Source organism: Streptomyces sp. NPDC029674 (assembly GCF_044903205.1).
Taxonomy (GTDB): Bacteria; Actinomycetota; Actinomycetes; order Streptomycetales; family Streptomycetaceae; genus Streptomyces.
Genome location: NZ_JBJDPY010000007.1, coordinates 363,338 through 419,775, shown reverse-complemented (window position 1 = coordinate 419,775; position 56,438 = coordinate 363,338). Strand labels below are relative to the sequence as shown.

At 70.8% G+C, this 56,438-nt stretch carries 52 protein-coding genes and 1 pseudogene (1 of these 53 cut by a window edge); 26 read left to right on the top strand and 27 right to left on the bottom strand.

The genetic code is table 11. The features are described from left to right. Together ACI2L3_RS19940 and ACI2L3_RS19935 are read left to right on the top strand one after the other, a co-directional pair. On the top strand, window positions 1-265 hold the 3' portion of the coding sequence (locus ACI2L3_RS19940) for a MarR family transcriptional regulator (protein ID WP_404753660.1). The gene continues 44 nt to the left of window position 1, outside the view; only the last 265 of its 309 coding nucleotides appear in the window; the start codon falls outside the window, past its left edge; its stop codon occupies window positions 263-265. Between the two features lie 67 nt (window positions 266-332). Then, complete coding sequence (locus ACI2L3_RS19935; protein WP_404753659.1) at window positions 333-656, top strand: STAS domain-containing protein; 324 nt, start codon at window positions 333-335, stop codon at window positions 654-656. Window positions 657-1,044: 388 nt separating this feature from the next. Here the strand turns inward: ACI2L3_RS19935 and ACI2L3_RS19930 are convergent, their stop codons facing one another. Beyond that, window positions 1,045-1,851 carry a GntR family transcriptional regulator gene (locus tag ACI2L3_RS19930; RefSeq protein WP_404753658.1) on the bottom strand — a complete coding sequence of 269 codons (807 nt, stop codon included), beginning with the start codon at window positions 1,849-1,851 and terminating at the stop codon, window positions 1,045-1,047. 209 nt (window positions 1,852-2,060) lie between these two features. On the opposite strand from ACI2L3_RS19930, the gene ACI2L3_RS19925 reads away from it, so the two are divergent. The 6 genes and pseudogenes from ACI2L3_RS19925 to ACI2L3_RS19900 all read left to right on the top strand — a co-directional run. Continuing rightward, on the top strand, window positions 2,061-2,450 hold the full coding sequence (locus ACI2L3_RS19925; RefSeq protein ID WP_404753657.1) for a hypothetical protein: 390 nt from the start codon (window positions 2,061-2,063) through the stop codon (window positions 2,448-2,450). Next, entirely contained in the window at window positions 2,450-2,875 is a 426-nt protein-coding gene (locus ACI2L3_RS19920; RefSeq protein WP_404753656.1) for a hypothetical protein, read from the top strand. The genes ACI2L3_RS19925 and ACI2L3_RS19920 overlap by 1 nt, the downstream gene beginning before the upstream one ends. Then, window positions 2,875-4,209, top strand: coding sequence for an FtsK/SpoIIIE domain-containing protein (locus ACI2L3_RS19915; RefSeq protein WP_404753655.1), 1,335 nt, complete (start codon window positions 2,875-2,877; stop codon window positions 4,207-4,209). The genes ACI2L3_RS19920 and ACI2L3_RS19915 overlap by 1 nt, the downstream gene beginning before the upstream one ends. After that, window positions 4,206-4,397, top strand: coding sequence for a hypothetical protein (locus ACI2L3_RS19910; RefSeq protein ID WP_404753654.1), 192 nt, complete (start codon window positions 4,206-4,208; stop codon window positions 4,395-4,397). Before ACI2L3_RS19915 ends, ACI2L3_RS19910 begins: the two co-directional genes overlap by 4 nt. A gap of 129 nt (window positions 4,398-4,526) precedes the next feature. Then, window positions 4,527-5,975 carry a replication initiator gene (locus tag ACI2L3_RS19905; RefSeq protein WP_404753653.1) on the top strand — a complete coding sequence of 483 codons (1,449 nt, stop codon included), beginning with the start codon at window positions 4,527-4,529 and terminating at the stop codon, window positions 5,973-5,975. A gap of 271 nt (window positions 5,976-6,246) precedes the next feature. Continuing rightward, a pseudogene (locus ACI2L3_RS19900) lies at window positions 6,247-6,756 on the top strand (recombinase family protein); the annotation flags it as partial. 1,489 nt (window positions 6,757-8,245) lie between these two features. Here the strand turns inward: ACI2L3_RS19900 and ACI2L3_RS19895 are convergent. The 4 genes from ACI2L3_RS19895 to lipB form a co-directional block, all read right to left on the bottom strand. Next, window positions 8,246-8,956 carry a DUF4191 domain-containing protein gene (locus tag ACI2L3_RS19895; RefSeq protein ID WP_404753652.1) on the bottom strand — a complete coding sequence of 237 codons (711 nt, stop codon included), beginning with the start codon at window positions 8,954-8,956 and terminating at the stop codon, window positions 8,246-8,248. Between the two features lie 30 nt (window positions 8,957-8,986). After that, window positions 8,987-9,193: a hypothetical protein gene (locus ACI2L3_RS19890; protein WP_365367177.1), complete on the bottom strand. Its 207-nt coding sequence runs from the start codon at window positions 9,191-9,193 to the stop codon at window positions 8,987-8,989. A gap of 316 nt (window positions 9,194-9,509) precedes the next feature. Then, window positions 9,510-10,475 (bottom strand): lipoyl synthase, encoded by a 966-nt coding sequence (locus tag ACI2L3_RS19885; RefSeq protein ID WP_404753651.1) that lies wholly within the window; start codon window positions 10,473-10,475, stop codon window positions 9,510-9,512. 113 nt (window positions 10,476-10,588) lie between these two features. Beyond that, on the bottom strand, window positions 10,589-11,422 hold the full coding sequence (lipB, locus tag ACI2L3_RS19880) for a lipoyl(octanoyl) transferase LipB (RefSeq protein WP_404753650.1): 834 nt from the start codon (window positions 11,420-11,422) through the stop codon (window positions 10,589-10,591). 217 nt (window positions 11,423-11,639) lie between these two features. On the opposite strand from lipB, the gene ACI2L3_RS19875 reads away from it, so the two are divergent. After that, window positions 11,640-13,085, top strand: coding sequence for a regulator (locus ACI2L3_RS19875; RefSeq protein WP_404753649.1), 1,446 nt, complete (start codon window positions 11,640-11,642; stop codon window positions 13,083-13,085). Between the two features lie 75 nt (window positions 13,086-13,160). On the opposite strand, the gene ACI2L3_RS19870 is transcribed toward ACI2L3_RS19875, so the two are convergent. After that, window positions 13,161-14,447 carry an NAD(P)/FAD-dependent oxidoreductase gene (locus ACI2L3_RS19870; RefSeq protein ID WP_404753648.1) on the bottom strand — a complete coding sequence of 429 codons (1,287 nt, stop codon included), beginning with the start codon at window positions 14,445-14,447 and terminating at the stop codon, window positions 13,161-13,163. A gap of 193 nt (window positions 14,448-14,640) precedes the next feature. Continuing rightward, window positions 14,641-15,555, bottom strand: a complete 915-nt coding sequence (locus tag ACI2L3_RS19865; RefSeq protein WP_404753647.1) for a TIGR01777 family oxidoreductase — start codon at window positions 15,553-15,555, stop codon at window positions 14,641-14,643. 78 nt (window positions 15,556-15,633) lie between these two features. Here ACI2L3_RS19865 and ACI2L3_RS19860 point away from each other — a divergent pair, with 78 nt between their 5' ends. Both ACI2L3_RS19860 and ACI2L3_RS19855 read left to right on the top strand, forming a co-directional pair. Beyond that, window positions 15,634-16,122, top strand: a complete 489-nt coding sequence (locus ACI2L3_RS19860) for a GNAT family N-acetyltransferase (protein WP_404753646.1) — start codon at window positions 15,634-15,636, stop codon at window positions 16,120-16,122. 77 nt (window positions 16,123-16,199) lie between these two features. Further along, window positions 16,200-17,792, top strand: a complete 1,593-nt coding sequence (locus tag ACI2L3_RS19855) for a PP2C family protein-serine/threonine phosphatase (protein ID WP_404753645.1) — start codon at window positions 16,200-16,202, stop codon at window positions 17,790-17,792. A gap of 9 nt (window positions 17,793-17,801) precedes the next feature. Here ACI2L3_RS19855 and ACI2L3_RS19850 read toward each other — a convergent pair whose 3' ends face one another. After that, the gene (locus ACI2L3_RS19850; protein ID WP_404753644.1) at window positions 17,802-18,452 is read right to left on the bottom strand and encodes a TetR family transcriptional regulator; all 651 of its coding nucleotides are present in this window, start codon (window positions 18,450-18,452) and stop codon (window positions 17,802-17,804) included. Window positions 18,453-18,570: 118 nt separating this feature from the next. Between ACI2L3_RS19850 and ACI2L3_RS19845 the strand changes: the two genes are divergently transcribed. Then, window positions 18,571-19,377 (top strand): SDR family NAD(P)-dependent oxidoreductase, encoded by an 807-nt coding sequence (locus ACI2L3_RS19845; protein WP_404753643.1) that lies wholly within the window; start codon window positions 18,571-18,573, stop codon window positions 19,375-19,377. Window positions 19,378-19,406: 29 nt separating this feature from the next. Here the strand turns inward: ACI2L3_RS19845 and ACI2L3_RS19840 are convergent, their stop codons facing one another. After that, on the bottom strand, window positions 19,407-19,928 hold the full coding sequence (locus ACI2L3_RS19840; RefSeq protein WP_404753698.1) for a DUF4240 domain-containing protein: 522 nt from the start codon (window positions 19,926-19,928) through the stop codon (window positions 19,407-19,409). A 135-nt stretch (window positions 19,929-20,063) separates the two neighbouring features. Here ACI2L3_RS19840 and ACI2L3_RS19835 point away from each other — a divergent pair, with 135 nt between their 5' ends. Then, on the top strand, window positions 20,064-21,008 hold the full coding sequence (locus ACI2L3_RS19835) for an SDR family oxidoreductase (protein ID WP_404753642.1): 945 nt from the start codon (window positions 20,064-20,066) through the stop codon (window positions 21,006-21,008). 3 nt (window positions 21,009-21,011) lie between these two features. Here ACI2L3_RS19835 and ACI2L3_RS19830 read toward each other — a convergent pair whose 3' ends face one another. The 7 genes from ACI2L3_RS19830 to ACI2L3_RS19800 form a co-directional block, all read right to left on the bottom strand. Beyond that, window positions 21,012-22,004 (bottom strand): helix-turn-helix transcriptional regulator, encoded by a 993-nt coding sequence (locus ACI2L3_RS19830; RefSeq protein WP_404753641.1) that lies wholly within the window; start codon window positions 22,002-22,004, stop codon window positions 21,012-21,014. Between the two features lie 81 nt (window positions 22,005-22,085). Beyond that, window positions 22,086-24,791 carry a pyruvate dehydrogenase (acetyl-transferring), homodimeric type gene (aceE, locus tag ACI2L3_RS19825; RefSeq protein ID WP_404753640.1) on the bottom strand — a complete coding sequence of 902 codons (2,706 nt, stop codon included), beginning with the start codon at window positions 24,789-24,791 and terminating at the stop codon, window positions 22,086-22,088. 275 nt (window positions 24,792-25,066) lie between these two features. Continuing rightward, a complete protein-coding gene (locus ACI2L3_RS19820; RefSeq protein ID WP_404753639.1) occupies window positions 25,067-25,690 on the bottom strand; it encodes a GntR family transcriptional regulator in 624 nt (207 codons plus the stop codon). A gap of 139 nt (window positions 25,691-25,829) precedes the next feature. Continuing rightward, window positions 25,830-27,611, bottom strand: coding sequence for a 2-oxoglutarate dehydrogenase, E2 component, dihydrolipoamide succinyltransferase (gene sucB / locus ACI2L3_RS19815; RefSeq protein WP_404753638.1), 1,782 nt, complete (start codon window positions 27,609-27,611; stop codon window positions 25,830-25,832). A gap of 61 nt (window positions 27,612-27,672) precedes the next feature. Beyond that, on the bottom strand, window positions 27,673-29,061 hold the full coding sequence (gene lpdA / locus ACI2L3_RS19810) for a dihydrolipoyl dehydrogenase (RefSeq protein ID WP_161237254.1): 1,389 nt from the start codon (window positions 29,059-29,061) through the stop codon (window positions 27,673-27,675). A gap of 298 nt (window positions 29,062-29,359) precedes the next feature. Continuing rightward, on the bottom strand, window positions 29,360-30,907 hold the full coding sequence (locus ACI2L3_RS19805; protein WP_404753637.1) for a leucyl aminopeptidase: 1,548 nt from the start codon (window positions 30,905-30,907) through the stop codon (window positions 29,360-29,362). A 134-nt stretch (window positions 30,908-31,041) separates the two neighbouring features. After that, entirely contained in the window at window positions 31,042-31,824 is a 783-nt protein-coding gene (locus ACI2L3_RS19800) for an adenosylcobinamide-GDP ribazoletransferase (protein WP_404753636.1), read from the bottom strand. 100 nt (window positions 31,825-31,924) lie between these two features. Here ACI2L3_RS19800 and ACI2L3_RS19795 point away from each other — a divergent pair, with 100 nt between their 5' ends. Further along, the gene (locus ACI2L3_RS19795; protein WP_404753635.1) at window positions 31,925-32,719 is read left to right on the top strand and encodes a hypothetical protein; all 795 of its coding nucleotides are present in this window, start codon (window positions 31,925-31,927) and stop codon (window positions 32,717-32,719) included. On the opposite strand, the gene ACI2L3_RS19790 is transcribed toward ACI2L3_RS19795, so the two are convergent. The 3 genes from ACI2L3_RS19790 to cobT are packed head-to-tail and all read right to left on the bottom strand — an operon-like array spanning window position 32,629 to window position 36,250. Beyond that, complete coding sequence (locus ACI2L3_RS19790; RefSeq protein ID WP_404753634.1) at window positions 32,629-33,357, bottom strand: hypothetical protein; 729 nt, start codon at window positions 33,355-33,357, stop codon at window positions 32,629-32,631. The genes ACI2L3_RS19795 and ACI2L3_RS19790 overlap by 91 nt on opposite strands. Continuing rightward, entirely contained in the window at window positions 33,354-35,132 is a 1,779-nt protein-coding gene (locus ACI2L3_RS19785; RefSeq protein ID WP_404753633.1) for a phosphatidylglycerol lysyltransferase domain-containing protein, read from the bottom strand. The genes ACI2L3_RS19790 and ACI2L3_RS19785 overlap by 4 nt, the downstream gene beginning before the upstream one ends. Before the next feature lie 38 nt (window positions 35,133-35,170). Beyond that, window positions 35,171-36,250, bottom strand: coding sequence for a nicotinate-nucleotide--dimethylbenzimidazole phosphoribosyltransferase (gene cobT / locus ACI2L3_RS19780; protein ID WP_404753632.1), 1,080 nt, complete (start codon window positions 36,248-36,250; stop codon window positions 35,171-35,173). Window positions 36,251-36,385: 135 nt separating this feature from the next. On the opposite strand from cobT, the gene ACI2L3_RS19775 reads away from it, so the two are divergent. Next, complete coding sequence (locus tag ACI2L3_RS19775; protein WP_404753631.1) at window positions 36,386-37,450, top strand: class I SAM-dependent methyltransferase; 1,065 nt, start codon at window positions 36,386-36,388, stop codon at window positions 37,448-37,450. Here ACI2L3_RS19775 and ACI2L3_RS19770 read toward each other — a convergent pair. Continuing rightward, window positions 37,426-38,634 (bottom strand): bifunctional adenosylcobinamide kinase/adenosylcobinamide-phosphate guanylyltransferase, encoded by a 1,209-nt coding sequence (locus tag ACI2L3_RS19770; RefSeq protein WP_404753630.1) that lies wholly within the window; start codon window positions 38,632-38,634, stop codon window positions 37,426-37,428. The two genes, ACI2L3_RS19775 and ACI2L3_RS19770, sit on opposite strands and share 25 nt — an antisense overlap. A 100-nt stretch (window positions 38,635-38,734) precedes the next feature. Here ACI2L3_RS19770 and ACI2L3_RS19765 point away from each other — a divergent pair, with 100 nt between their 5' ends. Beyond that, window positions 38,735-38,971 (top strand): hypothetical protein, encoded by a 237-nt coding sequence (locus ACI2L3_RS19765; RefSeq protein ID WP_404753629.1) that lies wholly within the window; start codon window positions 38,735-38,737, stop codon window positions 38,969-38,971. A 108-nt stretch (window positions 38,972-39,079) separates the two neighbouring features. Here the strand turns inward: ACI2L3_RS19765 and ACI2L3_RS19760 are convergent, their stop codons facing one another. The 3 genes from ACI2L3_RS19760 to ACI2L3_RS19750 form a co-directional block, all read right to left on the bottom strand. After that, entirely contained in the window at window positions 39,080-40,171 is a 1,092-nt protein-coding gene (locus ACI2L3_RS19760) for a S1C family serine protease (RefSeq protein ID WP_404753628.1), read from the bottom strand. A gap of 88 nt (window positions 40,172-40,259) precedes the next feature. Further along, window positions 40,260-40,967: a class I SAM-dependent methyltransferase gene (locus ACI2L3_RS19755; RefSeq protein ID WP_404753627.1), complete on the bottom strand. Its 708-nt coding sequence runs from the start codon at window positions 40,965-40,967 to the stop codon at window positions 40,260-40,262. Window positions 40,968-41,041: 74 nt separating this feature from the next. Then, window positions 41,042-41,647 (bottom strand): DUF3043 domain-containing protein, encoded by a 606-nt coding sequence (locus ACI2L3_RS19750; RefSeq protein WP_404753626.1) that lies wholly within the window; start codon window positions 41,645-41,647, stop codon window positions 41,042-41,044. Window positions 41,648-41,939: 292 nt separating this feature from the next. Between ACI2L3_RS19750 and ACI2L3_RS19745 the strand changes: the two genes are divergently transcribed. From ACI2L3_RS19745 to ACI2L3_RS19730, 4 genes are all read left to right on the top strand, one after another. Beyond that, on the top strand, window positions 41,940-42,737 hold the full coding sequence (locus tag ACI2L3_RS19745; RefSeq protein WP_404753625.1) for a PspA/IM30 family protein: 798 nt from the start codon (window positions 41,940-41,942) through the stop codon (window positions 42,735-42,737). Between the two features lie 45 nt (window positions 42,738-42,782). After that, window positions 42,783-43,061 (top strand): hypothetical protein, encoded by a 279-nt coding sequence (locus ACI2L3_RS19740; RefSeq protein ID WP_404753624.1) that lies wholly within the window; start codon window positions 42,783-42,785, stop codon window positions 43,059-43,061. 148 nt (window positions 43,062-43,209) lie between these two features. Beyond that, entirely contained in the window at window positions 43,210-44,430 is a 1,221-nt protein-coding gene (locus ACI2L3_RS19735; RefSeq protein ID WP_404753623.1) for a sensor histidine kinase, read from the top strand. Continuing rightward, the gene (locus ACI2L3_RS19730; protein ID WP_404753622.1) at window positions 44,427-45,107 is read left to right on the top strand and encodes a response regulator; all 681 of its coding nucleotides are present in this window, start codon (window positions 44,427-44,429) and stop codon (window positions 45,105-45,107) included. The genes ACI2L3_RS19735 and ACI2L3_RS19730 overlap by 4 nt, the downstream gene beginning before the upstream one ends. A 9-nt stretch (window positions 45,108-45,116) precedes the next feature. On the opposite strand, the gene nadA is transcribed toward ACI2L3_RS19730, so the two are convergent. Further along, the gene (nadA, locus tag ACI2L3_RS19725; protein WP_404753621.1) at window positions 45,117-46,337 is read right to left on the bottom strand and encodes a quinolinate synthase NadA; all 1,221 of its coding nucleotides are present in this window, start codon (window positions 46,335-46,337) and stop codon (window positions 45,117-45,119) included. A 249-nt stretch (window positions 46,338-46,586) separates the two neighbouring features. Between nadA and ACI2L3_RS19720 the strand changes: the two genes are divergently transcribed. Further along, window positions 46,587-46,943 carry an iron-sulfur cluster assembly accessory protein gene (locus ACI2L3_RS19720; RefSeq protein ID WP_030933606.1) on the top strand — a complete coding sequence of 119 codons (357 nt, stop codon included), beginning with the start codon at window positions 46,587-46,589 and terminating at the stop codon, window positions 46,941-46,943. A 97-nt stretch (window positions 46,944-47,040) separates the two neighbouring features. On the opposite strand, the gene ACI2L3_RS19715 is transcribed toward ACI2L3_RS19720, so the two are convergent. Continuing rightward, the gene (locus ACI2L3_RS19715; protein ID WP_404753620.1) at window positions 47,041-48,558 is read right to left on the bottom strand and encodes a hypothetical protein; all 1,518 of its coding nucleotides are present in this window, start codon (window positions 48,556-48,558) and stop codon (window positions 47,041-47,043) included. A gap of 163 nt (window positions 48,559-48,721) precedes the next feature. Continuing rightward, entirely contained in the window at window positions 48,722-48,949 is a 228-nt protein-coding gene (locus ACI2L3_RS19710; protein WP_404753699.1) for a hypothetical protein, read from the bottom strand. A gap of 143 nt (window positions 48,950-49,092) precedes the next feature. On the opposite strand from ACI2L3_RS19710, the gene ACI2L3_RS19705 reads away from it, so the two are divergent. After that, the gene (locus ACI2L3_RS19705) at window positions 49,093-50,067 is read left to right on the top strand and encodes a carbohydrate kinase family protein (protein WP_404753619.1); all 975 of its coding nucleotides are present in this window, start codon (window positions 49,093-49,095) and stop codon (window positions 50,065-50,067) included. Between the two features lie 3 nt (window positions 50,068-50,070). Here ACI2L3_RS19705 and ACI2L3_RS19700 read toward each other — a convergent pair whose 3' ends face one another. Continuing rightward, window positions 50,071-51,447, bottom strand: coding sequence for a cysteine desulfurase/sulfurtransferase TusA family protein (locus ACI2L3_RS19700; protein ID WP_404753618.1), 1,377 nt, complete (start codon window positions 51,445-51,447; stop codon window positions 50,071-50,073). 372 nt (window positions 51,448-51,819) lie between these two features. Between ACI2L3_RS19700 and coxB the strand changes: the two genes are divergently transcribed. From coxB to ACI2L3_RS19680, 4 genes are all read left to right on the top strand, one after another. Beyond that, entirely contained in the window at window positions 51,820-52,782 is a 963-nt protein-coding gene (gene coxB / locus ACI2L3_RS19695; RefSeq protein ID WP_404753617.1) for a cytochrome c oxidase subunit II, read from the top strand. After that, entirely contained in the window at window positions 52,779-54,521 is a 1,743-nt protein-coding gene (ctaD, locus tag ACI2L3_RS19690) for a cytochrome c oxidase subunit I (protein WP_404753616.1), read from the top strand. The genes coxB and ctaD overlap by 4 nt, the downstream gene beginning before the upstream one ends. Further along, window positions 54,518-54,916, top strand: a complete 399-nt coding sequence (locus ACI2L3_RS19685; protein ID WP_404753615.1) for a cytochrome c oxidase subunit 4 — start codon at window positions 54,518-54,520, stop codon at window positions 54,914-54,916. Before ctaD ends, ACI2L3_RS19685 begins: the two co-directional genes overlap by 4 nt. Before the next feature lie 136 nt (window positions 54,917-55,052). Then, window positions 55,053-56,300 (top strand): Ig-like domain-containing protein, encoded by a 1,248-nt coding sequence (locus ACI2L3_RS19680; protein ID WP_404753614.1) that lies wholly within the window; start codon window positions 55,053-55,055, stop codon window positions 56,298-56,300. The last annotated feature ends 138 nt before the right edge of the window (window positions 56,301-56,438 follow it).

Below are 56,438 nucleotides of genomic sequence, written 5' to 3'. Positions count from 1 at the left end.
GAGCATCGCCCGTAACCCGGCCGCACGCATACGGGACATCGCCGCGGCCTGCGGCGTTACCGAACGCACCGTTCAGGCCGTCGTCAGTGACCTCGAAAGTACCGGTTACCTCAGCCGGAAGCGCGAGGGCCGGCGCACGCACTACACCGTTCACCTGGACGGCACGTTGCGGCACCCGGCCGAAGTCGACCTTCCCGTCAAGGTGTTGCTAGACCTCTTGCCCCGGCCCGTCGCACCGGGCGAGGCCCCAGCGGACTCCGCGTAGAAGAGCGCAACGGCGCCCCGCGCCGTTGACCTGATCACACGGATGCCCACGACAGAAGGACCTGATCATGGGCCAGCTGGTCATCCACCGATCCCCACCCGACGCCGACCACGTCGTCACCCTGACGCTCACCGGTGAGCTGGACGTGGCCAACATCAGCGAGTTCCGCGCGGCCGTCGTCCTCATCCTCCGAACGGACGCCCGGCACCTGCTGATCGATCTCGACGGCATCACTTGGTGTGACAACGGCAGCCTCTACAGCATTCTCGGGGCGCAGCATGCCGCTCGCCGAGCCGGGGGCAGCCTTGCTATCACGAAGGCAAGCAAGCCGGTATGCGAGGCTTTCAATCGCAACAGGCTGCATAAGAGGCTGTGGTCCATCTTCCTGTGAAGCCCACCCAGAGTGACACCAGAAGCAATCGTGTTTGATCGCAACGTCGCCATCGTGCTGGTGCAACCGCTGCCGCCGGGGGCTACCGCTCGGGCTTCGCGGCGTGGACCGGTTCATGGGGCCAGGCGTGGCGCGGGCGGAGCTGTCGCCCTTGAGTGAGAAGAGGACCGGTGCCTAGCACGCTAGGTTGTCGTCCGCTGGGGGAGCGGGCTACGCCCAGAGGAGCCCTCCACGACAATTCGCGGAGGGCTTCTCGATGCTCGGGGACGCCTCGGGGTGGGCGGCCTGGCCGACCGGGCGGGACCGGCCGAAGGCCGCACGCCCGGCCGAGGCGGCCGAAGGGTCGCCCGGCGCGCCGTAGGCGCGCCCTTGAGCAAGTAGAGAGAAGTTACTCCGCTGCGGCTCGTCGGCGGGTGGCGGGTCGCTTGGCGGGGGCCTTGGTCGGCGGCAGCGGAAAGGTCAACCTGCACGCGGCGGCGGGCGCCCGGAGCTCTTCGCACAGCAGCGGGCGGCCGGACTTCGCATCGGAGATCACGCGATAGGACACGAGAAGCGGGCTCGCATCTCGCATCCCCAGGGCGGTCTGCTCGTCGGGGAAGGGGGTGCGGGCGGTGACGTGCTCGGTGAATTCCAAGGTGTGCCCGGCATCGACCAGTTGCTGATAAAGATCTCCGAGAGCCTTGTCCGGTGTTTCTGCCAGAGAGGGGACGTCGGCGGCAGTGGCGAGCGGGATGAACATCCGGTGTGCCATGCGGGTGCCGGTCTCGGCGTCACGCAACATGCGGTCCACACTGATCGCATCCTGGTCCTGCTGATCGAGGAAGGATGCGGGAGGGCCGTCCAGCGTGGTCCGGCATACGGCGGGCTGCTCCGCTTCGGTTGCCTCGGGAAGCACCCAACTGCCCTTCGTGGTGCGCTGGATGGACCGGTCCACACTGACCGGGGGAACCCGACCGCCGGGGCCCAGCACGATGGTGCCTTTGCCTTGCAGGGTCTCCGTCAGGCCCATGCGCTGAAGCTCGGCCACGGCGGCGCGGACGGTCGCCTTCCCGATCTGGAACATCCGCTCCATCTGCACTTCAGAGGGCAGCTTGCTGCCGGTCGGGTAGGTGCCCTCTCGGATGTCGTCGGCCAGGCGTTGGGCGACCTGCATTGCCATGGTGGGGCGGCGTTGGATGTGTTCTCGGGCTGCCATGGGTCGCACCCTCCGGGCTTCGTCTGTGTGAGCTGGCGTCTGGTCTGAGCTGGTGGAGAGAGTCTGTTGTCGGCGTTGTGTGGTAGTGGCCTCTTAAGCACTCATGAGGATAAGTGGTTGACCCTGCCCCGCCTAGGTCGCACGATTAAATCCGGCAATCATTCGGATGAGTGCATGGGTTGGACGAGGTGGGAGAGAGGTGAACTGCTGTGCAAAGCAAGCCGATCGACACTGGCCGCCTGGGTGTGATGCGCTGCGTGATCGCTCCGGAAGCGCGCATGACCCCCGACGGGGAAGTGCGCCGCGACCGGGAGGGACAGCCGCAGTGGATTACGGGCCTGTCGGTTCGTCAGGCTGAGGGGCGCCGAACCGACGTGATCCACGTGGTGGTGGCCGGGGCTCAACCCCAGGGCATCGCCGAAGGCGCTGAGGTCCGGGTCACCGGTCTGTGGGCCAATGAATGGGAGGTGGACGGCCGCTCGGGTACGTCCTGGCGGGCGGACGCGATCACCCCGGTAACTGCTTCGGGTGGTTCGGGCGCCGGCGCAGGAACGGGTAACAGCACAGGCCAACGCGGCAAGGCGTCGGGTGATGCCTGATGGAGCGCTACTACTGGAACTTATCGCTCGCACAGGCGCAAGGCGATGCCTGCGTGATGTGCGGGAGTGAGTACCGCGACAGCGCGATCAAGCGCATTCCGGTGGGCCGCGATCCGGCGACCGAAGCTGAGGTCTACGCGTGTGTGACCCCCTGTGCGGCGGAGATCGTGGCCGAGACGGACCGGATGGCGCGCGAACTGCGCGAGGCGGCGGGCCTCGACGACGACACCGACCTCGGTCGCGACGGGGAGTTCGGACACCTGCTGCGTGACCTGCGGGTGTTGGTCGGCACTGAGGCACTGTTGGCCGTGACTCAGGACGTGCCCACCCTGCAATTCGTACTCCAGATGACGGCCGTGCACGCCGAAACGGCCATGATCCGATCCAGGAAACTTCTGGCGCGGAGTCAAGCGGGGGAGGGCTGATGCCTGCCTCCCTGACAGTCTGGATTCTGTCGGCGCTCCTGCTCCTGGGCGTGATGACACAGAGCTGGTGGGAGCCACGGCTACAGGCGCGTGGCATCAACATCCGCACCTGGCCGTGGCGTTGGTGGATGCTCGGCTACCCCCGGACCGTGCTTCGGATCTGGTGGACGTGGCGGCAACTCGCGATGCTCAACGGGTTGTCCGTGAGCCGGCGGCCGAACCAGCGGGTGATGGGGCGCGATCTGGTTGTCCAGGGGCAAGCGCTGCGGCCCAAGGCTCCACGTCTGGGCTGGCCTGTTCCGACACGTAATGGGGTGATCGTCCGGGTGCTGATGCATCCGGGACAGACCCCGGCGCCGTACCTGTCGGCTGCTGGGGCCGTGGAACACGCCTGGCGCGTCCATGCGGTGCGGGTGCGCTCGCCCCGCCGGGGACAGATCTTGATCACGGCGACGGCGAACGACCCGCTGACAGGGAAAGGGTCGGCCAAGCGGCCTGAGACGCTGGCGCTGCTGTCGGCCGACGTGGGCCATACCGAGGATGGCCCATCGTGGGTGATCGACCTCCGGAAGGTGCCGCACTGGCTGATCACCGGGGCGACCCAAAGCGGTAAGTCGTCGCTCCTGGCAGCGTTGGTGCGCTCACTGTCCCGGCAACCGGTCGCGCTGGTCGGCATCGACTGCAAGGGCGGCATGGAACTCGGGCTCTTTGGTCGCCGCTTTTCCAAGCTGGCCATCGACCGTAAGCGGGCGCTTGTCGTGCTGGCCTCCATGGTCGAAGAGATCGAACACCGCATGCGGGTCTGCCGTGCGGCAGGCGTGCGCTCCATCTGGGCTCTACCCGAGGAACGGCGCCCGATCCCGATCGTTGTGATCGTCGATGAGCTGGCAGAGCTGTACTTGCACGACGGCTCCCGCGAATCCCGCGACGAGGCAGAGCAGTGCGGAACCCTGCTGCTGCGTCTGGCACAACTCGGGGCTGCACTCGGCGTGCACCTGGTCGCAGCCGGGCAACGGGTCGGCTCCGACCTCGGACCACGGGTCACCGCACTGCGCGCCCAACTCGGCGGACGGGTCGCCCATCGGGCCCATGACGAGGCGTCGGCCGAAATGACGCTCGGCGACCTCAACCCGGATGCCGTCGTCATCGCCCAAACGATCTCGGAAGAGGAACAGGGCGTTGCCGTGGTCACCACCGGTGGGCGCTGGATGCGTGCCCGCTCCCATCTGATCAGCATGGCCGACGTCGCTGAAATCGCCGTGGTCCCCGGACCGCCGTACCCGTTCCTGTCCGTTGTGGAGACGGCATCCGAGAAAGGAGAAACGGAGAAATGAAACAGAGCACGCTCTACATCATCTGTTCTTTCCTGCTGTTCTTCTCCTTCATGGTCGCCCGATCCAAGGAAGTGCCGATTTACCAGGTGATTCTGATCTCCCTCGGTGGCTTCCTGCTGGCAATGACACCCCTGGGATACCCCGTCTGGGCTCTGTTCCTCGTCATTGGAAACGGCCTGTTCGGCTGATAAGTAACGCGAACTCTGACTTCTACCGCATCGCTCTCTGCCCTTTGGTGCCTCTGCCTTCCGCTGAACTCAGACACATTCGGAGTTGGACATGACCGCCGCGCCCATCCCTCACGAAAGGGGACCCCCTTGTATCCGGCGACGGATGAGGCGCGGCGCTCAGTGCTCACTCAGGCTGAGCGTCTGCGCCTTCTCTCTTCTACCGAACGCGACCTGATCCGGCTCGTGCATGAGCCGGGATTCCCGCGCTGGCTCGACCAGATCAAAGCCATCGGCGGGTGCGCCCACCCCATCTACCTATCCGGTCACACCACAGTGCGCGACGTCTTCAGTGGCTCCGTGTTGCGTCGCTACTCCACCGAAGACGAACCGGGCGGCCGTATGCCGGTGCGCTGCCGCAACCGCCGGGAATCGCGCTGCCAGCCCTGCGCTCGCCTGCACGCGGGCGACACCTTCCAACTCGTCCGCTCCGGGCTGCTCGGCGGCAAGGGCGTGGCCGACCGCGTACAACGGCACCCCCGGCTCTTCGTCACCCTGACTGCCCCGTCCTTCGGCCCCGTGCACCGTGTCAGCACGGAAGGGGCGGCGCCGTGCCGTCCTCGACGCCGAGGCGGGCACTGCGGACACGGGCGACCCCGGGGATGCGGCCAGCACCATGCGGACACTGATCCCGCGCTGGGGCAACCGCTGTGCCGGGACTGCTACGACTACGCGGGCCACGTCCTCTGGCACGCCTCCGCCGGCGCCTTGTGGAGCCGGTTCTGCCACACGCTCAGAAGACGACTGGCTACGGCAGCGGGCATCGTTCAGACACGCTTCCGCGAGCACGCGGCGCTCTCTTTCGCCAAGGTCGCCGAATACCAAAAACGCGGCGCTATCCACTTCCATGCCGTCATCCGCCTGGACGGCCCCGACGGTCCGTCCTCGCCTCCTCCGTTGTGGGCCACGACCGACGCCTTAGAAGCGGCGGTGCGCTCGGCGGCGGCCTCCGTGGAAGTGCAGACCCCGTACTCGGCGGCGACCGGAGAACGGGCCGTGCGCTGGGGCGCGCAACTCGACGTCCACACCATTCGCAGCGACGCTTTCACCCAATCCGCGGTGACCGACAGCGCGGTAGCGGCCTACGTCGCCAAGTACGTGTCCAAGTCGGTCGGCGACGCGGGCGGCGTGGACTACCGGATCACGGACTACGAAAGCGTCCGGCTCGCCCCGGTGGACAGCCACCTGCGGGCCCTCATGGGCGTCTGCTGGCGTCTGGGCGGCTTACCTGAGCTGGACAGCCTGAATCTGCGCTCATGGACTCACACGCTCGGCTACCGGGGCCACGTCCTCACCAAGTCCCGCCGTTACTCGACCACTTACGGGGAGCTGCGCGCGGCACGGACGCGCTACCTGAGCGGCGTGGACTCCCGCACGTGGGATGACGGCACCACCGTCACAGAATCGGCCTGGCGCTACGTCGGCTCTGGGCACTCTCCGGCAGAGGCAGAGCTGGCAGCGGGGATTGCGGAGGATCGCGCTCGCAGCCGTGAGCTCGCCGGCCAAGACAGGGAGTGGGGCTATGGCCGAACTTCCTGAGCGTGAGGAGGTCACGCGGTGTTGCTGCGCAGGGGAGCGGTGCGTGAATTCCCTTGATCAGGAAACGTACTTGCGCTCTAAGTCGGAAGCAGCTTTCAAGGTCATTTGGAAGCCTACGGAGGCGCCGGGATCAGAGGCGGCACATCAGCGCATGTTGGAAATTCTGTTTTCGCCTCGCCCCGGTGAATAGGCGCCTATAGTTGGCCCATCGCATGGGTGACCCCGGCGGTGTGCGACCACCCCGGGGTCTGGCCAGTCTGGAGGGACTGACATGGGTAACTCTGTCATACGCGCCATCGACACCGCAGCCAGGGTGGTCGACGGCTCCCTGCCTGCCGTTCGAGCAGTGGATTACCTGCGGGTTTCCACTGATCAGCAGGTAGACGGGTATGGGATCGCGTACACAGGAGACGAAACCGCCGCGTACATCGCGGCCAAGGGCTGGCAACACGTCGACACCTTCAAGGATGAAGGGGAGTCGGGAACGCTTCCCTGGGACAAGCGCGAAGGCGCGACAGATATCATGGATCTCGCGCGAAAGAGGCCCTGCCCCTTCAATATGGTGGTTGTCCACGAGACTCGGGCGGTCGGCCGGAATAATCGGGTCTTCTGGGAATGGGTGTGGAAGCTTCAAGACCTCGGCGTCTATGTTGCCATCGTGGATGACGACATCGACAACACGACCGAGGAGGGCGAAGAGCGGATGCGCGAAAAGGCTAACGAGGCCTTCAAGGAACTCGTCCGCATCCGCAAAAGGACCCAAGGGGGGATCCAGAAGAAAGCTCGAATGGGAGGCTTTCCTGGAGGATCTGCCCGCTACGGGTACCGTATCGAAAACCAGGGCATCAAAGGAAAGCAGCGCCTTGTTCTCGACCTTTGCGACGGAGGTGAGAGCTGTTCCCGCACAGAAGAATGCATGACCGTGCATGAGGCGGTCGTGTTACGTCGGGGTAGGGTTCTCGTCGTCAAGTATCAGGGGGATTGGCGAAAGGCTGTCCGGCGCCTCAATGCGGAGGGGTTGGTGAGTAGGTCGGGCAAGCCCTGGAGTGAGGCGAACTTTCGAGGGCGTCTGATGAATGACGATCTATTAGAGGCTCGGTACGTGTTTCGTGGTAGGAGTGCGAAACTGCGCCCGGACGGTACGCCGCTGTGGGGTGAGGCCACAACCATTCCGCTTGATCCGATGTTCACGCCCGACGAAGTGGCGGAGTTGCGCGCCGCTACGAGGAAAACTCGTCGACGCCCATCGCAAAAGGGGCGGGTCTACATAGCGTCAGGCAGGATTCGCAGTCGGTGCGGTAAGCGCTACGTTGGTAGCGGTCCGGCCCATGAAGCACCTCATTATCTCTGCACAGGGAAGAAGGAGACGTACCCGGGAGCGCCGACATGCGCGTGTCCCCAGCTCGACGCGCGCGGCATCGATAAATGGGTATGGGGGAGTGTTTGCGAGTTTCTGAGGGATGGGAACAGGCTTCAAGCCCTGTCTGATGAGTGGTTGGGGACTGCAAGGGAGCGAAAGGTCGACTTCGCTGCGCGCCTGGCTACGTTGGATCAGAAGATCGCTGAGCAAGACAGCACGATCAACATCACCATGGCGGTGGCTGCTCAGCAGGCGGCCAAGCGAGGGCTGTCGCAGCGTGCGGCGGAGGAGGCTGTCAATCGAGCTATCCGGCCGCTGACAGAGAGGCTGGAAGAACTCGAACAAGACCGGGCTGCCGTGGAGTCCTGGCAAGAGGCTGCGGCGCAGGAAGAAGAGCGGGAATCGAGTCTCCGAGCAGTTGCGCAGTTGGCCGGCGACCGATTGGAAGAACTCTCCGCAGAGGATCAGCAAGAGTTCTTGGGACTGGCCAAGGTCAAGATCGTGATCACTGGTACTCCCGCGCCCATGCACCGTGGGCTTGCCTGCCCCATAGGTGAATGGTTCCGCGCTCACAAGCGCTTGGTTCCGACGCTGTGTGACTGCGCATGGGAACGCGTGATGGAGTCGGAGAACTTCCCGGGCGGGGGCCTTGTGCCTCGACAGAAGGGAGGGCTTGCCCCTCGAACCGTTCTGGAGGCCTTTCTCAAAAAGGCCCGTACCGGGATTGCCTGGCCCGAGTTGGACGCGGAGCACGGCTCTACGGGTCTCATCGGGCACTGGAAGCGTTGGAGTGCGTCAGGACGCTGGGAGCGCGTCATGGGCGCTCTGGAGGGTGCGTGCGGGGGTGTTCCGGTGGCGCTGCCTCACCCTCTCCCGCCCATGGAAATGACGGGAGAGGTGAGGCCAGGAGTCATCCTCGCGGCATCTTGGGCGGGCGACCGCCCTTCACACCCTTCGGCATCGGCCCCTTCGGCAACGGCATGTTCGACATCAGGTCGCCCATCGCTCGCAGGCGGTCGTTCGTGGCCGTGACCTGCGGGCCCGTGAGGACGCGGGGGAGCTTCAGGAGCGTGGTGCGCAGCTTCTTGAGCGAGACCGTGCCCTCCGTGGTGCCGACGATGACGTCGTGCACCGGGACGTCCGCCACGATGCGGGCCATCTTCTTCTTCTCGGCGGCCAGCAGGCCCTTCACGCGGTTCGGGTTGCCCTCGGCGACCAGGACGATGCCGGCCTTGCCGACGGTGCGGTGCACCACGTCCTGGCTGCGGTTCATCGCGACCGCGGGGGTCGTCGTCCAGCCGCGGCCGATCTTGTCGAGCACCGCGGCCGCCGCGCCGGGCTGGCCCTCCATCTGCCCGAAGGCGGCCCGCTCGGCCCTGCGTCCGAAGACGATCGCCATCGCGAGGAAGGCGAGCAGGAAGCCGAGAATGCCCAGGTAGATCGGGTGACCTACCCAGAAGCCGATCGCGAGGAAGACACCGAAGGTGACAATTCCCACCGCCGCGATGATCAGGCCGATCTTGGAGTCGGCCCGCCGGGTCATCTTGTAGGTCAGAGCGATCTGCTTGAGTCGCCCTGGCTCCGCGGCCGCATCCGCCGCGGTGGATTCCTTCCTCGCCATGCCGAGAAGTCTACGTGGCCCCGGAGGCAACTACGACGTGCGGGTTGTCGTCACGGTCTCTTCGAGTACGCGCAGAGCCTCGACCCGGTCCTTGGCGCGGCGCCGGTCCTCGAGGACGGAGGTCCAGGCGTTGCGCCGCGCGGTGCGCTGGCCGCCGCTCATCAGCAGCGACTCGACGGCGCGCAGGGCGGTGGAGACGGACGGGATGGCGGTGGCGCGAACGGGCGCGGCCTGCATGATGGGGCCCTCCTGGAGAGCGGCTCGGGTGGGGGGAGCGGCTATGGGTAAGGCTGTACGTGCGGTAGTACCAGGGTCACTGATTGGTGTTACCAGGGCGTGACCGACCGGTCAAACGCCGATGAAACCTTGATGCGGTGACCCGTCCGGCCCCAGAACGCGGACGCGGCCCATACGGTCCCGTTCACCTGCGGGGATCGTATGGGCCGCGTCGTTGCGGCCGATACCGGGTGGTAGTCGCTTGTGCGCCGATTCACACAGCCCGGAAGGTCTGATCACACAGCCCGGAAGGTCCGTTGCCGGAACCGTTCCTGCCTCACACCGCCTGCGAAGCGACGTACGAACCGCGCTTCTCGATCGCCATCTGGTAGAGGCGTCCCGCGCGGTACGAGGAGCGGACCAGCGGGCCGGACATCACGCCGGAGAAGCCGATCTGCTCGGCCTCCTCCTTCAGCTCGACGAACTCGGCCGGCTTCACCCAGCGCTCGACGGGGTGGTGGCGCGGCGTGGGACGCAGGTACTGGGTGATGGTGACGAGCTCGGTGCCCGCCTCGTGCAGCTGGCGCAGTGCCTCGCTGACCTCTTCGCGGGTCTCGCCCATGCCCAGGATCAGGTTGGACTTGGTGACCAGGCCGGCCTCGCGGGCCTTCGTGATGACCTCGAGGGACCGCTCGTACCGGAAGCCGGGACGGATGCGCTTGAAGATGCGCGGCACCGTCTCGACGTTGTGGCCGAGGACCTCGGGGCGGGACGAGAAGACCTCGGCCAGCTGGTCGGGGTCCGCGTTGAAGTCCGGGATGAGCAGCTCGACCTTGGTGTAGCCCTCGGCGCGCTCCGCCGTCATGGCGTGGATCTGGCGCACCGTCTCGGCGTACAGCCAGGCGCCGCCGTCCTCCAGGTCGTCGCGGGCGACGCCGGTGATCGTGGCGTAGTTCAGGTCCATCGTGACGACGGACTCACCGACGCGGCGCGGCTCGTCGCGGTCGAGGGCCTGTGGCTTGCCGGTGTCGATCTGGCAGAAGTCACAGCGCCGCGTGCACTGGTCGCCGCCGATGAGGAACGTGGCCTCGCGGTCTTCCCAGCACTCGTAGATGTTCGGACAGCCCGCCTCCTGGCAGACCGTGTGCAGGCCCTCGCTCTTCACGAGCTTCTGCAGGGCGTTGTACTCGGGGCCCATTTTCGCCCGGGTCTTGATCCACTCGGGCTTGCGCTCGATGGGGGTCTGGGCGTTCCGGACCTCCAGGCGCAGCATCTTGCGTCCGTCGGGTGCGACTGCGGACACATCGGCTCCCTGTAGCTTCGATTCTTCGGCGCACACCAGGGTACGCCCGTGATGTCACTGGGCTTACTTCCGGCCAACCTCTGGCCAACGGGGTGCATTCCCCCGAGCGTCGACTAGGCGCCGGCGGAGGCGGGCTCGGCCTGCTTCTCGACGACCTGCGGCTTCTCGACGACCCGCGGCTTCAGCTCCGCGTTCTCCAGTACGTCCCGCAGATGCCGCTCGGCGACGGGCAGCACGTCCGCGATGGTGATCTCGCGGTCCAGCTCGTACGAGAGGGACGTCACGCCCGCGTCGCGGATGCCGCACGGGATGATCCGGTCGAACCAGGTGTTGTCCGGGTTCACGTTGAACGAGAAGCCGTGCATCGTGACGCCCTTGGCGACGCGGATGCCGATCGCGGCGATCTTGCGGTCCTCGCGGCGCTGGCCCGCGTTGGACGGGGCGTACTCCGGACCGTTGAACCGGGCGTCGAACTCGTCGTCCTGGAGCCGCGGGTCGAAGTCGAGGGAGAGGCCGCCGAGCGCGGGGCGTTGCTCCACCGGGTCGCCGAGGACCCAGACGCCGCTGCGGCCCTCGACGCGCGTGGTCTCCAGGCCGAACTCCGCGCACGTACGGATGAGTGCCTCTTCGAGGCGGCGTACGTGCGCCACGACGTCCACCGGGCGGGGCAGCTTCTGGATGGGGTAGCCCACCAGCTGGCCCGGGCCGTGCCAGGTGATCTTGCCGCCGCGGTCCACGTCGATGACGGGGGTGCCGTCCAGCGGGCGCTCGCTGTCCTCGGTGCGGCGGCCCGCGGTGTAGACCGGCGGGTGCTCCAGGAGCAGGCAGGTGTCGGGCACCTCGTCGGCGAAGCGGGCGGCGTGCACCCGGCGCTGCTCGTCCCACGCCTCTTGGTACTCCACGGAGTTTGGGCCGAAGCCCAGCCGGACGAACCGAAACTCACTCACGGCAGGTGCCTCCCTGAACGTTCACCGTGCACATATCGCGCCCCAGCCACTGTACGGGCCCCCTTCGGCGGCAACCTCGGCCCGGGTTCCTCACACGATCGGATGAATGACCGGAGAAGGCGCCTCCGCGGGCTGTGATGGCCGTTACATTCGCGCCGTTCACGAGGCCATAAGGGCTGCTCAAGGCAGGCCCGAAAGGCAGGAGACCGCACAGCCGATGACGGAACGACCCCCGCAGCGCACTCCCAACCGCCAGCTAGCCGCGCTCATCTCGGAAGCCGGATTCTCCAATGCGGGCCTCGCCCGCCGCGTCGACCAACTGGGCCTCGAGCACGGCCTGGACCTGCGGTACGACAAGACGTCCGTGACCCGCTGGCTCCGCGGCCAGCAGCCCAGGGGCACCACACCCGCGCTGATCGCCGAGGTCTTCACCAGAAGGCTCGGCCGGCGCCTGTCCGCCCAGGATCTCGGGCTCGACGCATGCGCTCCCGTGTACGCCGGTCTTGAGTTCGCGGCCACCCCCGAGGAGGCCGTCGACATCGTCGGCGGACTGTGGCGCAAGGACTCCGGAAGCCACGCGGAGCTACGCAAGATCGCGTTCACCCCGGCCGGGCTCGTGGTGCCGAGCCGGGACTGGCTGATCGGCCGCGCCGACGAACGCGTCGGACGCGGGGACGCGGACCCGGCCCACGCACGCGTGCCCGCACAGGGCCGCCCCGCCGTGCCCCGGCAGCGGCAGGGCCCCGAACGCGGCCCCGGGCAGCGGGTCAGCAACGGCGACATCGCCGCGCTGCGCTCCGTGGGCGAGCTCTTCCGCGCCCTCGACCACGCGTACGGCGGCGGGCACGCCCGGCAGGCCCTCGTCCGCTATCTGGAGCACGAGGCCGAGCCGATGCTGCGCGGTGTCTACGGAGAGCAGGCCGGGCGGCGCCTCTTCGCGGCCACCGCCGACCTGACCCGCCTCGCGGGCTGGACCTCGTACGACATCGCGGCCCACGGCCTCGCCCAGCGGTACTACGTCCAGGCGCTGCGTCTGGCGCAGGCCGCGGGCGACCGCGCGTACGGCTCGTACGTCCTGGTCACGATGAGCCGCCAGGCCGTCTACCTCGGCCACGGACGCGAGGCCGTGCAGCTCGCGCGGGTCGCCCAGCAGGGCGTCGGCTCCGCCGCGCCGCACGTCGTGCAGGCCCTGCTGTACGCCGCCGAGGCGCGCGGGCACGGGGTGCTCGGCGAGGTGCGGGCCTGCACCGCGGCGCTCGGGCGGGCCGAGCGCTCCCTGGAGGCGGCGCGGCCCGGCGACGAAGTGCCGCACTGGGCGCGGTTCTTCGACGAGGCGCAGCTGGCGGACGAGCTGGCGCACAGCTACCGCGACCTCCAGCAGTACCGCGCCGCGGCCCAGTACGCCGAGCGCTCCCTCCAGCTGCGCGCCCCCGCCTTCGCGCGCAGCCGCCTCTTCTGCCGGGTCGTCCTCGCCACCGCGCGGCTCGGCCTCGGCGAGCTGGAGCAGGCCTGCCAGCTGGGGGCCGAGGCCGCGCAGGCGGCGGGCGAGATGCGGTCCGCGCGGGCGCACGAGTACGTACGCGAATTCGAGCGCCGTCTGGAGCCGTACCGGGACGCGGCCCCCGTGCGGGGATACCGGGACAAGGTGGCGGCGCTGGGGTGACGACGTGGGCCCATGAGAAGCCCCCGCGTGGGGGGCGCGGGGGCTTCCGGGGGAGCCGGACCGGGGATCGGACGGTCAGGCGGCGGTGGGCAGTGACTCCTGGGCTGACGAGGAGGCGATGCCGAAGTCGGTGAGGACGGCGTGGGCGGCGCGTCGGCCCGAGTGCAGCGCGCCCTGGACGGTGCTGGTGTCGCGGTGGTCCCCGCAGACGTAGAGCCCGGAGAGCAGCCGCACCGGGCGCCGCGCGTCGTGCGGGGGCGGCATCGCGGGCACGGCCTCGCGGGTGTGGTGGACGGCGAGCCGCTCCCAGCGGTCGGTCGGTGTGCCGTACAGCGCGGTGAGATGCGTACGGACGGCGGACTCGTCGGGTGGCGGGCCGAGGACCGTCGAGGAGACGAGGACACGGCCGGCGGGCGCGCGCGACGGGTCTACCTGGCTGATGACGGCGGTGTGGGCGACCGGGCCGGCCCGGTCCGCGTCGAGGAGCAGCCCGGGGCCGTCGAGCGGCGGCTCGGGTGCCGCGTGGTGGACCACCGTGACCTCGTGGAAGGGCGGCACGCGCAGGCCGGGGAGGAGTTCGGCGGCGGCGCGCGCGTCGGTGGCGAGCAGGACGGCGCGACAGGCGATCTCGCCGTGCTCGGCGGTCCTGACGCAGCTCGTGGAGACCGAGGTGACGCGGACACCGGTGCGGACCGTGCCGGGCGGCAGCGCGGCGGCGAGAAGCTCCGGCAGGACCTCCGCGCCGCCCTCCGGCAGGCAGAGGCGGCCGCGCGCGAAGGCGTGCAGGGCGAGGTCCGCGCACCGGCTGGACGTGGTCAGGCCCGGGTCGCAGAGGAGCGCCGAGAGGAGCGGGCGCAGAAAGCCGTCGATGGTGCGGGAGGGCAGTCCGCGGGCGGCGAGGGCGTCGGCCGCCGGGAGTTCGGGCCGGGTCAGGAGGCGCTCGACGGGCGTCGCGGCGATGCGGGCGAGGGCGGCGCCGAGCCGGGCCTGGTCGAGGGGGGCGCTCGTCAGGGCGCGCGCCGCCGTGAGTGCGCCCCTCGCGCTCCGTCCGGGCAGCCGCTCGGCGGCGCGGTAATGGCGGCCCTCACTGTGCACGAGGAGGCCGGGCGCGAAGGGGCGCAGGACGAGCGAGTCGAGCCCCGGGGTCCGCCGCAGTTCCGGATACGAGGTGGTGAGGAGCTGTCCGATTCTGTCGAGCCGGAATCCGTCGACCTTCTCCGTCGACATCCGGCCGCCGACGTAAGGAGCGGCCTCCAGAACTACGGTCGTTACACCGGCACTGGTCAGCCGATGCGCCGCCGAGAGCCCCGCGGCCCCGGCTCCCACGATGACGACATCCGCATGGTGCGCATGCTCTGGCACGTGCCCCTCCCGAGGTCGCGCGGCTGCTGGGTTGCTGATGCCCCCAACAGGGCTTCGGAATACCCGAGTTCGGCACGAGGGTAGGAGCGGTTCCGGTCGGAAGGAGTCGCGCATCGACCGGGCACGGTCGCACGCCGGTCGCACATGGGCGCGTGGCGGAAGGCTTCGGTCTCCTTCCGTCAGGCCGGACGCCTCACCTCAGCGCCGCCCGGATCGCGTCCTCGATGCCGGGGAACGCGAAGGTGAATCCGGACTCCAGGAGGCGCGTCGGGAGCACCCGCTGGCTGCCGAGGACGTCCCCCGCCATCTCGCCGAGCACCAGGCGCAGCGCGGGCGCGGGCGCGGGGAAGAGCGTGGGCCGGCGCAGCACCCGGCCCATCGCGGCCGTCACCTCACGGTTGGTGCGCGGCTCGGGCGCGGTGAGGTTGAACGGGCCCGACAGCGTCTCCGTGTCGATCAGGTGCCGCAGCGCGGCCACCTCGTCGTGCAGGGAGATGTGGCTCCAGTACTGCCTGCCGTCGCCGAGGCGCCCGCCGAGCCCCGCCTTGAAGAGCGGGAAGAGCCGGCCCCAGGCGCCGCCCTCGCGGCCGACCACGAGCCCGTTGCGGGCGAAGACGGTACGGATGCCCGCCTCCTGCGCGGCCGCCGCCGCGGCCTCCCACTCCACGCACAGCGACGGCAGGAAGCCCTGTCCGGCGGGCGCGCTCTCGTCCACCGCACGCGAACCGGTGTCTCCGTAGTAGCCGATCGCGCTGGCATTCACGAACACCCGGGGCGGTTCGTCGAGCGAGGCCACGGCGGCGGCGAGCGTGCCGGTGCCGAGGACCCTGCTGTCCCTGAGTTCCCGCTTGTAGGCGGCCGTCCAGCGGTGGTCGCCGATGCCGGCGCCCGCGAGGTTGACGACCGCGGTGCAGCCCGCGAGCCCGGCCTTGTCGACGAACCCCTCCTGAGGGTCCCAGCGCACCTCGTCCTTGCCTCGTGGCGCCCTGCGCACCAACCGCACCACCTCGTGCCCGTCGGCGGCGAGGGAACGGGTGAGCGCCTTGCCGATGAGCCCGGAGGCGCCGGTCACGGCGACGCGCGACTGTGTGGTTTCCATGGGGTCCATCCTGCCCCCGGAAACCGTCCGGGCGCCTGCTCCGCGAAGCCGACGTGGCGCGTGATCCGGCCGCCGTACAGTGGCGCCATGCCGGACATGCACATACGTACCGCACTGCCCGAGGATGACGACGAGCTCGCCCGTCTCGACCGTGCCACCTGGTCCACACTGCACGCGGTCCACCCCCGCCCCCAGCCGCCCTACGAGCCCTTCTTCAACGACCGCTTCGGGCCCCGCGACCATCTGGTCGCCGAGGTGGACGGGCGGATCATCGGCTACGTGAAGCTCGGCTTCCCCACCCCCCTGCTCGTCAACGCGCACGTGCGTCAGATCCAGGGCTTCGTCGTCGCCGAGGAGGCGCGCGGCCGGGGCGTCGGCAGGCGGCTGCTCCGGGCGGCCATGGACGAGGCACGCCGCCAGGGCGCGGTCCGCATCACCCTGCGCGTGCTCGGGCACAACACCCCGGCCCGCAAGCTCTACGAGGCGGAGGGCTTCGTCATCGAGGGCGTGCTGCCCGGCGAGTTCCTGCTGGACGGCGCGTACGTCGACGACGTCCTCATGGGCCGGCCCCTCTGACCGGTGAACGACCCGGCGGACGACCCCACGGACCTGCTCGGCGTGCGGAGGCGCCGCGCTCGTAGGAGCGTGAAGAGATGATCAGGGCTGCGGCCAGACGGCGAGACGCGGACCAGCGCGACTGGCTGCTGCGGGGCACGCCACCCCCGCCCTGGGTGCGCTGGCCCCCGCCGCTGCTCCTCCTCGCGATCGTCCTCGTCCAGCTGGTCACCCCGAAGACGGTGGACCTCAGCTTCCTGGTCGCGGCCGTCCCGCCGCTGGCCGCCCTGTCGTACGGGCCCGCCGCCACGGCCGTTGTCGGCGGTGTCGTCATCGCGCTGCTCTCCCTGCCGCGCTTCGGCCTCGGCCACCCGGGCAGCAGCGACGAGCTGACGATCACCTTCATCGCGGTGCTCAGCGTGGTCTTCGCCTGGGTGCGCAGCCGCCGCGAGGCCCAGCTCGTCACCGTGCGCACGGTCGCCGAGGCGGCCCAGTTCGCGGTCCTGCCGCCGCTGCCGGAACGGGTCGGCCGGGTGCGGTTCGCGGGTCTCTACCAGGCGGCGGAGCACGAGTCGCTGGTCGGCGGCGACTTCTTCGACGTACGCAGAGGGCCCGGCGGGGTGCGCGCCCTCATCGGCGACGTGCAGGGCCACGGGCTCGCGGCGGTCGGCACGGTCGCCGCGCTGCTCGGCGCGTTCCGCGAGGCGGTCATCGACCAGGCCCAGCTGGAGGGGGTCGCGGGGCAGCTCGACCGCAGGCTCGTCGTGGACTCCGCCGGGCAGGAGCACGCCGAGCTGTTCGCGACGGCGGTGCTCCTGGAGTTCCCCGACGACGCCTCCGTCGTACGCGTCGTCTCCTGCGGGCACCCGCCGCCCCTGCTCGTACGCGGCCCCGAGGTCACCGAAGTGGACGTGCCGTCCTGCGCGCCGCTCGGCCTCGGCATCGCGGGCCTCGCCCCGCCCGAGGGCGTGACGGTGCCGCTGCTCGCGGGGGACCTGCTGTTCGGCCTGACCGACGGGGTGAGCGAGGCGCGGGACGCGTCCGGCGCGTTCTATCCGCTGGCGGACCGCATCACCGCGCTGCTCAAGGCGGACGCGGCACTCCAGGACGACCCGGCGGCGCTCACCGAGCGGGTGTGGGCGGACGTGGTGCGGTACGCGGGGCGCGTACGGGACGACGTGACGATGATGGTGTTCGCACCTGGGCCGCCCGAGCCCTCCGGGCCGCCCGAGTCCTGCGGGCCGCCCGAGTCCTGCGGGCCGCCCGAGTCCTGCGGGCCGCCCGAGTCCTGCGGGCCGTCCGAGTCCTGCGGGCCGTCCGGGCCGTCCGGGCTCTCCGGACTCTCCGGGCCGTCCGGGCCGTCCGGGCAGTCCGGGCCCTCCGGGCTCTCCGGGTCGTCCGAGCCACCCGGGCCGTCCGGGCTCTCCGGGCCGTCCGGGCCGTCCGAGCCACCCGGGCCGTCCGGGCCGTCCGAGCCGCCCGGGCCCTCCGAGCCATCCGGGCCCTCCGGGCGGTCCGGGGCCTCCGGGCCCTCCGGGCGGTCCGGGCCATCCGGGCCATCCGGGCCGCCCGAGCCACCCCGGCCACCCGAGCCCCCGGGGTCGCCCGAGCCCCCGGGGTCGCCCGAGTCACCGGCACCGCCCGAGTCACCGGCACCGCCCGAGTCACCGGCACCGCCCGAGACCCCGTAACGACCCCTCTCAGCCCCTCGCCCGCGTCAGCAGCCCCATCCCGCCCGTGAGCTCCCGCAGGCACCGCACGGCGAGCTCCGCGGGGGAGCCCGGGGCCGTGACGTCCGCGTCCGTCTCCGCCCACGTCTCCAGGGCGATCCGGATCGCGTCGGTCGCCGCGGCGGCGGCCAGCCGGACCTCCAGCGGCTGCGCGCCCTCGCCCGCGAGCTCCGCGACGACGGGCCGCAGCCGGTCCTCCGACTCCTGGTTCACGCGGTACCAGACCGCCCGCAGCGCGGGGTCGCCGGCGGCCGCGCGGAGCAGCCCGCGGACCTGCCGCAGCCCGGCGGCGGCGGCCTCGTCCGGCGCGGCGAGCGCCTCGGCGACCGCGCCCGCGAGCGCCTCGGGAAGCGCCGCGCCCGGCTCGCTCCCGGCCAGCAGCGCCCGCCACCGCTCCCCGCCGACGGCGAGCAGCGGGCCCACCGCGTCCTGCTTGGTGCGGAAGTACCGGTAGAAGGTGCGCAGCGCGACCCCGGCCCGGCCCGCGATGGCCTCGGCCGTGGTGCCTTCGGTCCCGTGCGCGGTGAAGAGCTCCGCGGCGGCGTGCGCGATCTCCAGCTGGGTGGCCAGCTTGCGGCGCTCCGTGAGGGAGAGGGGCGGGGTGGACGACTGGGTGCTCACCCCCCGAAGACTACGCCGAACACGACAAGTAGGCGCGTCGGGACAAGGTGGCATAACGTGCCATCTAGGCGTACCGTGAAACGCGTAAGCGCCACTTTCACCAGAGCCGGAGTACGTCATGCAGAGCGCCCCACAGACCCTGAACCGCTACGAGGGGCGCCGCGCCCTGGTCACCGGCGGTGGCTCCGGCATCGGCCAGGCGACCGTCCTGCGCATGCTGGCCGAGGGCGGCCGGGTCGTCGCCGCCGACGTCAGCGAGGACGGCCTGAAGGACACCGCGGTCAAGGCGGGCGCCGGCGCGGAGCGCCTCACCACCGTGGTCGTGAACGTCGCCGACGAGGCCTCCGTCCGTGCGGGCGTCGCCACCGCCACGGCCGCGCTCGGCGGCCTGGACGTCCTCGTCAACGCCGCGGGCATCCTGCGCTCCTCGCACACCCACGAGACCACCCTCGGCGCCTTCAACCAGGTCATCGGCGTCAACCTCACCGGCACCTTCCTGATGATCCGCGAGGCGATACCGGCGCTGCTGGCGGGCGACGGCCCGGCCGTCGTGAACTTCAGCTCCACGTCCGCGACGTTCGCCCACCCGTACATGGCGGCCTACGCGGCGAGCAAGGGCGGCATCCAGTCCATGACGCACGCGCTGGCCGCCGAGTACGGCAAGCAGGGCATCCGGTTCACCGCCGTGCAGCCCGGCTCCATCTCCTCCGGGATGACGGACGGCTCCGGCGCCAGCAGGCAGAGCGTCGGCCCCGGCCTGCCCGAGGACGCCGACATGAGCCTGTTCGTGAAGCTCGCGCCCGCGCTCGGCCAGGGCTTCGCGGGCCCCGAGACCGTCGCCTCCGTCGTCGCCATGCTCGCCTCGGACGACGGCCGCTTCATCACCGGCACCGAGATCCGCATCGACGGCGGCACGCACTTCTGACGGTCGGACCGCTGCCGGGCCACAGGCTTTCAGTCGGCCATGAAGCGGTCCCACAGTTTCGGATACCGCTCCGCTAGCACCGCCTCGTCCTCGAAGTCGAGCGGGGTGCCCTCGGGTTCGGCGGGGGCGGGCGGGATGCCGAGGTCCGGTGTGTCGAGGCCGGTGAGCTGCTCGTACGCCTCGTCGGCGGCGTAGCCGAGCTCCTCGCCGTCCCCGTCGAGCTCCTCGTCGAACTCGTCCAGGAGGTCGGCGAGCGCGTCGGGGTCGTGCACCGCTCCCTCGTACACCGCCCGGCCCTGCCCGATCAGCCAGCATCGGAAGTAGTCGAAGGCGTCGTCGCTCGCGCCGCCGAGCAGCACCCAGGCCGCGCCCCACAGATCCCAGCGGTAGGCGCGGTTGTAGCGGGCCTCGAAGTGGCGGGCGAAGTCGAGGACCGAGTCCGGGTCCGACTGCAGCAGTCTCTCGACGAGCAGCTCGGCGTGGTCCTCGGGGTCGCCGCCGGCGGCCTCGCGGGTGCTGTCCACGATCTCCCAGAACTCCGTCTCGTCCATCACGGGTCCAGCATCGGTCCTGGGGAGTGGGGGCGCACGCGGAGTGCGCCGGAATGCGGCTGTCTCGTTATGCGTGCACATGCCCATGGAAAAACCCGACAGGAGATGTCCGCTTTCGGTGGCAGCCTCACAGGCATGAACACCACGCAGACCCCGCCCGGCACGCAGCCCCTGACCGGGAAGACCGCCCTCGTCGCCGGCGCCACCCGCGGCGCAGGCCGCGCCATGGCCGTCGAACTCGGCCGCGCCGGAGCCACCGTGTACGTGACGGGCCGCACCACCCGAGAGCGCACCAGCGAGAGCGGCCGGACCACCGAGACCATCGAGGGGACCGCCGAACTCGTCGACGCGGCCGGCGGCAAGGGCGTCGCCGTGCCCACCGACCACCTGGAGCCCGCCCAGGTCGAGGCGCTCGTCGACCGGATCGACCGCGAGCGCGGCCGCCTGGACATCCTCGTCAACGACATCTGGGGCGGCGACATCCACGTCGAGTGGGACAAGAAGATGTGGGAGCACGACCTCGACAAGGGACTGCGCGTCCTGCGCCTCGGCATCGAGACGCACATCGTCACCAGCCGGTACGCGCTGCCGCTGCTCATCAGGAACCCCGGCGGCCTCGTCGTCGAGGTCACCGACGGCACCCAGGAGTACAACGGCCCCAACTACCGCAAGCCGTTCTACTACGACCTCGCCAAGGCCGCCCCGCTGCGCATGGCGCGCGACCTCGCCGAGGAGGTGAAGGAGTACGGCTGCACGGCGCTCTGTCTCACTCCCGGCTGGCTGCGCTCCGAAGCCATGCTCGACACCCACTTCAAGGTGACCGAGGAGAACTGGCTCGCGGGCTGCGAGCAGGACCCGCACTTCGCGATCTCCGAGACACCGACGTTCGTCGGCCGGGCGCTCGTCGCGCTCGCCGCCGACCCCGACGTGGCACGCCACAACGGCGCGTCGCTCTCCAGCGGCGGCCTCGCCCAGGAGTACGGCTTCACCGACGTGGACGGCTCGCGGCCCGACGCATGGCGGTACATCACGGAGGTCGACCAGGAGAGCCCCACGGCGGACGTCACCGGCTACCGGTAGCCCCTAAGAGCCCGGTTCGCGACCCGTGCCGTAGAGCTCCGCAAGCCGCGCCGCCGCGGCCGCGAACCGCTCGCGCAGCCCCGTCGGCTCCAGCACCTCCACCTCCGGTCCGAGCGCCATGAGCTGCGTGTACGCCACGTCCTCGTTCTCGACGGGCAGGGTGACCGTCACCCGGCCCGTCGCGTCCGGTTCGCCCGCAGCCTCCGTCGCCTCGCGGGCGACCACGCGGTCCATGGCGTACGGCAGCTGCCGCAGGCCCGCCTCGGAGAGCCGCACCACCACCTCGGCCCGCAGGATCGCCCGCGCGAACTGCGCGGCCCGCTCCTCCCAGAAGCCCGGCAGGTCGAACTCCTCGTCCCGCGAGAACCGTTCCTCCCCGGCCTCCACCGCCGTGAACCGGTCGATGCGGTACACGCGGTACTCCCCGGAGTCGGGCACCCGCGCGCACAAGTACCAGACGCCCGCCTTGAGCACGAGGCCGTACGGCTCCAACTCCCGTACCACCTCCGTTTCCTGGCGGCGGTAGCGGGCGGTCACGCACCGGTCGTCCCACACCGCGTCCGCCACGGCAGGCAGCAGCTCCGGGGCGGGCGTCTCCTGGAACCAGCCCGGCGCGTCCAGATGGAACCGCTGCGACGCGCTCTGCGAGGCGTCCCGCAGCGACGGCATGAGCGCCGCCGACACCTTGAGCCGGGCCGCCGACGCCGCGTCCGCGAGCCCCATCTCCCGCAGCGCGCCCGGCACCCCGGACAGGAACAGCGCCTCCGCCTCGCTGCGGCCGAGCCCGGTGAGGCGGGTGCGGTAGCCGCCGATCAGCCGGTAGCCGCCGGTGCGGCCCCGGTCGGCGTAGACGGGCACGCCCGCCTCGGACAGCGCCTGCGCGTCGCGCGTGATGGTCCGCTCGGACACTTCGAGCTCGGCGGCCAGCTCGGCGGCGGTCATGGAGGGCCGTGCCTGGAGCAGCAGCACCATCTTGATGAGGCGGGCAGCGCGCATGGCCCCATGATGCCGTCACGTACACAAGGGTGTGGGCCCCTGCCGACGGCAGGGGCCCACACCCTTGTGGAACGGGAGTTCCTACAGGCCGTACTTGGCCCGTGCCTCCTTCACCGCGGACGCGGGCACCTCGCCACGGCGGGCGAGCTGCGCCAGCGCGGCGACGACGATCGACTCGGCGTCGACACCGAAGTGGCGGCGCGCCGCCTCACGCGTGTCGGAGAGGCCGAAGCCGTCCGCGCCGAGCGAGGAGTAGTCCTGCTCGACCCACTGCGCGATCTGGTCGGGGACCTGACGCATGTAGTCGGAGACGGCGAGCACGGGGCCCTGCGCGCCCTCGAGCGCCTTGCGCACGTAAGGCGTGCGCTCCTCGCCGCGCAGCAGCGCCTCGTCCGCCTCCAGGGCGTCACGGCGCAGCTCGGTCCAGGACGTCGCGGACCACACGTCGGCGGCCACGCCCCACTCCTCGGCGAGCATCTTCTGGGCCTTCAGGGTCCAGTGGATGGCCGTGCCGGAGCCGATGAGCTGGATGCGCGCGGCGTTGGCAGCGGGGGAGAGGCCCGCGGACTCCGCCGTGTTGAAGCGGTAGAGGCCCTTGACGATGCCCTCGTCGCCGCCCGCGGGCTTCGCGGGCTGCGGCATGGGCTCGTTGTAGACGGTGAGGTAGTAGAAGACGTTCTGGTCCTCGCCCTCGTGGGCCTCGCCGTACATGCGGCGCAGACCCTCCTTGACGATCGCGGCGATCTCGTAGGCGAACGCCGGGTCGTAGGAGAGCGCGGCCGGGTTCGTCGCGGCGATCACCGGCGAGTGACCGTCGGCGTGCTGGAGGCCCTCACCCGTCAGCGTCGTGCGGCCGGCGGTGGCACCGACGAGGAAGCCGCGGCCGAGCTGGTCACCGAGCTGCCACATCTGGTCGGCGGTGCGCTGCCAGCCGAACATCGAGTAGAAGATGTAGAACGGGATCATGACCTCGCCGTGCGTCGCGTACGACGTCGACGCGGCGATGAAGTCCGCCATGGAACCGGCCTCGGTGATCCCCTCGTTGAGGATCTGGCCGTCCTTGGCCTCCTTGTAGTACATCAGCTGGTCGCGGTCGACCGGCTCGTACGTCTGGCCCTTGGGGGAGTAGATGCCCAGGGACGGGAAGAGGCTCTCCATGCCGAAGGTGCGCGCCTCGTCGGGGACGATCGGCACCCAGCGCTTGCCGGACTCCTTGTCGCGTACGAGGTCTTTGACCAGGCGTACGAACGCCATGGTCGTCGCCACCGACTGCGAGCCGGAGCCCTTGTCGAAGGAGGCGAACGTTTTGTCCGCGGCGGCGGGCAGCGGGGCCAGCGGCTGCGTGCGGCGGGCCGGGGCCGGGCCGCCGAGGGCCGCGCGGCGCTCCTGGAGGTAGCGGACCTCGGGGGAGTCGGCGCCCGGGTGGCCGTACGGCACCTGGCCGTCGGCGAACGCGCTGTCCGGGATCGGCAGACCGAGCAGGTCGCGCATGTCCTTGAACTCGTCCACCGTCAGCTTCTTCATCTGGTGGTTGGCGTTCTTGGACTCGAAGCCCTTGCCGAGGGTGAAGCCCTTGACCGTCTGCGCGAGGATCACGGTCGGCGCGCCCTTGTGGGTGAGCGCCGCACGGTAGGCCGCGTAGACCTTGCGGGCCTCGTGGCCGCCGCGCGAGAGGTGGAAGCACTCGCTGATCTTGTCGTCGCTGAGCAGCTTGCCGAGCTCGACGAGCGCGGGCTCGGAGCCGAAGAAATGCTCGCGGATGTAGGCGGCGTCGCGCGTCGCGTACGTCTGGAACTGCGCGTCCGGCACCTCGCGGAGGCGGCGGACCAGGGCGCCCGTGGTGTCGAGCTGGAACAGCTCGTCCCAGGCGTTGCCCCACAGGACCTTGATGACGTTCCAGCCGGCGCCGCGGAACTGCGCCTCCAGCTCCTGCACCACGCGGAAGTTGGCGCGGACCGGGCCGTCGAGACGCTGCAGGTTGCAGTTGATGACGTACGTGAGGTTGTCGAGACCCTCACGCGCGGCCAGTGCGAGGGCCGCCGTCGACTCGGGCTCGTCCATCTCGCCGTCACCGAGGAACGCCCACACGTGCGAGGCGGAGACGTCCTTGATGCCGCGGTTGGTGAGGTACCGGTTGAAGCGCGCCTGGTAGATGGCGGAGAGCGGGCCCAGACCCATGGAGACGGTCGGGAACTCCCACAGCCAGGGCAGGCGGCGCGGGTGCGGGTAGGAGGGCAGGCCGTTGCCGCCCGCCTCCTGGCGGAAGTTGTCGAGCTGCGCCTCGTTCAGGCGGCCGTCGAGGAAGGCGCGGGCGTAGATGCCGGGGGAGGCGTGGCCCTGGATGTAGAGCTGGTCACCGGAGCCGGGGGCGTCCTGGGACTCCTTGCCCTTGAAGAAGTGGTTGAAGCCGGTCTCGTACAGCCAGGCCGCGGACGCGAAGGTCGCGATGTGGCCGCCGACGCCGTGCTTCGAGCCGCGGGTGACCATCGCGGCCGCGTTCCAGCGGTTCCACGCGGTGATCTTCCGCTCCATCTCCTCGTCACCGTCGACGGACGGCTCGGCGGAGGTGGGGATCGTGTTGACGTAGTCGGTCTCGAGGAGCTTGGGCAGCGCCAGGCCCGCGCCCTCGGCACGCTCCAGCGTGCGGCGCATCAGGTACGCGGCACGGTGCGGCCCGGCCGCCTGAGTAACGGCGTCCAGGGAGGCCTGCCATTCGGCGGTCTCCTCGGGGTCGCGGTCCGGGAGCTGGTCGAGCTCGCTCGGCTGGATAGCGGAGGGGTCGGTCATTGCGCCGCCTTCCTGAGTCGGAGGGGGTCCCCTGTTCGGTAAGGGGTGGGGGTGCCCGATGTCTTTGGCAGGACAGGGCGTGAGGCTCTGGTGAGAGCCATCGACGACTGTAAGCCCGTGATCGATGATCGATCAAAGCGTTGAGCGAAAAACTTCCCCAGATTGCGAAAGTCGGCATCCGGTGCCAGTGAAACGGGCACGCGGTGCCTTCGATTTGAAGGGTTTACGCAGGTGGGAGCACGTCTGCGGGCCGACGGCCACGGATGAGCGGCGGCTCAGGCCCGCGGCGCGCACCCCAGGACGTGCGACTTGACCAGCTCCGCGATGGCCGGGTCGCGGCGCCGGAAGGCCGAGACCAGGGCCTCGTGCTCCTCCGCGTACGACTGCTGGACCGTGCCCAGCCAGCGGATGGACAGCGCCGTGAACACCTCGATGCCGAGGCCCTCCCAGGTGTGCAGGAGGACGGAGTTGTCCGCGGCGCGCACCAGCTCCCGGTGGAAGGCGACGGTGTGCCGCACCTGCCCGGTGCCGTCCGAGGCCCGGTCCGCCTCGTAGAGGGCCGCGACATGCGGCTCCAGGGCCGAGCAGTCCGCGGCGAGCCGCTCCGCCGCCAGCTCGGCCGCGATGGCCTCCAGACCGGCCCGGACGGGGTAGCTCTCCTCCAGGTCGGCGGCCGTCAAGTTGCGTACGCGTACACCCTTGTTGGGCGCCGACTCGATGAGCCGCAGCGTCTCCAGCTCGCGCAGCGCCTCACGGACCGGGGTCTGCGAGACCTCAAGCTCGACGGCGATCCGGCGCTCCACGATCCGCTCGCCCGGCTTCCAGCGCCCGCTGACGATCCCCTCCACGATGTGCTCGCGGATCTGTTCGCGCAGCGAGTGAACGACGGGCGCGGTCATGAGAGCTCCTCCGGCAGGGGCAGCGGACCCCAAGGGCGTGTGACCCCTAGACAATACGGCGACGCCCCCGCCCGGAGGACTCCGGACGGGGGCGTACGCGCTGATGAGACGAGTGTTACAGCCTCACGGAAGACGAGAACTACAGGCCGAGCTCGACCTCGAACTCGCCCGCCTCCAGGATCGCCTTGACCGCGGTCAGGTAGCGGGCGGCGTCCGCGCCGTCCACCAGACGGTGGTCGTAGGAGAGCGACAGGTACGTCATGTCCCGGACGGCGATGGTCTCGCCGAGGTCCGGGTGGTTGATGACGACCGGACGCTTCACCGTGGCACCGATGCCGAGGATCGCGGCCTGGTTCGGCGGCACGATGACCGTGTCGAACAGGGCGCCGCGCGAACCGGTGTTGGAGATCGTGAAGGTGGCGCCGGACATGTCGTCCGGGGTGAGGCCACCGCCACGCGCCTTGCCGGCGAGCTCGGCGGTCTTCTTCGAGATACCGGCGATGTTCAGGTCGCCCGCACCCTTGATGACCGGCGTCATCAGACCCTTCTCGGCGTCCACGGCGATGCCGATGTTCTCCGAGTCGAAGTACGTGATGGTGCCTTCGTCGTCGTTGATCCGGGCGTTGATGACCGGGTGGGCCTTCAGCGCCTGGGCGGCGGCCTTGACGAAGAACGGCATCGGCGAGAGCTTGACGCCCTCGCGGGCCGCGAAGGAGTCCTTCGCCTTGGCGCGCAGCTTCATCAGCTTGGTGATGTCGACCTCGACGACCGAGGTCAGCTGGGCCTGCGAGTGCAGCGCCTTCATCATGTTGTCGCCGATGACCTTGCGCATGCGGGTCATCTTGACGGTCTGGCCGCGGAGGGGGGAGACCTCCAGGGCCGGCGCCTTCGACGACGCGGCCGGAGCGGCGGCGGCCGGCGCGGGGGCCGACTTCTTGGCCTCGGCGGCGGCGATGACGTCCTGCTTGCGGATACGGCCGCCGACGCCGGAACCGGTGACCTCGGAGAGGTTCACACCGTTCTCGGACGCGAGCTTGCGGACCAGCGGGGTGACGTAGGCACCGTCGTCGGCCGGGGTGGCCTGCGCCGGGGCGGCCGGAGCGGCCGGGGCCGCGGGCTGCGCCGGGGCGGGAGCCGGAGCCGCCGGCTGGGCCGGGGCCGGGGCGGCAGCGGCGGGTTGCGCCGGGGCGGCCGGAGCCGCGGCCGGGGCGGCGGGCTGCGCGGGGGCGGCCGGGGCCGGAGCCGGGGCCTCCTCCTTGGCAGGGGCGGCCGGGGCCGGGGCCTCGGCCTGCGCCGGAGCGGCACCGGGCGCGCCGATGACGGCGAGCTTGGCGCCGACCTCGGCGGTCTCGTCCTCACCGACGACGATCTCGAGCAGCACGCCCGCGACCGGCGAGGGGATCTCGGTGTCGACCTTGTCCGTCGAGACCTCGAGGAGGGGCTCGTCGGCCGCGACCTCCTCGCCGACCTCCTTCAGCCAGCGGGTGACGGTGCCCTCGGTGACGGACTCGCCGAGCGCGGGCAGGGTGACCTCGGTGCCCTCGGCGGCGCCGCCGCCGGACTGGGCCGGGGCCTGCTGCTGGGGGGCCTCCTCCTGCGCGGGGGCGGCCGGGGCCTCCTCCTGCGCGGGGGCGGCGGGGGCCTCGGCCTGCGCCGGGGCGGCCGAACCGCCCGCGTCGCCCGAGCCGTCGTCGATGACGGCCAGCTCGGCGCCGACCTCGACGGTCTCGTCCTCGGCGACCTTGATGGAGGCCAGGATGCCCGCGGCGGGGGAGGGGATCTCGGTGTCGACCTTGTCGGTCGACACCTCGAGCAGCGGCTCGTCGGCCTCGACGCGCTCGCCCTCGGCCTTCAGCCAACGGGTGACAGTGCCCTCGGTGACGCTCTCGCCGAGCGCCGGAAGGGATACGGAAACCGCCATGGTTTCAGTTGCTCCTTACGAAAATTGCGGAAAGTCTGGTCGTCGCGCCCGTGTGACTGGGTCAGTCGTGGGAGTGCAGCGGCTTGCCGGCCAGCGCCAGGTGGGCCTCGCCGAGCGCCTCGTTCTGCGTCGGGTGGGCGTGGATGAGCTGGGCGACCTCGGCCGGCAGCGCCTCCCAGTTGTAGATCAGCTGGGCTTCGCCGACCTGCTCGCCCATGCGGTCGCCGACCATGTGGACGCCGACCACGGCACCGTCCTTGACCTGGACGAGCTTGATCTCGCCCGCGGTCTTGAGGATCTTGCTCTTGCCGTTGCCCGCGAGGTTGTACTTGAGGGCGACGACCTTGTCCGCGCCGTAGATCTCCTTGGCCTTGGCCTCGGTGATGCCCACGGAGGCGACCTCGGGGTGGCAGTACGTCACCCGGGGCACGCCGTCGTAGTCGACCGGGACGGTCTTGAGACCGGCCAGGCGCTCCGCCACCAGCATGCCCTCGGCGAAGCCGACGTGCGCGAGCTGGAGGGTCGGCACCAGGTCGCCCACGGCCGAGATGGTCGGGACGTTGGTCTGCATGTACTCGTCGACGAGGACGTAGCCGCGGTCCATCGCGACGCCCTGCTCCTCGTAGCCGAGGCCCTGCGAGACCGGGCCGCGGCCGATGGCGACCAGAAGGACCTCGGCCTCGAAGGTCTTGCCGTCGGCGAGGGTGACGCGCACGCCGTCCTGCGTGTACTCGGCCTTGTCGAAGAAGGTGCCGAGGTTGAACTTGATGCCGCGCTTGCGGAACGCGCGCTCAAGAAGCTTGGAGCTGTTCTCGTCCTCGACGGGCACGAGGTGCTTGAGGCCCTCGATGACCGTGACGTCGGCCCCGAAGGACTTCCACGCCGAGGCGAACTCGACGCCGATGACGCCGCCGCCCAGGATGATCGCGGACTTCGGCACACGGTCCAGGGTCAGGCCGTGGTCCGAGGAGATGATGCGGTTGCCGTCGATCTCCAGGCCCGGCAGCGACTTCGGCACGGAGCCGGTCGCGAGGAGGACGTGGCGGCCCTGGACACGCTGACCGTTCACGTCCACGGAGGTCGGCGACGAGAGCTTGCCCTCGCCCTCGATGTACGTCACCTTGCGGGAGGCGACGAGACCCTGCAGGCCCTTGTACAGGCCCGAGATCACGTCGTCCTTGTACTTGTGGACGGCCGCCATGTCGATGCCCTCGAAGGTGGCCTTCACGCCGAACTGGTCGGCCTCGCGCGCCTGGTCGGCGATCTCGCCGGCGTGCAGCAGCGCCTTCGTGGGGATGCAGCCGTTGTGCAGGCAGGTGCCGCCGAGCTTGTTCTTCTCGATCAGTGCGACGTCCAGGCCCAGCTGCGCTCCGCGCAGGGCCGCGGCGTAACCGCCGCTACCGCCGCCGAGGATCACTAGGTCGAAAACGGTGCTGGCGTCGTTCGCCACGTCACGTCCTCCATGCATGTGCGCCGTACGCCGGACCCCTTTTCGCGGGGGACGACCGGTCGGTCGGCTGGTATTCGGCCGCTCTTGTTTCGGCCCTTTGGTGGGGGCCCTGTCCTGCCGAGAACCCATCTTCGCACTTGTCGCCGGGAGACGGGACGCCGGGCCAGGCTGTGAGACGTCGGATCGACTGTCTCCAGGGCCTTGTGTTGCGTACGAACGTACGGATTTCGTCGAGGGCGAAATCACACAGGGGCCCCGGACACCAGACGGGTCCGGGGCCCCTGTGCGCGTACGTGGATCAGCCCAGGTCGCCCGCGGCGGTGTGCTCGGCGAGCCGGACCAGGGTGCGGACGGCGGAGCCGGTGCCGCCCTTGGGGGTGTAGCCGTACGGGGCGCCCTCGTGGAAGGCCGGGCCCGCGATGTCCAGGTGGGCCCAGGTGATGCCCTCGCCCACGAACTCCTGGAGGAAGAGACCGGCGACCAGGCCGCCGCCCATGCGCTCGCCCATGTTGGCGATGTCGGCGGTGGGGGAGTCCATGCCCTTGCGCAGGTCGGCGGGGAGCGGCATCGGCCAGGACGGCTCGCCGACCTCCTCGGCGATCTCGTGGACCGACGTACGGAAGGCGTCGTCGTTCGACATGATGCCGAAGGTGCGGTTGCCGAGCGCCATCATCATGGCGCCGGTCAGCGTCGCCACGTCGACGATCGCGTCGGGCGCGTCCTCGGAGGCCTTGGCGATCGCGTCGGCCAGGACCAGGCGGCCCTCGGCGTCGGTGTTGAGGACCTCGACGGTCTTGCCGCTGTACATGCGCAGGACGTCGCCGGGGCGGGTCGCGGAGCCGGACGGCATGTTCTCGGCGAGCGCCAGCCATCCGGTGACGTTCACCTCGAGGCCGAGGCGCGCGGCGGCGACGACGGCGGCGAAGACCGCGGCGGCACCGGCCATGTCGCACTTCATGGTCTCGTTGTGACCGGCGGGCTTCAGCGAGATGCCGCCCGAGTCGTACGTGATGCCCTTGCCGACGTAGGCGAGGTGCTTCTTCGCCTTGGAGTGCGTGTACGACAGCTTCACCAGGCGCGGCGGGGCGTCCGAGCCGGCGCCGACGCCGAGGATGCCGCCGAAGCCGCCCTTGGCGAGCGCCTTCTCGTCGAGCACCTGGACCTTGATGCCGTGCTCCTTGGCGGCGGCCTGGGCGACGGCGGCGAAGGCCTCGGGGCTGAGGTCGTTCGGCGGGGTGTTGACCAGGTCGCGGGCGCGGTTCAGCTCCTGGGCGACGGCGGTGGCGCGGTCGACGGCGGCCTTGTACGCCTTGTCGCGGGGCTTGGCGCCGAGCAGGGCGACCTCGGCCAGCGGGGCCTTGGCGTCCTTGCCGTTCTTCTTCGCGGACTTGGCGTCGGCCTGCTCCTTGTACGCGTCGAAGGAGTACGAGCCGAGGAGGGCACCCTCCGCGATGGCGCCGGCGTCGTCGGCGTCCTCGACGGGCAGCGCGAACGCGGCCTTCTTCGCACCGGTCAGGGCGCGGGCGGCGGCACCCGCGGCGCGGCGCAGCGCGTCCGTGCCGTACGTCTCGTCCTTCTCCGGGACCCCGCCGAGACCGACCGCGACGACGACCGGAGCCTTGAAACCGGACGGCGCGGGGAGCTTCGTCACCTCACCCTCGCCGCCCGAGGCGCCGAGGGTTTCCAGGACGGACGCGAGCTTGCCGTCGTACGCCTTGTCCACGGCCTCGGCGCCGGGAGCGACGACCAGGCCCCCCTTGGATCCAGCGCCCTTCGCGACACCGACGACGATCGCGTCGGCACGCAGGCCGGTCGCGGCGGCGGTGCTGAGAGTCAGAGCAGTCACGGTGGTGAGGTCCTCTTTCAGTGAGTTTCGGCGGGCTGTGGGGTGGTGAGCCCGTCGCGAGCCTACGCCCGTGAGCGCTGCGGTGCGCCTCACTGTGTGTGTTCGGCGCGGTGCCGGCCCAGGGCGAGGCGGTGTCAGCCCAGGGCGAGCACGATCAGGGCACCGGTCGCCGCCGTCTCCGCCAGGCCGCCGAAGACGTCTCCGGTGACCCCGCCGAACCGTCGTACGCAGTGCCGCAGCAGCAACTCCGCGGCGCCGAGCGCGAGGACGACGGCCGCCGCGCCCCGCACGGCGCCGGCCGCGCCGAAGGGCAGGCCGGCGGCCACGGCGGCGGCCACGACGAGGACGGCGACGCCCGCCGCGCGGCCGCGCGGGACCACCCCGGCGACGGCGGCGCCGAGCCCCTCGGGGCGGGCCGGCGGCACCCCGTCGCGGGCGGCCAGGGTGAGGGCGAGGCGCGCGACGGTCGCCGAGACGACGGCGGCGACGGCGCCGCGGGCCCATGACGCTTCGTACAGCTGGAAGAGCACGGCCACTTGGGCGAGCAGGACGAAGAACAGGGTGATGACGCCGAAGGGGCCGATGTCGGACTGCTTCATGATGCGCAGCGCGTCGTCGGCCGGCTTGGCGCTGCCGAGGCCGTCGGCGGTGTCGGCGAGCCCGTCGAGGTGCAGGCCGCGGGTGAGGGCGGCGGGCGTCGCGGCGGTCGCGGTGGCGGCGAGGAGCGGCCCCGCGCCGAGCGCCGTCAGGACGCCGCCGGCGCCCGCGGCGCAGAGGCCGATCACCAGACCGGCGAGGGGCGCGCACTGCATGCCGCCGCGTGCGGCTTCGCGGTCCCAGCGGGTGACCCTGACGGGGAGCGCGGTGAGGGTGCCGAAGGCGAAACGGATGCCGTCGGACGAGGGGGTTCTTGGCACCGGCGAAGGTTACCCGGGGCCGGTGCCCCGGCGACCGGCACCCAGGTGCGGGGCATCCGGCCGCCGCCGAGGATGGGGGCATGAACGACTGGTGGGCCGCATGAACGACTGGTGGTACCGGAACGTCGTCGAGCCGGGGAAGCTGCCGCTGCTGCTCGCGCTGCTCTCCTTCGTGGCGTCGTTCGTCGTCACCAGGACCATCACGCGGCTGATCCGGGCGGGCAGGGGGCCGTTCCGGAACATCAGCACGGGCGACGTGCACGTCCACCACGTCGTGCCGGGGATCTTCCTCATGCTGGTCGGCGGGTTCTGGGCGGTGGCGGCGGGACGGCACGGCGCCGGGCCGCTGTACGCCGCCGTCATCTTCGGGCTCGGCGCGGGCCTCGTGCTCGACGAGTTCGCGCTGATCCTCCATCTCGACGACGTCTACTGGAGCGAGCAGGGCCGCAAGAGCGTGGAGGTCGTGATGCTCACGGCCGCTCTGGTGGTCCTCGTGCTCACCGGCTTCACGCCGCTCGGGGTCAACGACCTCACGCCCGTCGAGCGGCAGAACCGCGCCCTGTTCGCGCTGAACGTCGGCGTCAACTGCGCCTTCGCCCTGATCGCGCTCCTCAAGGGCAAGCTGCGCACGGCCCTGATCGGCATGGTGATCCCGTTCGTCGCGCTGGTCGGTGCCGTCCGCCTCGCCCGGCCGGGATCGGCGTGGGCGCGGCGCTTCTACCGCAACCGGCACCGGGCACGTGCGCGTGCCGGGCTGCGGGCCTTCCACCACGACCGCCGCTGGACCGGTCCGCGCCGCAAGCTTCAGGACTGGATCGGCGGCTTCACGCCGGGTCCCCCGCCCTCGGGGCCGGACCCGTCGGACCGGTCGGACCGGGTGCCGCCGCGCCGGTGACGTACCGCCGAGAGCACGCACAGCACGAGCACGGCGGCGATCGCGGCCAGGTGCTCCTTGCCCGCGAGATTGTTCTTGACCAGCACCTCGACGACCATCAGGGCGGTGACCAGGGCGGCGGTGAAGTACGCCCGGTAGCGCCAGCACACGAAGACGGCGAGGCCGACGACGGCGGCCGACGGGCCGGTGTCGACGACTTGCGCGTCGGAGGCGGGCAGCCCGAAGAAGTTGCCGGGGCCCAATTCGATGCCCACGCGCGCGTAGAGGGTGCCGGCGAGTGTGGCCGCGTACGCGATGAGGAGCGTCCGCCACCGGCCCAGGCAGATTTCCGCGATCCCGAAGACGATCAGGAGCTGTGCGAGCGCGCCCCATACGGGCAGGTCGAGGGCGGGCACGAAGAGGGAGAGCGGGGTGCGGAGCAGGGCGAGCCAGAGGGGGTCGTCGGCGCGCACGCAGCCGATGTTCTGGACGAACCGGAAGCCCCAGGGCTGGTTCTGCACATACTGGAAGAGCGCCGTGAGACAGACCGCCGCCAGCGTCATGGGCACGGCCCGCCACCGCCGGGTGGCGAGCCCGTCGCGCACGGTGGAGAAGAGCGGCCCCCACTCGGCGCGTGCGCGGCGGGCCAGGGCACTCATCGTCTGGACTCCAGGTGTCTGCGGTGCAGCCACTTCGGCAGGCCCGGCGCTTCGAGGAAGCCCTCCGCGCGGGCGGCCGCGATGCCGATGCGCGGCAGGTCGACGCTCTTCTCGAAGAGGAGGAAGCGGGGTTCCCAGATCGGCCGGTACTTGGCGTTGGCGCGGTAGAGGGACTCGATCTGCCACCACCGGGAGAAGAAGCTGAGCAGCGACCGCCACAGGCGGAGCACCGGGCCCGCGCCGAGCCGCGAGCCGCGTTCGAAGACCGACCTGAACATCGCGAAGTTCAGTGACACCTGAGTGATCTTGATCTCGGGGGCGTGCCGCAGGAGTTCGATGACCATGAACTCCATCAGGCCGTTCTCGGAGTCGCGGTCACGCCGCATCAGATCGAGGGAGAGCCCGTGCGGTCCCCACGGGACGAAGGAGAGCACCGCCCGCAACGCGCCCTCGCCGTCGGTGCATTCGAGCATCACGCACCGCCCGTCCGCCGGATCGCCGAGCCGCCCGAGCGCCATGGAGAAGCCGCGCTCGGTCGCCCCGTCGCGCCAGTCGTCGGCGCGCTCCAGGAGCATCGCCATCTCCTCCGCGGGGATGTCCTCGTGGCGGCGGATGCGGACCGTGTACCCGGCGCGCTTCACCCGGTTGTACGCCTGCCGGACGGTACGCATGGCCCGCCCCTCCAGCGTGAACTCGGCCGTGTCGACGATCGCTTCGTCGCCCAGCTCCAGGGCGTCCAGGCCGTGCCGCGCGTAGATCGTGCCCGCCTCCTCGCTCGCGCCCATCACGGCGGGGATCCAGCCGTGCTCGCGGGCCTCGGTGAGCCACGGCTCGATCGCGCCGGGCCAGGCCTCCGGGTCGCCGATGGGGTCGCCGGAGGCCAGCGAGACACCGCCGACGACGCGGTAGGCGACCGCCGCCTTGCCGGTCGGGGACCACACGACGCTCTTCTCGCGGCGCAGCGAGAAGTACCCGAGGGAGTCCCGGTCGCCGTGCCGGTCGAGCAGCGCGCGCAGCCTGTCCTCGTCGTCCTCGGTGAGCGGGTCGACGGCCCGGCGGGAGCGGAACGCCGCGTACAGCACCGCGCAGAGCAGCAGCGCGCTGAGGACGTTGACGGCGACGTCGACCCAGCCGGGCGTGGCGATGCCCTCGAAACGCCGGTCGTCGGCGGCCAGCGAGACGAGGCGCATGGTGCCGTAGCGCCAGCGGTCCAGGAAGGTCGAGCGGTAGTCGTCGTGGGCGTTGTTGGTGGCGGTGACCAGCAGCGCCGCGATCAGCGAGGTCACCAGGAGCCCGCCGACGGCGACGGCCGTCGCCAGCTTCGGGTTGGCGCGGTCGCCCTTGGCGTAGAACTCGCGGCGGCCGGCGACCAGGGCCGCGACGAAGGCGGCGGTCAGGGCGAGGGAGATCCAGTTCTGCGCGTGCGCGCGGATCTCCGGGAAGACCATCGCGAAGGCGAAGAGCAGCAGGAAAAGGCCGCTGAGCACGAGGTTGAGGATCCATGCGGCGCGTTTGCGGCGCCGCATGGTGATCGCCAGGAAGAGCGTGAACGCCCCGGAGGCGAAGCCCGCGGTCAGCATGTACGGGGTGAAGTAGTTCTCCGTGTTGTGCTGCCGCAGGTCCTGCCCGAAGGAGACCCAGACCGCGCTCAGGAAGTTGATGAAGGTGACGGCCCGGAGATACCAGACGGTGAACCCGGCGGCGCGGCGCTGTATGACGGTGCGTGATTCCTGCCGTCCGGCGACGGCCTGCTCGGCTCCCTGCTCAACTCCCATGAAAAGGGATCATATGGGTCGCGGCCCATTGGTAATGATCAGGGATGATCCGGGGCTTCTGTCCCCTTGGCGGCGGGCCGCTCGGGCAGCTCCGCCGAGAGCGCCGCGGCGGCCTGCACCAGCGGCAGCGCCAAGAGCGCCCCGGCGCCCTCGCCGACCTTCACGCCGTGGTTCAGGAGCGGTTCGAGCGCCATCCGGTCGAGCGCCTTCGCCTGGGCCGGCTCCCCGCTGTCGTGTCCCGCCAGCCACCAGTCGGGCGCCCGGAAAGCCACCCGCTGGGCGACCAGCGCCGCCGCCGACGCCACGACACCGTCGAGGATCACCGGCGTACGCCGCACCGCGCACTGCAACAGGAAACCCGTCATCGCGGCCACATCGGCGCCACCCACCGCGGCGAGCAGCTCCAGCTGGTCGCCGAGCACGGGCCGGGCCCGCCGCAGCGCGTCCCGCACCGCCGCGCACTTGCGCATCCACGCCAGGTCGTCGATGGGTTCACCGCCCCGCCCCGTCACCACGGACGCGTCCGTCCCGCACAGAGCGGCGACCAGCGTCGCGGCGGGCGTCGTACCGCCCACGCTCACGTCGCCGAGCACGACCAGGTCGGTGCCGGAGTCCGCCTCCTCGTCCGCCACGGCCATGCCCGCGCGCAGCGCCTGCTCCGCCTCCTCGACGGTCAGCGCGTCCTCGATGTCGATGCGCCCCGAGCCGCGCCGCACCCGGTGCCCCGCGACCTCGGCGGGCAGCTCGCCCGGCTCGCAGTCCAGCGCCATGTCGACGACCCGGACGGGCACGCCGAGGCGGCGGGCGAGGACGGCCGCCGGGCTCTCGCCGGCCAGCACGGAACGTACGAGATCGGCGGCGCTCCCCGCGGGCCGCGCCGAGACGCCCAGTTCGGCGACCCCGTGGTCGCCCGCGAACAGCACCACGCGCGGCCGCTCGACCGGCCGCACCGGCACCGACGACTGGGCCGCCGCGAGCCACTCGCCGAGTTCGTCGAGTCGGCCCAGCGAGCCGGGCGGCACGGCCTGCCGCTCCCTGCGTTCCTCGGCGTCGCGGCGGATTCCGCCGTCGGGCCGCTCGATCAGGTCGGTGAAGTCGTCGAGATTCAGCGAGCTCATTCGCCGAACAGTACCGGGATCAGTGGCGGCGCCGCTCGAACGCCCCTACGGCTTACACCATGCGTAGCGTCCCCACTTGTGCGGGAATGATCCATTCCGTTCCCGTTCGTATCGGCTTCCTCCAGGAGTACGACCATGACCACGGATGCCGCCCGACAGGTCGCCGCACGGCGCCACGCCTACCTCGCCGAACTCGCCCAGGGCACCGAGCGGTTCCACGAGCCCCGCCGCACCGACTGCCCCTGGTGCGGCTCCGAGCGGCTGCGGACGAGGCTGCGCACCACCGACCTGATCCAGCGCAAGCCGGGCAGCTTCCGCCTCGACCGGTGCGGCGACTGCGGCCACTGCTTCCAGAACCCCCGCCTCACCGCCGAAGGCCGGGACTTCTACCGCAGGGACCTGCGCGGCGGGCAGCTCTCCGGCGCGGCCGCGCGGGCGGGCACCAAGCGCCGCCTCGCCGCCGTCCGCGCGGTGCGCGCCTTCGACGAGCCCGAGTGCTGGCTCGACGTCGACACCGGCGCCGCACACTTCCCGGCCCTCGCCAGGCAGGTCCTGCCGTACACGTCCTTCGACGGCACCGACCGGGGCCGCGGCGTCGCGGAGGGCGTGCGGCGCGGCCGCATCGAGGAGGGCCACCGCGGCACCCTCACGGGCCTCGCGGGCGTCCTCGCGGGCCGCTACGACGCGATGAGCATGTTCCACAGCCTGCAGCGCGGCCCGGACCCCCGCGCGGAACTCGCAGCCGCGCGAACCGTCCTGCGCCCCGGCGGGCACCTCCTGATCGAGGCCGCCGACCCCGAGTGCCGCTACGCCGGACTGCTCGGCAGATGGTGGGTCTCGTACCACCAGCCGCAGCACCTGCACCTCATGCCGCTCGCCAACCTGCGCGCGGAACTGGAGCGGCTCGGCTTCACGGTCGTCCGTGTCGAGCGCCGCGCCGCGCACGTCCCGGTCGACCTGGCGGCGGCCGTCGCGCTCTTCCTCAACAGCCGCATCCCCGAGCCCGACGTCCCGTGGCGCGCCAGACCCGCCTCGCGGCTCCAGCTGCGGGTCCGGCAGGCCGCACGGTGGGCGTCGTTCCCGCCCGTCGCCCTCGCCCGCGTCCTCGACGCGCTCCTGTCACCCCTGCTCACCCGCGCCGGCTTCGCCAACACGTACCGGATCATCGCCCGCCGTCAGCCGCGCAACGTCAGGGCCTGACCCGCCACGACGAGCAGCACGTGCTCGCACTCGGCGGCGAACGCCGTGTTCAGGCGGCCCAGCTCGTCGCGGTAGCGGCGGCCCGAAGCGGTCGCGGGGACGATCCCGGAGCCGACCTCGTTCGAGACGGCGACGACGGTACGGCGGGTCGCCCGCACCGCCTCCGCGAGCCCGGTGACCCGGTCCCGCAGCGCCCGCTCGCCGCCGCCCGCCCACTCGGCGTCGTCCCACGCCTTCACCTCGTCCATGACGTGGGTCAGCCACAGCGACAGACAGTCGATGAGCAGCGGCGGCCCGTCCTGCGCGAGCAGCGGCACCAGGTCGCAGGTCTCGGCGGTCCGCCAGGAGCCGGGACGCCGCTCACGGTGGAGGCTGACCCGCTGGGCCCACTCCGTGTCGCCGTTGCGCGCCCCGCCGGTCGCCACGTACAGCACGTCGGGAAAGGCCTCCAGACGCCGCTCGGCCTCCACCGACTTGCCCGACCGGGCGCCGCCCAGGACGAGGGTGCGGCGCGGCACGTCCGGTACGTCCTCGTAGGCGCCGATCACCAGCGTCGACCCGTCCGGCACGGCCCGCGCCCCGGCGGCGGCGAGCCGGCGCGCGAGCTCGCCGCCCGGCGGCGCCTCGTGGCCGATGTGCACGGCGATCACGTCGGTGGTGGGACCGACGCCGCCTGCCGCGCGCAGCCGGGCGAGCCCGTCGGGACGCCCGAGGACGTCGCAGACGACCATCTCGTACGTCACCTGCCCCCCGTTCCCGTCGGTGAGCCCCGCGGGGGCCGCGCCCGGCGGCAGGTACAGCAGCCGCTCCCCGTCGGGCCCCGTCACCTCGTACCCGGTACCGGGCGAGTCCAGCGCCACGGCACGCACCCGGTGCCCGGTCAGCAGCGCCAGCTCCCGCCCGTCCGCGACCCGCCCCGGCTGCGGCAGGCCCGCGGGCACCTCGACCGGGGGCCCGTCGTGCGGGTGCGAGAGCAGGACCTGACGCACTCCGCCGAGCGAGTGCCCGGCCCGGGCGGCCGCGAAGGCCGCGCCGGGGGTGAGGTCGAGGAGCAGCACGCCGTCCACGAGGAGCGCGGTCGCGGCGCGCGCCGCATCGCCGAGCGCGCTCGCGCAGACCGCGCAGGGACAGTCGGGGAGGGGCAGTCCACCGGGGGCGCCGGTGCCGAGCAGAGTCAGTTCCACACGAAGATCCTCCCGCGTCGGGTCGAGCGCCGCGCGCCCGGCTAGGCTTCAGGCGGATTCAGGCGGTTCACACACCGCCACGGGACCTCGGGAGGCTGACATGGCGGCATGGACGTGGCTGTTCGAGAAGGCGGACGGGACGGAGGTCCAGCCCGCGGTACAGCCCGAGGAGTTCACCACGCAGGGCGACGCGGAGTCCTGGGTCGGCGAGTACTGGAAGGAGCTCGCCGCCGGCGGCGCCGACCAGGTGACGCTCTTCGAGGACGCGAACAAGATCTACGGCCCGATGAGCCTGCACATGGACGCGGAGGGCGAGGACGCGGAGGCGTCGGCTTAGAGCCCGTGTCATGACCCCGGCTCCTGGGCCCCGGCCCCGGGCGCGGGGAGGAAGCGGCGCCGCGGTTCGGGCGCCGCCTCCTGCACGGCTCTTGCACGGCCGCGGGCGCTACATCTCGCCGAGCGTGACGTCCGCCGTCTTCTCGTCGCCGTCGCGCACGTACGTGACCCGCCTCTTCTGGCCGGGCTCGGCCGACGCGAGGGCCTCGCTGAGCGAGTTGATGGTCGTGATCCGGTCGTCGCCGAGCCGGGTGATGATGTCCCCGGCGGCCAGCCCGGCCTTCGCCGCGGCGCCGCCCTGCTGGGCCTCGACGACGGCCACGCCCGCGGGCCGGTAGTCGTCGCCGAGGACGGTGCGGCCGGAGATGCCGAGCGCGGCCCGGCCCGAGTCGGTGACCTTGCCGTTCTTGACGATCTGGTCGGCGACCGTCTTCACCATCGAGGACGGGATCGCGAAGCCGATGCCGGGGGCGGCGCTGTCGCCCATCTGCGGATCGCTCGCGGCGAGCGTGGGGATGCCGATGACCTTCCCGTCGAGGCCGACGAGCGCGCCGCCGCTGTTGCCCGGATTGATCGCGGCCGAGGTCTGCACCATGTTGGCGATCGTGGCCCCGGTGCCACCGCCCGAGCGGCCCTCGCTGACCGTGCGCCCGGTCGCCGACACGATGCCCTGCGTGACGCTGGACGACAGGCCGAGCGGGGACCCCATGGCCAGCACGATCTGGCCGACCTCCGCCTTCGTGGAGTCACCGAACTCCGCGGCCTTCAGCCCCTTCGGCATGTCGGCCAGCTTGATGACGGCGAGGTCCTGCTCCGGGTAGGCGGCGACCAGCTCGGCGGTCAGCGTCTGTTCGCCGGTCGCGGTCGTCACCTTGAAGCGCCGTTCCTTGCCCACGACGTGGGCGTTGGTGACGATGTGCCCCTTGCCGTCGTAGACGACCCCGGAGCCGAGACCTTCGGCGGCGTCGATCTGGACGACGGACGGCAGCACGTCCTTGATCACCTTCTGGTAGTCCTCCTGCAGACCGTTCGCGGCGGCGGGCGCGGCCTGCGTGGTGGACCTGTCGGAATTACCGGAACCAGAACCGGAGCCGGAACCCCCGGACCCCGAGGAGGAACAGCCGCCGACGAGCGCGACGGCGGTGAGCGCGGCGGCGAAGGGCACGGCGACGGAAGCGGTACGCGTACGAGAGACACTCATGTCCCGAGTGTCGGTATTGCCGTACGGTGTCGCCCTGACTTAGAGGGCCGATCAGGCGTCACCCCGGGGGCGCCGCCCACTCCCGCAGCTAGTCCCGGACCCCACAGAGGTGCAACAGCGCGGCAACCCGCCGATACGGATCGGTCCGCCCCGCCCGCTCCTCCGCGGCGAGCAGCGCCTCCAGCTCCCACTCGGGAGGGATCACCGCTCCGTCGGCCACCGTGTCCGTGAAGACCCGCACGCCGTACCAGGCCTGCAGCGGTGCCGCGATCCCCGCAAGCGCGGAGGTCAGCGCGTCGAGCCGGTCGGCGCGGGCGTCGATCCCGAGCCGGTTGCGGTACGTGACGGAGTCGAAGGCGGCGAGCGCCCCCGCCCAGTCCCCGGCGAGGCCCGGCCGCATGGCCAGCGCCTCCGCGTTCCGCACGAGCAGCGAGAGCAGCCCGCCGGGCGCCAGCATCCGGGCGAGCCCGGCGAGGAGCGCGTCGGGCTCCTCCACGTACATGAGCACGCCGTGGCACAGCACCACGTCGAAGCTGTGGGGCAGGAAGTGCACCCCGGTCTGGTGCCCGTCGCCCTCGACGATCCGCACCCGCCCCTGGATGCCCTCGGGCTCCCCGGCGAGCGCCGCGCGCGCGGCGGCGATCATCGCGGGGTCCTGCTCGATGCCCGTCACGTTGTGCCCGGCACGGGCGAGCCGCAGCGCCTGCGTGCCCTGCCCCATGCCGACGTCGAGCACCCGGAGCCGCTGCCCCACGGGGAAGCGCCCGGCTATCTGCTCGTCGAGCTGACGGGCCACCAACTCCTGTCGAACGGCGTTGCGCAGGCCACCCAGCTTCTCCAGCCAGTCGCCCGCTCCGCCGGTGAATCCGCTCAGGGCCGCTCTCCGCGCTTGACCTGCGGCTTGGGCAGCCGGAGACGGCGCATCTGGAGCGTGCGCATCAGGGCGTACGCGACGGCGCCCTTCTTGTTCTCGCCCGGGAAGCGTTCGTTGAGGCGCTTCTTCAGGCGGAACGCGGTGGCGACCGAGTCGACGACGATCAGCACGATCACGACCAGCCAGAGCAGCAGCGAGATGTTCTGCAGCTGGGGGATCTGCACGATGCTCATGATCAGGATGAGCACCGCGATCGGCAGGAAGAACTCGGCGACGCAGAAACGCGAGTCCACGAAGTCACGCGCGAACTTGCGCACGGGACCCTTGTCACGGGCGGGCAGGAACCGCTCGTCACCGCTCGCCAGCGCCTCGCGCTGCTTCGCCATCTGGGTGCGGCGCTCGTCGCGCTGCCGCTTGGCGGCCTCCTTGCGCGACGTCGGCGTGTTCGTCACGCTGCGACGCTGCGACTGCGCCATGGCGCGCTTGGGGGTGGGGCGGCCCTTAGGGGCCTGCGGGTCACGGGGCTGCTTGGAGTCGGTCACCGGCGCCTGCGCGGCCGGGGCCTTCTCTTCCTTGGATCGGCTACGGAACACAAAAGCCAAGGGTACGGGGTACGGGCACCGGGTCGTCGTTCAGGCCGGGAACGATCCGGCAACACCGGGCGTCTTGATTTACGTGCCTAAGGGGACGTAGCAGGCGGTAAGTGGTGGCTAAGCAGGGGCCGGCTCACAGGGGTGCACCTACTCCTTACGCCGGAGTGGTGCCGGACGCAGTCGTCCTTGGGGATGAGCGCATCCGCCCGCGAACAGTGCGGTAATGGATGCAGGGCCCGTACTGTGGGTTCTGAGCAGTACCTGGAGCTGGAAGTCCGTCAGAAGGGGGCGCGCGAAGCCCATGAGCGGTGTCATGAAGCGTATGGGGATGATCTTCCGCGCGAAGGCGAACAAGGCCCTTGACAGGGCCGAGGACCCGCGCGAAACCCTCGATTACTCGTACCAGAAGCAGTTGGAGCTGCTGCAGAAGGTGCGCCGCGGCGTCGCCGACGTGGCGACTTCCCGCAAGCGCCTCGAGCTGCAGCTCACCCAGCTCCAGAAGCAGTCCTCGACCCTCGAGGACCAGGGCCGCAAGGCGCTGGCGCTCGGCCGTGAGGACCTGGCCCGCGAGGCCCTGTCCCGCCGCGCCGCGCTCCAGCAGCAGGTCACGGACCTGGAGACGCAGCACCAGACCCTCCAGGGCGAGGAGGAGAAGCTCACCCTCGCGGCCCAGCGCCTCCAGGCCAAGGTCGACGCCTTCCGCACCAAGAAGGAGACGATCAAGGCCACGTACACCGCGGCCCAGGCGCAGACCCGCATCGGCGAGGCCTTCTCCGGCATCTCCGAGGAGATGGGCGACGTCGGCATGGCGATCCAGCGCGCCGAGGACAAGACCGCGCAGCTCCAGGCGCGGGCCGGCGCGATCGACGAACTGCTCGCCTCCGGTGCCCTCGACGACTCCTCCGGACTGGCCAAGGACGACATCCAGACCGAGCTGGACCGCCTCTCCGGTGGTACAGATGTAGAGCTGGAACTGCAGCGCATGAAGGCCGAACTGGCCGGGGGTTCCAGCGGCGGGCAGCAGGCGATCGAGGGTGGCCAGGGCCAGCCGCAGGCGCAGCAGCACCCGCAGGACACCCCGCGCTTCGACAAGCAGTAGAGCGGCAGCAGGAGCGCGGCCCTACGTACGTCCGAGGAGGGCGACATGATCGTACGGATCATGGGGGAGGGGCAGGTGAAGCTGGCCGACAGCCACTTCGCCGAACTCAACAAGCTGGACGACGAACTCCTCGAGGAGATGGAGGGCGGCGACTCCGTCGGCTTCCGCCAGACGCTGCACGCGCTCCTGGACAAGGTCCGCGAGCTCGGCGACCCCCTCCCGGACGACGCCCTCGAACCCTCGGAACTCATCCTCCCCTCCCCGGACGCGACGCTGGACGAGGTCCGCAACATGCTGAGCGACGACGGCCTGATCCCGGGCTAGCGCCCCGCAGGGAGCGCCCCGTAAGGGGCGCGGGGCAGTGACATGTGCGGCTCCGCCGCGTGGGCGCGCCCAGCCCCAACGTGCCCGCAGCCGAAACAGATGCGGAGATCTGGTCAAGGCCCCCGGCCAGCCCCCGTACCGTTTAGCCGTGACCACTCTCCTACGAGGCCGCGGCTGGGCCAGAACACACCCGCTGGCGGTGGACGCGGCGCTCTCCTCCGCCGTCCTCGTCTGCATGGTCGTCGGATCCTTCGCCGAGCCCTACGGAGAGCACGGCCCCACCTGGGGCACCCGCACCCCCGACGTCCCGAGCCTGCTCCTGATGGCGCTCGGCGCGCTCGCCCTGGTCTTCCGCCGCCGCGCCCCCTGGTCCGTGCTGGCCGCGACCTGCGCCGCCTCCATCGTCGAACTGCTCACCGGCGAGCCGCGCGCGCCCGTCGTGATGTGCGCCGTCATCGCGCTGTTCACCGTGGCCGCCCGCACGGACCGCTCCACGACGTGGCGGATCGGCCTCGTCACCATGACGGGCCTCACCGGCGTCGCGATGCTCTCGGGCCCGCTGCCCTGGTACGCCCAGGAAAACCTCGGCATCTTCGCCTGGACCGGGATGGCCGCCGCCGCGGGTGACGCGGTGCGCAGCCGTCGCGCCTTCGTGGACGCGATAAGGGAGCGCGCCGAGCGGGCGGAGCGCACCCGGGAGGAGGAGGCCAGGCGCCGGGTCGCGGAGGAGCGGCTGCGCATCGCCCGGGAGCTGCACGACGTGGTCGCCCACCACATCGCCCTGGTCAACGTGCAGGCCGGGGTCGCCGCGCACGTCATGGACAAGCGGCCCGACCAGGCCAAGGAAGCCCTCTCGCACGTACGGGACGCCAGCCGCTCCGCGCTCAACGAACTCCGCGCCACCGTCGGCCTGTTGCGGCAGACCGGCGACCCGGAGGCGCCCACCGAGCCGGCGCCGGGCCTGCACCGTCTCGACGAGCTCGTCGACACGTTCCGCAACGCCGGGCTGCCGGTGGAAGTGGCTCTCGGCCAGGTCGGCCTCGATCTGGCGGCCGCCGTCGACCTCGCCGCGTTCCGGATCATCCAGGAGGCGCTGACCAATGTGCAGAAGCACGCGGGGAAGGGCGCCAAGGCGGAGGTGAGCGTGGTCCGCGTCGGCCCGAACGTGGAGGTCACCGTCATCGACGACGGCCCCGGCCTCGGCAAGGGCGACGGGCGGAACACCGACGGCGGCGGCCACGGCCTGCTCGGCATGCGCGAACGCGTCACCGCCCTCGGCGGCAGCTGCTCGGCGGGACCCCGCTACGGCGGCGGGTTCCGGGTCCATGCGATCCTGCCCGTCACCACGGCAAAGGGAGGGACCGCGTGACGATCCGCGTACTGCTCGCCGACGACCAGGCGTTGCTGCGCAGCGCGTTCAAGGTGCTCGTCGACTCCGAGGCCGACATGGAGGTGGTCGGCGAGGCGTCCGACGGGGCGGAGGCGGTCCGGCTCGCCAAGTCCGAGCGGGCCGACGTGGTCCTGATGGACATCCGGATGCCCGGCACCGACGGCCTGGCCGCCACCCGGCTGATCAGTGCCGACCCGTCGCTGGCGCATGTGCGCGTGGTGATGCTGACGACGTTCGAGGTCGACGAGTACGTGGTGGAGTCGCTGCGCGCGGGCGCCTCCGGGTTCCTCGGCAAGGGCGCGGAGCCCGACGAGCTGCTCGGCGCCATCCGTATCGCGGCGGCCGGCGAGGCGCTGCTCTCCCCGGTGGCGACCAAGGGGCTGATCGCCAAGTTCCTCGCGCAGGGCGAAGGCCTGGACGGCGACGTGCCGGTGGGCGGCGAGCGGCTCGACGCGCTCACCGGACGCGAGCGCGAGGTCCTCGTACAGGTCGCGGGCGGCCACTCGAACGACGAGATCGCCGAGCGCCTCGAGGTCAGCCCGCTCACCGTGAAGACCCATGTGAACCGGGCGATGGCGAAGCTCGGCGCCCGCGACCGGGCCCAACTCGTCGTCATCGCCTACGAGTCGGGCCTGGTGCGGCCGCGGGCGGAGTAGGGACGGGGATTACGGAAGCGCCAGCATCCGCTCCAGCGCCAGCTTCGCGAACTGCTCGGTCTCCCGGTCCACCTCGATCTGGTTGACGAGCTTGCCCTCGGCGAGGGACTCCAGGGTCCAGACGAGGTGCGGCAGGTCGATGCGGTTCATGGTCGAGCAGAAGCAGACCGTCTTGTCGAGGAAGACGATCTCCTTGTCCTCGGCGGCGAAACGGTTCGCCAGCCGGCGTACGAGATTCAGCTCGGTGCCGATGGCCCACTTGGAGCCGGCCGGCGCCGCCTCCAGGGTCTTGATGATGTGCTCCGTGGAGCCCACGTAGTCGGCTGCGGCGACGACCTCGTGCTTGCACTCCGGGTGCACCAGGACGTTCACGCCCGGGATGCGCGCCCGCACGTCCTCGACGCTCTCCAGCGAGAAGCGCCCGTGCACCGAGCAGTGCCCGCGCCACAGGATCATCTTCGCGTCGCGCAGCTGCTCGACGGTCAGGCCGCCGTTCGGCTTGTGCGGGTTGTAGACGACGCAGTCGTCCAGGGACATGCCCATGTCGCGCACGGCGGTGTTGCGGCCCAGGTGCTGGTCCGGCAGGAACAGGACCTTCGTCGACGACTGGGGGGAGCCCTGCTCGAAGGCCCACTCCAGGGCGCGCTTGGCATTCGACGACGTGCAGATCGTGCCGCCGTGCTTGCCGGTGAAGGCCTTGATGTCGGCCGAGGAGTTCATGTACGAGACGGGGACGACCTGCTCGGCTATCCCGGCCTCGGTCAGCACGTCCCAGCACTCGGCGACCTGCTCGGCGGTGGCCATGTCGGCCATCGAGCAGCCGGCGGCCAGGTCGGGCAGGACGACCTTCTGGTCGTCCGTCGTCAGGATGTCCGCGGACTCGGCCATGAAGTGCACACCGCAGAAGACGATGTACTCGGCGTCCGGCCGGGCGGCGGCGTCGCGCGCCAGCTTGAACGAGTCACCGGTGACGTCCGCGAACTGGATGACCTCGTCGCGCTGGTAGTGGTGGCCGAGGACGAAGACCTTCTCGCCGAGCTTCTCCTTGGCGGCACGGGCGCGCTCCACCAGGTCCGGGTCGGACGGCGACGGCAGGTCGCCGGGGCACTCCACGCCGCGCTCGCTCCTGGGGTCGGCCTCGCGGCCGAGCAGCAGCAGAGCGAGCGGCGTGGGCTGAACGTCGAGCTCCACGAGATCCGCGGGGGACTGGGCGGTGGTCACGGCACGCACCTTTTTCTGATCTGGCAGACGAGCCTTTTCGTCTAATTGACGTTATCTATCATAACCGCTTCACGTCAGTTTGACGATGGCCATAGTGTCGATGTGACGCATTCGCCGTCGCCCGGCCAGTCCTCCCGCACGGCGCCATGTGCGAGCATGAAGGGGTAAGGACGTAAGCGCTCGGCCCGGAATGAATCCGCGGCCCCGCCGGTTGCAACCGTCGGCAAGCAGTCTCCGTACAACCCGGGAGAGAAGCAGATGTCCGTATCGGACGAGACCACCACCGTGAGCGACGGCATCCTCCTGTCGGACGCCGCCGCGGCCAAGGTGAAGGGCCTCCTTGAGCAGGAGGGCCGCGACGACCTGGCGCTGCGCGTCGCCGTGCAGCCCGGCGGCTGCTCGGGCCTGCGCTACCAGCTGTTCTTCGACGAGCGCTCGCTCGACGGCGACGTCGTCAAGGACTTCGACGGCGTGAAGGTCGTCACCGACCGGATGAGCGCTCCCTACCTGGGCGGCGCCTCCATCGACTTCGTGGACACCATCGAGAAGCAGGGCTTCACGATCGACAACCCGAACGCCACGGGCTCCTGCGCCTGCGGCGACTCCTTCAGCTGAGCCTGTAGCCAGCCGCAGTACCCACGTACGAAGGCGGCGGCCCCCTGAACTTCCAGGGGGCCGCCGCCTTCGTACGTGCGCGCTTCGTGTGTGCGCGCTACTTCCGCTTCACCGTCTCGCCCCCGGCGTCGACGACCTTGCGGTCACCCAGCGGCTCGTCGAGGGTGACCGTCTCCTTGAGCTCCTTGGCCACCATGATGCAGACGTCGCCCTTGCGCCCGGTCTCGGTGACCGTGACCGTCACGCGGTCGCCGTCCTCCCGCGCGGACGCGGAGTACTCACTGCACGCACCGCCCCAGAAGTGCACGGTCAGCGACTTCCCGTCGGCGGTGTAGGACTCGACGCGCGCCTTGTCCGTGCCGCCCTTGTCACCCGTGTCGCCCTTGCCCGGCTTCCCGGTGGGCGTGGGCGTGCCCGGAGTGCTCGGCGACGTCAGGTACTTGGGGGCGATTGCGGGGTGCGTCACCGTGAAGGTGTCCCGCGCGCCCTGCGGCTTCACCTCGAACAGCCAGGACGGTACGAGGGTCTGCCTGCCGTCCACGAAGTGCGTCGCGAGCCCGAACGTGGCGCCCTCGACGGCGACCGGCCGCGGCTTCGGAGCCGTCGACGACGGCTCGCACGGCGCCTGCTTCGCTCCGCCGCCGCCCTCCGTCTTCGTGCTGTCGTCCATGTGCGGCACCGGGGTCGCGCAGCCTCCGATGCCGATCCGGCCGTGGCCGTCGCTCGTCGTGTTCAGCTGGTCCAGGGTCTCCCGCGCGCCGATCACCGGATACGTCGCGCCTTTGTCCGGCGCCTTCAACTGGCCGCTGCCGCCCACCACTTCGCCGCCCGCGCCGACCTGGACGCCGGTTGACCAGCCGTAGGTCGGCAGGCCGCCGATCTTCGGGTCCGCGTTCACGACGCGTACGGCACCCATGAGCTGGCGGGCGTCGAGCTTCGCGTCGTCCTGGCCGAGCGCCTTCAGGACGGGGGCCGCGGCGTCCTTGGCGGCCTTCTCGCTCACCGCGTCGCCCGGATCGCCGTTCGGCGCGGTGGAGGTGCTGGAACAGGGCTTGCCCTTCGAGCAGTTGTCGGTGCCGCCGATGCCGTGCCGGGCGTAGGTCCAGGTGCCGGGCGCCTGCTTGTTCACCTGCAATGAGGGGCCCGACCCGTCGTTGTCCGCGCCGACCTTCCAGACGCCGTCCCGCGACGTCGGCGTCCCGGTCACCCCGAGCGCCTCGGCCAGCCTGGCCACTTCGCCCCGGGTGACCTCACCGCGCGCGTGGTACACGGCGGCCGACTCCGGGCCCTTGGGCAGATCGCCGGTCGCCCGGTACGTGGCGCCGCTCGGGTCGGGCTCGCCCGGCGCGATGTCGCTGGTGCCGCCGGTGCCCTTTGCGCCGTCGTCCTGCCGGTCGGCGGCCGGGTAGCCGTCCAGCGCGAGCGGCGGCGGCTCGCCGCCGGCGCCCGCGGGGGCCCCGTCGCCGCCACCGCTGCCGCCGCCGGAGGCGGTCGACGCGAAGTACGCGCCGCCGCCACCGATCAGCAGCACCGTGGCCGCGACCGAGGCGACGGCCAGGCGGGACCGTCGCCGCTGCGGCTCTGCCGCCTCATGAACGGATCGCTCGCTGCTCACCGCATCGCTCCTTCGCTGCGCTGCTGTCCCTGGGACCCCACGGGTGGTTCCCACGGGCGGGCTTCGTCGTATCCCACTTCCCCTTTACGGGGGACGGCGATGGGACGCAGCGGGGGAGCGCACGGTTCCCTTACGGGCGCCGGGGCCCCGGAAGCAGTCTCCCTCAGTTCCCGTACTCGGACATTTCGGAGAGCAGCCGGGCGGAGGCGGGCGGGACGGTGATCCCGTGGATCAGCGAGGGCGGCACGGGAGCGGCGGCGGCCACGGCGGGCACCACCCAGTGCGGCGCCATGCGGGCACAGTCCCCGCGCAGCGACTCCATGCTCTCCGGGGCCTCCGGGGCGAGTAAGGCGCGGTACTGCGGAATGACATCCTTCGGGATAACGGTCATAACGGCACCGTAGGCACCAGGACGCCCACGAAAAAAGCCCTACTATCGGGTAGTTTTGCCACTTCAGGGACGGTGCCTCTACGGCACCTCGACCCGGTAGCGTGAACTGTCAATCCCGCCTCCCTCCACAGGAGCATCCAGCCGTGCGTATTGCAGTCACCGGCTCCATCGCCACCGACCACCTGATGACCTTCCCCGGCCGCTTCGCCGACCAGCTGGTCGCCGATCAGCTGCACACGGTCTCCCTCTCCTTCCTCGTCGACGCCCTCGACGTGCGCAGGGGCGGCGTCGCCGCCAACATCACCTTCGGCATGGGACAGCTCGGCACCCGCCCGATCCTGGTCGGCGCCGCCGGCTCCGACTTCGACGAGTACCGGGCCTGGCTCGACCGGCACGGCGTGGACACCGCCTCGGTCCGGATCTCCGAGACCCTGCACACCGCCCGCTTCGTCTGCACCACGGACGCCGACCACAACCAGATCGGCTCCTTCTACACGGGCGCGATGAGCGAGGCCCGCCTCATCGAGCTGAAGACGGTGGCCGACCGCGTCGGCGGCCTCGACCTCGTCCTGATCGGCGCCGACGACCCCGAGGCGATGCTCCGGCACACCGAGGAGTGCCGTACCCGCGAGATCCCCTTCGCCGCCGACTTCTCCCAGCAGATCGCGCGAATGGAGGGCGACGAGATCCGCACGCTCCTCGACGGCGCGACGTACCTCTTCTCCAACGAGTACGAGAAGGGGCTCATCGAGTCCAAGACGGGCTGGACCGACGCCGAGATCCTCTCCAGGGTCGGCCACCGCGTGACGACCCTCGGCTCGCGGGGCGTGCGCATAGAGGCCGTCGGCCAGGACCCGATCGAGGTCGGCGTCCCGGAGGAGGAGGCGAAGGTCGAGCCGACCGGCGTCGGCGACGCGTTCCGCGCCGGCTTCCTCTCGGGTCTCGCCTGGGGTGTCTCCCACGAGCGCGCGGCGCAGGTCGGCTGCATGCTCGCCACCCTCGTCATCGAGACCGTCGGCACGCAGGAGTACGAGCTGCGCCGCAGCAACTTCATGGACCGCTTCACCAAGGCGTACGGCCACGCGGCCGCCGCGGAGGTCCAGCCGCACCTCGCCTGAGGCTCACGAGCTCCGGCGGACCACGTACGCGACGCCATGGTCCGCCGGGCGCTCACCCACGTACTCCTGGCCCTGCGTCCAGCACCACGCCGGGATGTCGACCGCCGCGACCTCGTCGTCGGCGAGCACGGTGACGGTGCCGCCCACCCGCACCCCGCCGATCCCCTTGGCCAGCTCGATGACCGGCAGCGGACAGTTCATGCCGAGCGCGTCGACCGTCACGGCCTCGGCCTCCCCGCTGCCGCCCCCGACCGGCGCCCCCAAGGTCTCCCGCACCCCGCGCACCACCCCGGGCAGCACGTCGAGGAACCGCTCGACGTCCGCCTCCTCCGCCCCGAACGGCAGCGACACCCGTACGTTCCCCTCGCTGACCACCCCCATGGCGCGCAGCACATGGCTCGGCGTCAGCGTCGAACTCGTGCACGAGGACCCCGACGACACGGAGAAACCCGCCCGGTCGAGCTCGTGCAGCACCGTCTCCCCGTCGACATAGAGACACGAGAAGGTGACGAGGTGCGGAAGCCGCCGCACCGGATCACCCACCACCTCCACGTCGGGCACCAGCCCGGGCACCCGCGCCCGGATCCGCTCCGTCAGCTCCCGCAGCCGCGCCCCCTCGGCGACGGCCTCGGCCCGCACCGCCCGCAGCGACGCGGCCGCCGCGACGATCGCGGGGATGTTCTCGAACCCGGCCGCCCGCCCGGACTCCCGCTCGTCGACGGGCCCGCGCGCGGCGAAGCGCACCCCTTTACGTACGACGAGAAGCCCGACACCCGCGGGCCCGCCCCATTTGTGGGCGCTCCCGGTCAGCAGCGACCAGTCCCCGTCGACACGCCCCCACGCCAGCGACTGCGCGGCATCCACCAGCAGCGGCACCCCGGCGGCCCGGCAGACCGCCGCCACCTCGGCGACCGGCTGCTCGGTGCCGACCTCGTGGTTGGCGGACTGCAGACAGGCGAGCGCGGTGTCCTCGCGCAGCGCGGCGGCGTACGCGTCCGGGCTCACCGCCCCGCCCCGGTCCACCGCCACTTCGGTCACCGCCCCGCCGTCGGCCTCGTGCGCCTCCGCCGAATGGAGCACCGACGAGTGTTCGACGGCCGACACGATCAGGTGGCGTCCGACGCGCCGACGGCCGGCGAGCGCCCCCGCGATCCCCGCGTGCACGGAACGGGTACCGGACGAGGTGAAGACGAGCTCGTCCGGCCGACACCCCACGGCCTCGGCGGCCGCCTCCCGCGCGGCATCCAGCAGCAGCCGCGCCCGCCGCCCCTCCCGGTAGAGCCGCGCCGGATCGGCCCACCCCTCGTCCAGCGACGCGTGCAACGCCTGCCGGGCGACGGGATGAAGAGGAGCGGAGGAAGCAACATCGAAGTAGGCCACGCCCCCACGCTAAGACGTCAGCTCGTCGAGACACTCCGGGGGAGCGCCCGAGGGAGCCGCCCCGCAAGGGGCGCTCCCCAGGGGCGCGGGGAACTGCGCGACCAGCCACACCGGACCCGCACCCGCGGACCGGGGGATTCCGCCGAGCTCAAAGGCGCCCCGACCCTCCGTCAGAAAGGGCCCGACGGCGCCCCGTCCCACCCTTCGGAGTGACCCGCGGCGCGTTAGGCACCCTCCCCGCGCGACCCCAAATAGCGTCCAGTAGGGTTTGGTCCGCATAAACATCCAAACCCCTGCCCGACGCAGGGCGGCGACCTACCAGCGTGAAGGCCGCAGCCGACCGCGCGGGCGAGACTCTCGGGAAGGCGCTACGTGAGTCCCAACGGCTCCGACCGCTCGTCGCGGCGCCCGATGCGGCGGAAGCTGCCGCAGGTGCTGACTGCGGGCCTGATCCTGGCGACCGCCACCGGTTGCACATACAAGGATTTCCCCCGCCTTGGAATGCCCACCCCGGTAACGGAAGAGGCTCCGCGGATTCTCTCCCTCTGGCAGGGCTCGTGGGCGGCAGCGCTCGCCACGGGCGTCCTGGTCTGGGGCCTGATCCTGTGGAGCGTCATCTTCCACCGGCGCAGCCGCACCAAGGTGGAAGTACCGCCGCAGACGCGTTACAACATGCCCATCGAGGCGCTGTACACGGTGGTGCCTCTCATCATCGTCTCGGTGCTCTTCTACTTCACGGCACGTGACGAGTCGAAGCTCCTCGAACTCGACGACAAGCCGGCCCACACGGTCAACGTGGTCGGCTACCAGTGGAGCTGGGGCTTCAACTACATCGAGGACGTTCCGGGTTCCGACAAGGACGACGCCAAGACGTCCAAGGACCTGGAAGCCATTCCGGACCGTTTCCGCAAGGACTTCCCGGCCAACGCCGGCGGCGTCTACGAGGTCGGCACGCCCGGCGAGCGGAACCCCCAGAACGGCAACCCCGGACCGACCCTCTGGCTCCCCAAGGGCGAGAAGGTCCGTTTCGTTCTGACTTCGCGTGACGTCATCCACTCCTTCTGGGTGGTGCCGTTCCTCATGAAGCAGGACGTCATCCCGGGCCACACCAACGCCTTCGAGGTGACTCCGAACAAGGAGGGCACCTTCATGGGCAAGTGCGCCGAGCTCTGCGGCGTCGACCACTCCCGGATGCTCTTCAACGTCAAGGTCGTCTCTCCCGAGCGCTACAAGCAGCACCTCGAGGACCTCGCGAAGAAGAACCAGACCGGTTACATCCCGGCCGGCATCGAGCAGACGGGCCACGAGAAGAACCGGGAGACGAACAACCTGTGAGCATCCTCAACGAACCCCAGGGTGCCGCGGCAGCTCCAACGGACTCGTACGAGAACGAGCTGCCGGTCAGGCGCAAGCAGCCGGGAAACGTCGTCGTCAAGTGGCTGACCACCACTGACCACAAGACGATCGGCACGCTCTATCTGGTCACGTCGTTCGCGTTCTTCTGCATCGGCGGTGTGATGGCGCTCTTCATGCGCGCCGAGCTCGCCCGTCCGGGTACGCAGATCATGTCGAACGAGCAGTTCAACCAGGCGTTCACGATGCACGGCACGATCATGCTGCTGATGTTCGCGACGCCGCTGTTCGCCGGTTTCGCGAACTGGATCATGCCGCTGCAGATCGGTGCTCCCGATGTGGCCTTCCCGCGGCTGAACATGTTCGCCTACTGGCTGTACCTGTTCGGCTCGCTGATCGCGGTCGGCGGGTTCCTCACCCCGCAGGGCGCGGCCGACTTCGGCTGGTTCGCCTACAGCCCGCTGTCGGACGCGGTCCGCTCGCCGGGCATCGGCGCGGACATGTGGATCATGGGTCTGGCGTTCTCCGGCTTCGGCACGATCCTGGGCTCGGTCAACTTCATCACCACCATCATCTGCATGCGCGCGCCGGGCATGACGATGTTCCGCATGCCGATCTTCGTGTGGAACGTGCTGCTGACCGCGGTGCTGGTGCTGCTGGCCTTCCCGGTCCTGGCCGCCGCGCTGTTCGCCCTGGAGGCGGACCGCAAGTTCGGTGCGCACATCTTCGACGCCTCCAACGGCGGCGCGTTGCTGTGGCAACACCTCTTCTGGTTCTTCGGCCATCCAGAGGTGTACATCATCGCCTTGCCGTTCTTCGGCATCATCTCCGAGGTCATTCCGGTCTTCTCGCGCAAGCCGATGTTCGGCTACATGGGTCTGATCGGCGCGACCATCGCCATCGCGGGTCTGTCCGTGACGGTGTGGGCGCACCACATGTACGTCACCGGCGGCGTGCTGTTGCCGTTCTTCTCCTTCATGACGTTCCTCATCGCCGTGCCAACAGGCGTGAAGTTCTTCAACTGGATTGGCACGATGTGGAAGGGGTCCCTGAGTTTCGAGACCCCGATGCTGTGGGCGGTCGGCTTCCTGATCACCTTCACCTTCGGTGGCCTGACGGGCGTCATCCTGGCCTCGCCGCCGATGGACTTCCACGTCTCGGACTCGTACTTCGTGGTGGCGCACTTCCACTACGTGGTGTTCGGCACCGTCGTCTTCGCGATGTTCTCCGGCTTCCACTTCTGGTGGCCGAAGTTCACCGGCAAGATGCTCGACGAGCGCCTGGGCAAGATCACCTTCTGGACGCTGTTCGTCGGCTTCCACGGCACGTTCCTCGTCCAGCACTGGCTGGGTGCCGAGGGCATGCCGCGCCGTTACGCGGACTACCTCCACGCCGACGGCTTCACCGCGCTGAACACGATCTCGACGATCTGCTCGTTCCTGCTCGGTCTGTCGATCCTGCCGTTCTTCTACAACATCTGGAAGACGGCCAAGTACGGCAAGAAGATCGAGGTCGACGACCCGTGGGGTTACGGCCGTTCGCTGGAGTGGGCGACGTCCTGCCCGCCCCCGCGGCACAACTTCATCACCCTGCCGCGCATCCGCTCGGAATCGCCGGCGTTCGACCTGCACCACCCTGAGATCGCGGCGCTCGGCCACATCGAGAACGACGGGCAGAAGGACACCGCGCTGTTCGGCGGCGACAAGGAGGCCGCGAAGTGAAGATCCAGGGCAAGATGTTCATCTGGCTGAGCGTCTTCGTCCTCGCCATGGCGATCGTCTATGGCGTGTGGTCGAAGGAGCCGGCCGGTACCACGGCGCTCTTCCTGGCCTTCGGTCTGTGCATCATGATCGGCTACTACCTGGCCTTCACGGCCCGGCGGGTCGACGCCTCCGCACAGGACAACAAGGAGGCCGACGTCGCGGACGAGGCCGGCGAGGTGGGCTTCTTCAGCCCGCACAGCTGGCAGCCGCTCTCCCTGGCCATCGGTGGCGCGCTCGCCTTCATGGGCGTCGTCTTCGGCTGGTGGCTGCTGTACTTCTCGGCCCCGATCATCCTGATCGGCCTGTGGGGCTGGGTGTTCGAGTACTACCGCGGCGAGAACCAGACCCAGTGAGTCTGTAGTTCGCACTGCGCACCCGAAGGGCCCGGACACTCCGAGAGGAGCGTCCGGGCCCTTCGGCGTACGCGACACTCCCTCGAACGGGTCAACTCGGCGCGCCGAACCTGATGAACCTTCATACCGTGTGTTTATGAGCCACTCTCCGCGAATCCGCACGGTACTGAGCTGCACGATGCTGGTGACCGCCCTCGGCGCGGGAGTCACGGCCTGCGGTACCTCCGACGGCCACCCGCTCTCGGCGCAGCCGTACGACGCGGCCGGCCAGGTCGCCTTCAACGGACCGGTGGGCAGTCAGAAGGCGGACCCGGACAAGCCCTTGGAGGTCACCGCCCAGGGCGAGGACGGGCGCATCACCGACGTGACGGCCACCGACGCCATGGGGCGTCACGTGGCGGGCGAACTCTCGGCGGACGGCGCCCGGTGGCACAGCACCACCCCACTGGCGGCAGGCGCCCACTACACCGTGCGGGTGAGCACCGAGGACGACGAGGGGGCGCCGGGTCGCAAGATCATGACCTTCGACACCAACACGCCCGACAAGAAGAAGCGGCTGAAGGTCACCTTCGGCCCCGAGGCGGGCAAGTACGGCGTCGGCCAGCCGGTCACGGCCTCCCTCAGCGCCCCGGTGAAGGGCAAGGAGGCCAGGGCGGTCGTCGAACGCGCCCTCAAGGTCCGCTCGGTGCCCGCTACAGAAGGAGCCTGGTACTGGGTGGACAGCGAGACGCTGCACTACCGCCCGAAGGAGTACTGGCCCACGGGCGCGACCGTCAGCGTCTCCAGCAACCTCGAAGGCCTCAAGATCAAGGACAAGCTGTGGGGCGGTGAGGCCAAGCCGCTCAAGCTGACCATCGGTGACCGGGTCGAGGCCGTCACGGACGCCTCCGCGCACCGGATGACGGTCTACCGCAACGGCGAGGTGATCAACTCCATCCCGGTGACCACCGGAAAGCCCGGCTACTCCACCCGCAACGGCGTCAAGGTGGTGCTGGGCAAGGAGTACTCCGTACGCATGACCAGTGCCAGCATCGGCGCGTCGGACTTCTACGACAAGATGGTCTATTACGCGACACGGGTGACCGACTCCGGCGAGTACGTGCACGCGGCCCCCTGGTCGGTGGGCTCGCAGGGCACCGCGAACACCAGCCACGGCTGCACCGGCATGAGCACCGGGAACGCCGCCTGGTTCTACGAGACCGTCCGGCAGGGCGACCTGGTGACGGTCATCAACAGCAACGGCGAGGACATGCCGACGTTCGGCAACGGCCTCGGCGACTGGAACATGGGCTGGAAGAAGTGGCGCGAGGGCAGCGCGCTGCTCACCGCGGCCAAGGACGGCCCCGCGGCGGTCGACGCGGCCAGACTGCGGCCGCGGGTCTGACGGCCCGGCAGAGAGGCGCACAGAGACGTGGGGGGGGGGGGGGGGGGCGGGGGGGGGGCGCCCCCCCCCCCCCGCCCCGCCGCCCCCCCGCCCCCCCCCCCCCCCCCCCCCCCCGCCGGGGCGCCCGGGGCCCGGCCC

Excerpts from the sequence above, each read along its gene's own strand:
- ACI2L3_RS19720 (WP_030933606.1), top strand. The coding sequence starts at position 46,587 with ATGTCCGTATCGGACGAGACCACCACCGTGAGCGACGGCATCCTCCTG.
- ACI2L3_RS19835 (WP_404753642.1), top strand. The coding sequence starts at position 20,064 with ATGAACACCACGCAGACCCCGCCCGGCACGCAGCCCCTGACCGGGAAG.
- ACI2L3_RS19895 (WP_404753652.1), bottom strand. The coding sequence starts at position 8,956 with ATGGCGAGGAAGGAATCCACCGCGGCGGATGCGGCCGCGGAGCCAGGG.
- ACI2L3_RS19915 (WP_404753655.1), top strand. The coding sequence starts at position 2,875 with ATGCCTGCCTCCCTGACAGTCTGGATTCTGTCGGCGCTCCTGCTCCTG.
- cobT (WP_404753632.1), bottom strand. The coding sequence starts at position 36,250 with ATGAGCTCGCTGAATCTCGACGACTTCACCGACCTGATCGAGCGGCCC.
- sucB (WP_404753638.1), bottom strand. The coding sequence starts at position 27,611 with ATGGCGGTTTCCGTATCCCTTCCGGCGCTCGGCGAGAGCGTCACCGAG.
- ACI2L3_RS19935 (WP_404753659.1), top strand. The coding sequence starts at position 333 with ATGGGCCAGCTGGTCATCCACCGATCCCCACCCGACGCCGACCACGTC.
- ACI2L3_RS19760 (WP_404753628.1), bottom strand. The coding sequence starts at position 40,171 with ATGAGTGTCTCTCGTACGCGTACCGCTTCCGTCGCCGTGCCCTTCGCC.
- ACI2L3_RS19710 (WP_404753699.1), bottom strand. The coding sequence starts at position 48,949 with ATGACCGTTATCCCGAAGGATGTCATTCCGCAGTACCGCGCCTTACTC.
- ACI2L3_RS19795 (WP_404753635.1), top strand. The coding sequence starts at position 31,925 with ATGAACGACTGGTGGTACCGGAACGTCGTCGAGCCGGGGAAGCTGCCG.
- ACI2L3_RS19890 (WP_365367177.1), bottom strand. The coding sequence starts at position 9,193 with ATGCAGGCCGCGCCCGTTCGCGCCACCGCCATCCCGTCCGTCTCCACC.
- ACI2L3_RS19930 (WP_404753658.1), bottom strand. The coding sequence starts at position 1,851 with ATGGCAGCCCGAGAACACATCCAACGCCGCCCCACCATGGCAATGCAG.
- ACI2L3_RS19745 (WP_404753625.1), top strand. The coding sequence starts at position 41,940 with ATGAGCGGTGTCATGAAGCGTATGGGGATGATCTTCCGCGCGAAGGCG.
- aceE (WP_404753640.1), bottom strand. The coding sequence starts at position 24,791 with ATGACCGACCCCTCCGCTATCCAGCCGAGCGAGCTCGACCAGCTCCCG.
- ACI2L3_RS19845 (WP_404753643.1), top strand. The coding sequence starts at position 18,571 with ATGCAGAGCGCCCCACAGACCCTGAACCGCTACGAGGGGCGCCGCGCC.
- ACI2L3_RS19855 (WP_404753645.1), top strand. The coding sequence starts at position 16,200 with ATGATCAGGGCTGCGGCCAGACGGCGAGACGCGGACCAGCGCGACTGG.
- ACI2L3_RS19820 (WP_404753639.1), bottom strand. The coding sequence starts at position 25,690 with ATGACCGCGCCCGTCGTTCACTCGCTGCGCGAACAGATCCGCGAGCAC.
- ACI2L3_RS19785 (WP_404753633.1), bottom strand. The coding sequence starts at position 35,132 with ATGGGAGTTGAGCAGGGAGCCGAGCAGGCCGTCGCCGGACGGCAGGAA.
- ACI2L3_RS19680 (WP_404753614.1), top strand. The coding sequence starts at position 55,053 with ATGAGCCACTCTCCGCGAATCCGCACGGTACTGAGCTGCACGATGCTG.
- ACI2L3_RS19910 (WP_404753654.1), top strand. The coding sequence starts at position 4,206 with ATGAAACAGAGCACGCTCTACATCATCTGTTCTTTCCTGCTGTTCTTC.
- ACI2L3_RS19920 (WP_404753656.1), top strand. The coding sequence starts at position 2,450 with ATGGAGCGCTACTACTGGAACTTATCGCTCGCACAGGCGCAAGGCGAT.
- ACI2L3_RS19775 (WP_404753631.1), top strand. The coding sequence starts at position 36,386 with ATGACCACGGATGCCGCCCGACAGGTCGCCGCACGGCGCCACGCCTAC.
- ACI2L3_RS19840 (WP_404753698.1), bottom strand. The coding sequence starts at position 19,928 with ATGGACGAGACGGAGTTCTGGGAGATCGTGGACAGCACCCGCGAGGCC.
- ACI2L3_RS19875 (WP_404753649.1), top strand. The coding sequence starts at position 11,640 with ATGACGGAACGACCCCCGCAGCGCACTCCCAACCGCCAGCTAGCCGCG.
- ACI2L3_RS19740 (WP_404753624.1), top strand. The coding sequence starts at position 42,783 with ATGATCGTACGGATCATGGGGGAGGGGCAGGTGAAGCTGGCCGACAGC.
- ACI2L3_RS19790 (WP_404753634.1), bottom strand. The coding sequence starts at position 33,357 with ATGAGTGCCCTGGCCCGCCGCGCACGCGCCGAGTGGGGGCCGCTCTTC.
- ACI2L3_RS19765 (WP_404753629.1), top strand. The coding sequence starts at position 38,735 with ATGGCGGCATGGACGTGGCTGTTCGAGAAGGCGGACGGGACGGAGGTC.
- ACI2L3_RS19865 (WP_404753647.1), bottom strand. The coding sequence starts at position 15,555 with ATGGACCCCATGGAAACCACACAGTCGCGCGTCGCCGTGACCGGCGCC.
- ACI2L3_RS19830 (WP_404753641.1), bottom strand. The coding sequence starts at position 22,004 with ATGCGCGCTGCCCGCCTCATCAAGATGGTGCTGCTGCTCCAGGCACGG.
- ACI2L3_RS19860 (WP_404753646.1), top strand. The coding sequence starts at position 15,634 with ATGCCGGACATGCACATACGTACCGCACTGCCCGAGGATGACGACGAG.